Source organism: Flavobacterium haoranii (assembly GCF_009363055.1).
GTDB classification, from domain to species: domain Bacteria; phylum Bacteroidota; class Bacteroidia; order Flavobacteriales; family Flavobacteriaceae; genus Flavobacterium; species Flavobacterium haoranii.
Genome location: NZ_CP045292.1, coordinates 1,211,101 through 1,268,771 on the forward strand (window position 1 = coordinate 1,211,101; position 57,671 = coordinate 1,268,771).

General features: G+C 32.0%; 43 protein-coding genes and 1 pseudogene (2 of these 44 only partly in view). 19 read left to right on the forward strand and 25 right to left on the reverse strand.

Annotated elements, in window-relative coordinates; genetic code table 11:
- From GCU34_RS05915 to GCU34_RS05930, 4 genes are all read left to right on the forward strand, one after another.
- Window positions 1-642 carry the final stretch of a L,D-transpeptidase family protein gene (locus tag GCU34_RS05915; protein WP_227658777.1) on the forward strand. 735 nt of this gene lie to the left of the window's left edge, so the window shows 642 of its 1,377 coding nt (coding positions 736-1,377); its start codon lies off the left edge, out of view; it ends in the stop codon at window positions 640-642.
- Window positions 643-708: 66 nt separating this feature from the next.
- Window positions 709-2,694: an excinuclease ABC subunit UvrB gene (gene uvrB / locus GCU34_RS05920; protein WP_072785838.1), complete on the forward strand. Its 1,986-nt coding sequence runs from the start codon at window positions 709-711 to the stop codon at window positions 2,692-2,694.
- Between the two features lie 201 nt (window positions 2,695-2,895).
- Window positions 2,896-3,096, forward strand: coding sequence for a hypothetical protein (locus GCU34_RS05925; protein ID WP_262884257.1), 201 nt, complete (start codon window positions 2,896-2,898; stop codon window positions 3,094-3,096).
- 229 nt (window positions 3,097-3,325) lie between these two features.
- Window positions 3,326-4,339, forward strand: a complete 1,014-nt coding sequence (locus GCU34_RS05930; RefSeq protein ID WP_072785841.1) for a zinc-binding alcohol dehydrogenase family protein — start codon at window positions 3,326-3,328, stop codon at window positions 4,337-4,339.
- A gap of 171 nt (window positions 4,340-4,510) precedes the next feature.
- Here GCU34_RS05930 and GCU34_RS05935 read toward each other — a convergent pair whose 3' ends face one another.
- From GCU34_RS05935 to GCU34_RS05945, 3 genes are all read right to left on the reverse strand, one after another.
- On the reverse strand, window positions 4,511-5,374 hold the full coding sequence (locus GCU34_RS05935; RefSeq protein WP_072785843.1) for a helix-turn-helix domain-containing protein: 864 nt from the start codon (window positions 5,372-5,374) through the stop codon (window positions 4,511-4,513).
- Between the two features lie 75 nt (window positions 5,375-5,449).
- Window positions 5,450-6,076, reverse strand: a complete 627-nt coding sequence (locus GCU34_RS05940) for a putative quinol monooxygenase (RefSeq protein ID WP_072785891.1) — start codon at window positions 6,074-6,076, stop codon at window positions 5,450-5,452.
- Window positions 6,077-6,364: 288 nt separating this feature from the next.
- Window positions 6,365-7,498, reverse strand: coding sequence for a low temperature requirement protein A (locus GCU34_RS05945; protein ID WP_178138366.1), 1,134 nt, complete (start codon window positions 7,496-7,498; stop codon window positions 6,365-6,367).
- Between the two features lie 408 nt (window positions 7,499-7,906).
- Between GCU34_RS05945 and GCU34_RS05950 the strand changes: the two genes are divergently transcribed.
- The 3 genes and pseudogenes from GCU34_RS05950 to GCU34_RS05960 all read left to right on the forward strand — a co-directional run bounded on the left by GCU34_RS05950 (window position 7,907) and on the right by GCU34_RS05960 (window position 9,704).
- The gene (locus tag GCU34_RS05950) at window positions 7,907-8,098 is read left to right on the forward strand and encodes a hypothetical protein (protein WP_072785846.1); all 192 of its coding nucleotides are present in this window, start codon (window positions 7,907-7,909) and stop codon (window positions 8,096-8,098) included.
- A 230-nt stretch (window positions 8,099-8,328) separates the two neighbouring features.
- A complete protein-coding gene (locus GCU34_RS05955) occupies window positions 8,329-8,850 on the forward strand; it encodes a Crp/Fnr family transcriptional regulator (protein WP_152378378.1) in 522 nt (173 codons plus the stop codon).
- A gap of 54 nt (window positions 8,851-8,904) precedes the next feature.
- A pseudogene (locus tag GCU34_RS05960) lies at window positions 8,905-9,704 on the forward strand (type 1 glutamine amidotransferase domain-containing protein).
- A gap of 383 nt (window positions 9,705-10,087) precedes the next feature.
- Here GCU34_RS05960 and GCU34_RS05965 read toward each other — a convergent pair.
- On the reverse strand, window positions 10,088-12,745 hold the full coding sequence (locus tag GCU34_RS05965) for a valine--tRNA ligase (protein WP_072785852.1): 2,658 nt from the start codon (window positions 12,743-12,745) through the stop codon (window positions 10,088-10,090).
- A 315-nt stretch (window positions 12,746-13,060) separates the two neighbouring features.
- Here GCU34_RS05965 and GCU34_RS05970 point away from each other — a divergent pair, with 315 nt between their 5' ends.
- Complete coding sequence (locus GCU34_RS05970; RefSeq protein WP_072785854.1) at window positions 13,061-13,447, forward strand: DUF1573 domain-containing protein; 387 nt, start codon at window positions 13,061-13,063, stop codon at window positions 13,445-13,447.
- A gap of 27 nt (window positions 13,448-13,474) precedes the next feature.
- Here the strand turns inward: GCU34_RS05970 and GCU34_RS05975 are convergent, their stop codons facing one another.
- On the reverse strand, window positions 13,475-13,837 hold the full coding sequence (locus tag GCU34_RS05975; protein WP_152378379.1) for a PDZ domain-containing protein: 363 nt from the start codon (window positions 13,835-13,837) through the stop codon (window positions 13,475-13,477).
- Window positions 13,825-14,673, reverse strand: a complete 849-nt coding sequence (locus GCU34_RS05980; protein WP_193702260.1) for an aspartyl protease family protein — start codon at window positions 14,671-14,673, stop codon at window positions 13,825-13,827. The genes GCU34_RS05975 and GCU34_RS05980 overlap by 13 nt, the downstream gene beginning before the upstream one ends.
- Window positions 14,674-14,999: 326 nt before the next feature.
- Here GCU34_RS05980 and GCU34_RS05985 point away from each other — a divergent pair, with 326 nt between their 5' ends.
- A complete protein-coding gene (locus tag GCU34_RS05985) occupies window positions 15,000-16,190 on the forward strand; it encodes a pyridoxal phosphate-dependent aminotransferase (RefSeq protein ID WP_072785868.1) in 1,191 nt (396 codons plus the stop codon).
- A gap of 101 nt (window positions 16,191-16,291) precedes the next feature.
- On the opposite strand, the gene GCU34_RS05990 is transcribed toward GCU34_RS05985, so the two are convergent.
- Both GCU34_RS05990 and GCU34_RS05995 read right to left on the reverse strand, forming a co-directional pair.
- On the reverse strand, window positions 16,292-19,888 hold the full coding sequence (locus GCU34_RS05990) for a T9SS type B sorting domain-containing protein (protein ID WP_152378381.1): 3,597 nt from the start codon (window positions 19,886-19,888) through the stop codon (window positions 16,292-16,294).
- Between the two features lie 79 nt (window positions 19,889-19,967).
- A complete protein-coding gene (locus GCU34_RS05995; RefSeq protein WP_152378382.1) occupies window positions 19,968-26,540 on the reverse strand; it encodes a T9SS type B sorting domain-containing protein in 6,573 nt (2,190 codons plus the stop codon).
- 211 nt (window positions 26,541-26,751) lie between these two features.
- Between GCU34_RS05995 and folE the strand changes: the two genes are divergently transcribed.
- From folE to lgt, 4 genes are all read left to right on the forward strand, one after another.
- The gene (gene folE, locus GCU34_RS06000) at window positions 26,752-27,423 is read left to right on the forward strand and encodes a GTP cyclohydrolase I FolE (RefSeq protein ID WP_072784681.1); all 672 of its coding nucleotides are present in this window, start codon (window positions 26,752-26,754) and stop codon (window positions 27,421-27,423) included.
- A gap of 25 nt (window positions 27,424-27,448) precedes the next feature.
- A complete protein-coding gene (cysS, locus tag GCU34_RS06005; protein ID WP_072784683.1) occupies window positions 27,449-28,939 on the forward strand; it encodes a cysteine--tRNA ligase in 1,491 nt (496 codons plus the stop codon).
- Between the two features lie 2 nt (window positions 28,940-28,941).
- Window positions 28,942-29,172 carry a membrane protein insertion efficiency factor YidD gene (gene yidD / locus GCU34_RS06010; protein WP_072784684.1) on the forward strand — a complete coding sequence of 77 codons (231 nt, stop codon included), beginning with the start codon at window positions 28,942-28,944 and terminating at the stop codon, window positions 29,170-29,172.
- A gap of 162 nt (window positions 29,173-29,334) precedes the next feature.
- Complete coding sequence (lgt, locus tag GCU34_RS06015; protein WP_072784686.1) at window positions 29,335-30,252, forward strand: prolipoprotein diacylglyceryl transferase; 918 nt, start codon at window positions 29,335-29,337, stop codon at window positions 30,250-30,252.
- 46 nt (window positions 30,253-30,298) lie between these two features.
- Here the strand turns inward: lgt and GCU34_RS06020 are convergent, their stop codons facing one another.
- The 11 genes from GCU34_RS06020 to GCU34_RS06065 form a co-directional block, all read right to left on the reverse strand.
- The gene (locus GCU34_RS06020; RefSeq protein ID WP_178138357.1) at window positions 30,299-30,742 is read right to left on the reverse strand and encodes a gliding motility lipoprotein GldH family protein; all 444 of its coding nucleotides are present in this window, start codon (window positions 30,740-30,742) and stop codon (window positions 30,299-30,301) included.
- A 163-nt stretch (window positions 30,743-30,905) separates the two neighbouring features.
- Window positions 30,906-33,842: a protein translocase subunit SecDF gene (gene secDF / locus GCU34_RS06025; RefSeq protein ID WP_072784700.1), complete on the reverse strand. Its 2,937-nt coding sequence runs from the start codon at window positions 33,840-33,842 to the stop codon at window positions 30,906-30,908.
- Window positions 33,843-34,029: 187 nt separating this feature from the next.
- Window positions 34,030-34,962 carry a malate dehydrogenase gene (gene mdh, locus GCU34_RS06030; protein WP_072784702.1) on the reverse strand — a complete coding sequence of 311 codons (933 nt, stop codon included), beginning with the start codon at window positions 34,960-34,962 and terminating at the stop codon, window positions 34,030-34,032.
- An 18-nt stretch (window positions 34,963-34,980) separates the two neighbouring features.
- Window positions 34,981-36,024: a DUF6588 family protein gene (locus tag GCU34_RS06035; protein WP_317040833.1), complete on the reverse strand. Its 1,044-nt coding sequence runs from the start codon at window positions 36,022-36,024 to the stop codon at window positions 34,981-34,983.
- Complete coding sequence (gyrB, locus tag GCU34_RS06040; RefSeq protein WP_072784706.1) at window positions 35,960-37,900, reverse strand: DNA topoisomerase (ATP-hydrolyzing) subunit B; 1,941 nt, start codon at window positions 37,898-37,900, stop codon at window positions 35,960-35,962. Before gyrB ends, GCU34_RS06035 begins: the two co-directional genes overlap by 65 nt.
- Before the next feature lie 269 nt (window positions 37,901-38,169).
- Window positions 38,170-39,834, reverse strand: a complete 1,665-nt coding sequence (asnB, locus tag GCU34_RS06045; RefSeq protein ID WP_072784708.1) for an asparagine synthase B — start codon at window positions 39,832-39,834, stop codon at window positions 38,170-38,172.
- 394 nt (window positions 39,835-40,228) lie between these two features.
- Window positions 40,229-40,519, reverse strand: coding sequence for a hypothetical protein (locus GCU34_RS13885; RefSeq protein WP_227658748.1), 291 nt, complete (start codon window positions 40,517-40,519; stop codon window positions 40,229-40,231).
- Window positions 40,520-40,548: 29 nt separating this feature from the next.
- Window positions 40,549-40,698, reverse strand: a complete 150-nt coding sequence (locus GCU34_RS13890) for a hypothetical protein (protein ID WP_227658749.1) — start codon at window positions 40,696-40,698, stop codon at window positions 40,549-40,551.
- Between the two features lie 3 nt (window positions 40,699-40,701).
- Window positions 40,702-41,565, reverse strand: coding sequence for a hypothetical protein (locus GCU34_RS06055; protein WP_072784710.1), 864 nt, complete (start codon window positions 41,563-41,565; stop codon window positions 40,702-40,704).
- An 80-nt stretch (window positions 41,566-41,645) separates the two neighbouring features.
- Window positions 41,646-43,403 carry a porin family protein gene (locus tag GCU34_RS06060; protein ID WP_072784722.1) on the reverse strand — a complete coding sequence of 586 codons (1,758 nt, stop codon included), beginning with the start codon at window positions 43,401-43,403 and terminating at the stop codon, window positions 41,646-41,648.
- 76 nt (window positions 43,404-43,479) lie between these two features.
- The gene (locus GCU34_RS06065; protein WP_072784724.1) at window positions 43,480-46,494 is read right to left on the reverse strand and encodes a tetratricopeptide repeat protein; all 3,015 of its coding nucleotides are present in this window, start codon (window positions 46,492-46,494) and stop codon (window positions 43,480-43,482) included.
- A gap of 193 nt (window positions 46,495-46,687) precedes the next feature.
- On the opposite strand from GCU34_RS06065, the gene GCU34_RS06070 reads away from it, so the two are divergent.
- The 4 genes from GCU34_RS06070 to GCU34_RS06085 are packed head-to-tail and all read left to right on the forward strand — an operon-like array spanning window position 46,688 to window position 49,184.
- Window positions 46,688-47,371 carry a cell division ATP-binding protein FtsE gene (locus GCU34_RS06070; RefSeq protein ID WP_072784726.1) on the forward strand — a complete coding sequence of 228 codons (684 nt, stop codon included), beginning with the start codon at window positions 46,688-46,690 and terminating at the stop codon, window positions 47,369-47,371.
- Between the two features lie 2 nt (window positions 47,372-47,373).
- Complete coding sequence (locus GCU34_RS06075; protein ID WP_152378383.1) at window positions 47,374-47,625, forward strand: glycosyltransferase family 2 protein; 252 nt, start codon at window positions 47,374-47,376, stop codon at window positions 47,623-47,625.
- The gene (locus GCU34_RS06080; RefSeq protein ID WP_152378384.1) at window positions 47,622-48,251 is read left to right on the forward strand and encodes a hypothetical protein; all 630 of its coding nucleotides are present in this window, start codon (window positions 47,622-47,624) and stop codon (window positions 48,249-48,251) included. Before GCU34_RS06075 ends, GCU34_RS06080 begins: the two co-directional genes overlap by 4 nt.
- On the forward strand, window positions 48,252-49,184 hold the full coding sequence (locus tag GCU34_RS06085; RefSeq protein ID WP_072784730.1) for a glycosyltransferase family 2 protein: 933 nt from the start codon (window positions 48,252-48,254) through the stop codon (window positions 49,182-49,184).
- On the opposite strand, the gene GCU34_RS06090 is transcribed toward GCU34_RS06085, so the two are convergent.
- Together GCU34_RS06090 and GCU34_RS06095 are read right to left on the reverse strand one after the other, a co-directional pair.
- On the reverse strand, window positions 49,178-49,576 hold the full coding sequence (locus GCU34_RS06090; RefSeq protein ID WP_072784731.1) for a sugar 3,4-ketoisomerase: 399 nt from the start codon (window positions 49,574-49,576) through the stop codon (window positions 49,178-49,180). The genes GCU34_RS06085 and GCU34_RS06090 overlap by 7 nt on opposite strands.
- A gap of 9 nt (window positions 49,577-49,585) precedes the next feature.
- Window positions 49,586-50,677 (reverse strand): glycosyltransferase, encoded by a 1,092-nt coding sequence (locus GCU34_RS06095; RefSeq protein WP_072784743.1) that lies wholly within the window; start codon window positions 50,675-50,677, stop codon window positions 49,586-49,588.
- Window positions 50,678-50,726: 49 nt separating this feature from the next.
- Between GCU34_RS06095 and GCU34_RS06100 the strand changes: the two genes are divergently transcribed.
- Window positions 50,727-51,602: a glycosyltransferase family 2 protein gene (locus tag GCU34_RS06100; RefSeq protein ID WP_072784746.1), complete on the forward strand. Its 876-nt coding sequence runs from the start codon at window positions 50,727-50,729 to the stop codon at window positions 51,600-51,602.
- Here GCU34_RS06100 and GCU34_RS06105 read toward each other — a convergent pair.
- Genes GCU34_RS06105 through GCU34_RS06120 form a run of 4 tightly spaced genes read right to left on the reverse strand, consistent with a single transcriptional unit; the run spans window position 51,597 to window position 56,138 of the window.
- On the reverse strand, window positions 51,597-53,024 hold the full coding sequence (locus GCU34_RS06105) for an oligosaccharide flippase family protein (RefSeq protein ID WP_072784747.1): 1,428 nt from the start codon (window positions 53,022-53,024) through the stop codon (window positions 51,597-51,599). The genes GCU34_RS06100 and GCU34_RS06105 overlap by 6 nt on opposite strands.
- Window positions 53,021-54,025 carry a glycosyltransferase family 2 protein gene (locus GCU34_RS06110; RefSeq protein ID WP_072784749.1) on the reverse strand — a complete coding sequence of 335 codons (1,005 nt, stop codon included), beginning with the start codon at window positions 54,023-54,025 and terminating at the stop codon, window positions 53,021-53,023. The genes GCU34_RS06105 and GCU34_RS06110 overlap by 4 nt, the downstream gene beginning before the upstream one ends.
- Window positions 54,013-55,161 carry a DegT/DnrJ/EryC1/StrS family aminotransferase gene (locus GCU34_RS06115; RefSeq protein WP_072784751.1) on the reverse strand — a complete coding sequence of 383 codons (1,149 nt, stop codon included), beginning with the start codon at window positions 55,159-55,161 and terminating at the stop codon, window positions 54,013-54,015. Before GCU34_RS06115 ends, GCU34_RS06110 begins: the two co-directional genes overlap by 13 nt.
- Window positions 55,158-56,138, reverse strand: a complete 981-nt coding sequence (locus tag GCU34_RS06120; RefSeq protein WP_072784752.1) for a GNAT family N-acetyltransferase — start codon at window positions 56,136-56,138, stop codon at window positions 55,158-55,160. The genes GCU34_RS06115 and GCU34_RS06120 overlap by 4 nt, the downstream gene beginning before the upstream one ends.
- A 106-nt stretch (window positions 56,139-56,244) precedes the next feature.
- Between GCU34_RS06120 and GCU34_RS06125 the strand changes: the two genes are divergently transcribed.
- Window positions 56,245-57,671, forward strand: partial view of a T9SS type B sorting domain-containing protein gene (locus GCU34_RS06125; protein ID WP_072784754.1) — the 5' portion only. Its footprint extends 388 nt past the window's final position; the window shows 1,427 of its 1,815 coding nt (coding positions 1-1,427); its start codon is at window positions 56,245-56,247; the stop codon falls past the right edge of the window.

Genomic DNA, 57,671 nt, shown 5'->3' on the forward strand with positions numbered 1-57,671 from the left:
CTTTTTAATTCAAACGAATTGATTTTTGTAAACATTCCTGCGTTCCAACTTAATTATTTCAAAAACGATATTTTGGCTTTTAACACAAAAGTTGTAGTCGGTAAAAACGCTTCAAAAACTGTAATTTTTGATAACCAATTGAGTTATATTGTTTTTGCGCCTTATTGGAATGTTCCAAAAAGTATCATTAACGATGAAATAATTCCAGGTATTGAAAAAGATGAAAATTATTTGGAAAAGCATAAAATGGAATGGAATGATGGAAATGTAAGACAATTACCTGGACCTTGGAATTCACTCGGGTTGATTAAATTTATTTTCCCAAATTCTAACAATATATATCTTCACGATACGCCATCTAAAAACTTGTTCAATCAAGATGTAAGAGCTTTTAGCCACGGTTGCATTCGAGTTGAAAATCCAGATATATTAGCAGAGAAAATTTTAACTAATGATCCAAAATGGACAAAAGAAACTATTCACAAAGCCATGAATGGAAAAACTGAAACTACATATGAATTAGAAACTAAAATTCCAGTAGTTATAAGTTATTTTACAGCTTGGGTTAACGAAAAAGGACAATTAATATTCTACAATGATATTTATAAAAGAGATAAAAGATTAGCAAAAATAATTCTGTAACACTAAAACCGAAAAACTGCTTTATCTTCGTAACTTTAGAGCTTCAAAAAATTGCAATTATTTTAAATGAAATTTCAAGTCGTATCTGAATACAGCCCAACGGGAGATCAGCCACAAGCTATTAAAAAATTATCCGATGGAATTATCAACGGAGAGCAATTTCAAACGCTTTTGGGTGTCACCGGTTCCGGAAAAACGTTTACTGTTGCTAATGTTGTGCAAGAAGTACAACGCCCAACATTAGTTTTGGCTCACAATAAAACATTGGCAGCCCAATTATATTCGGAGTTCAAACAGTTTTTCCCCAATAATGCCGTGGAATATTTCGTTTCTTATTACGACTATTACCAACCCGAAGCGTATATTCCGGTTACGGGAACCTATATTGAAAAGGATTTATCGATTAATGAGGAATTGGAAAAAATGCGTTTAAGCACCACTTCTGCCCTACTTTCTGGGCGACGTGATGTTTTGGTTGTTGCTTCTGTTTCGTGTTTGTATGGTATTGGAAATCCTGTGGAATTTCAAAAAAATGTGATTTCGCTTGACAATGGTCAGGAAATTTCGCGTACCAAATTATTGCATCGATTGGTTCAAAGTTTGTATGCCCGAACGGAAGCGGAATTCACTCCCGGAACTTTTAGAATCAAAGGTGATACGGTAGAAATTTTTCCGAGTTATGCTGACGAACCGTTTCGTATTCACTTTTTTGGAGATGAAATTGAAGAAATTGAAGCTTTTGATGCCAAAACTTCTCAAGTTTTAGAACGCTACGAAAAACTAAATATTTATCCGGCTAACATGTTTGTGACTTCTCCCGATGTTTTGCAAAATGCCATTTGGGAAATCCAACAAGACATGGTCAAACAAGTCGATTATTTCAAAGAAATTGGCAAACATTTAGAAGCCAAACGATTGGAAGAACGAACCAATTTTGATTTAGAAATGATTCGCGAATTGGGATATTGCTCCGGAATTGAAAATTATTCTCGTTATTTGGACGGAAGAGCTCCGGGAACGCGCCCGTTCTGTTTGTTAGATTATTTTCCAGATGATTATTTGATGGTTATCGACGAAAGTCACGTTACCATTTCCCAAGTCCACGCGATGTATGGTGGCGATAGAAGTAGAAAAGAAAACTTAGTTGAATATGGTTTCCGTTTACCGGCTGCCATGGATAACCGTCCATTGAAATTTGAAGAATTTGAAGGTTTACAAAATCAAGTGGTGTATGTTTCGGCAACTCCAGCCGATTACGAATTAAAAAAATCGGAAGGAATTTATGTAGAACAAGTTATTCGACCTACAGGTTTATTAGATCCTATTATAGAAGTACGTCCGAGTGCCAATCAAATTGACGATTTAATTGAAGAAATTCAGTTGCGTTGTGAAGCAGACGAACGTGTTTTGGTGACCACTTTAACCAAACGTATGGCGGAAGAATTAGCCAAATATTTAACTAAAGTTGCCATTCGTTGTCGCTATGTTCATAGTGATATTGACACTTTGGAACGCGTTGAAATTATGCAAGATTTACGCAAAGGTTTATTTGATGTTTTAATTGGCGTTAACTTATTGCGTGAAGGTTTAGATTTACCCGAAGTTTCTTTGGTAGCCATTTTAGATGCTGATAAAGAAGGTTTCCTTCGCAGTCATCGTTCGTTAACACAAACTGTTGGTCGTGCGGCTCGTAACGTAAACGGAAAAGCCATCATGTATGCAGATAAAATTACCGATTCGATGCAACGAACTATTGATGAAACCAATTATCGCAGAGAAAAGCAAATGAATTATAACAAGGAACATAATTTGGTTCCTAAAGCATTGAATAAATCCATTGAAAATGCGTTGACCAAAAATCAAGTTTCTAATTATGGATACGATGCTCCAAAAATAGCAGCCGAACCAGAAAACGAATATTTATCGAAAACTGAAATTGAAAAACGCATACGTGAGAAACGTAAGGCAATGGAAAAAGCAGCAAAAGATTTAGACTTTATGCAAGCTGCAAAATTGCGTGACGAAATTCAAGCGCTTCAAGAAAAAATATAGCATATTTTTAACAATACTTTGTATCATTTATTACACTAAATTGAAAGAAATTTCGTAACTTTAAGTATAATTAAAAAACTTAAAAATTATGCTAGTTCAAATTAATACAGACAAGAATATTGAAGGCCACAAAAGAATGAATGATTTTTTGAGGAAGAAATTAGAAAAGATTTAGCTCGTTTCGATGAATTAGTAACACGAATTGAAGTCCATTTAGAAGATGAAAATGGAGATAAAGGAGGGAAAAATGATAAAAGATGTGTTATTGAAGCTCGAATTGAAAAGAAAAATCCAATAGCAGTCACATCAAATGGCGATACTCCTGAAAAAGCTTTTTATGACGCTTTACACAAAGTGAAACGTTTATTAAGCAACGAAAAGGAAAAAATTAAAGCGCATTAATAAACTAAAAATCCCGAGCATTAGCTTGGGATTTTTTTTGTTTACAAGTTAATATTGAAACTAATGTGTGTATTATAATTTGCAATATTTTTTTAATATATTTGAAAACGTTACCTTATTGCACAAATACAACCATAATTGGGTAGATATGCGATATTTAAAAGCGTATATTTACTAGTTAGCCGTTACCTTAGCAAAACAATCAACACAATAATTTAATAGAAAAAATATGCAAGCGATAGGATTTAAAACAAGTTTACCAATTTCAGAAGCAGACAGTTTCATACAATTTGAAAAAGAAACACCAGTGCCAAAAGGGTATGAATTGTTGGTGAAAATACAAGCTGTATCAATAAACCCTGTGGACTATAAGATACGCCAGAATAGTCTGAAAGATAAAATCTCAGACAATCCCAAAATTATAGGTTGGGACGCGGTTGGTGTTGTTGAAGCGGTTGGAGAAAACGCCACTTTGTTTAAAAAGGGTAACAACGTTTTTTATGCAGGAGATATAACAAAGGACGGTAGTTATCAAGAATTTCAATTAGTTGATGAAAGAATTGTAGGGTCCCCTCCTAATAATATCCCAATTGAGGCATCTGCTGCTATGCCGCTTACTTCATTGACAGCTTTTGAAATATTATTTGACAGAATGCAATTAAGTGCAGAAAAAGACAATGGGAAATCAATTTTAATTATCGGCGGTGCTGGCGGCGTTGGCTCGGTAGCTATGCAAATTGCTAAAAATATTTTAGGTTTAAAAGTAATTGCCACTGCATCAAGAGAAAACTCAATAGAATGGTGTAAAAAAATGGGTGCTGATTTTGTAGTAAATCATAAAAACTTACTACAAGAAATGAAAAGCATCGGCTATGAAACTGTTGATTTTATTGTGGACTTTGTGGACCTAAATCAATATTGGAATGCAATGGTGGAATTAATAAAACCACAAGGGAAAATTGGTTCGATTAGCGACCCGACTGAGCCTGTTAATTTACGTCAATTAAAAAGTAAAAGTGTAAGTTTTCATTGGGAGTTAATGTTTACCCGCTCTATGTTTCAAACTGATGATATGGTACAGCAACATCGCATCCTTAATCAAATTTCAAAGTGGTTAGATGATGGGATATTACAATCTACCTTAACGACCACATTGCAAGGTTTTTCGGTTGAAAACTTCAAAAATGCACATACTCAATTAGAGAGTGGCACCACAATTGGAAAATTAGTAATTAAGTATTAAAAGTATAGATGACTAATAAAGAAAGGCGAACGGCTAACATCGTATTGGCAATATAGTAGGGCTGACAGTTGTAAATTCAACATTTGGTATTCTATCGGGCATTTGTGCAAATGTTATGCTGACGTTTTTCAAATGCCCCACCATCGCCAATACGTAAACCGTTGTACGCAATTAATTTGACTCTAGTTTAGCAAAACCAACTGTCTTACGATAAATATCAGGCGATACTCCTACCTTCTTTTTAAAAAAACGACTGAAATAGAATTCATCGTCAAAACCTAAAAAAGCAGCAACTTGTTTCACTGGTTTAGAAGTTAGATAAAGTTCTCGTTTCGCCTCAATAATGATCCTATTTGAAATTAAGGATGAAGTCGTTTGATTGAGATATTTCTTTACGATACTGGATAAAGTTTTGGGACTTAAACATAGTTCATCTGCGTATTCTTGGGGAGAATGGAATTTGCAATAATTACTATCAATTGCATCGACTAAATTTTGTAAAATTTCTGTTTTTGAATCTGACGATCTGGGAGTTAATTGTTGATCAAATTGTTTCTTTTGTCTGACCGCTTCTATTAAAAACACTTTTAAATATGCCACAAGAACTTCATGCTGAGCGATTGAGGCTTTGTCCATCTCTTTCGAAATTTGATCAATCAAATTAAGAAATAGGCTTTGCTCGTTTACAGTAAAATAGGGTAACCCATGGAAATTATTAAAAAGGATTCCCTCGGTCTCTATTTCGTTTTGATGTCTATATGTACAAAAAAAATCGGGATGAAAATTCAATAAATAACCCTGACACTTTTCTTCAGAACGTATCATGAAAGGTTGATACGGAGCCAAACAAATCATATGATTTCCTTGCAATTCAAAACTTTGAAAATCAACGCTTAGTTCATAGCTAATTCCACATAACAAAACGATAGAATAATAATTTCTTCTTTGTAAATGATCAAACTGACTTAGGTCGTTGAACTCTTCTAATCTAAATGCAAGTTCCCCGTTTTGTTTGTCTATAATTATTTGGGACATACTAAATTTATTTTTTAGCTCATTCAAATTTAAAAAAAAGGAGTGCCAAAAGCACTCCTTTCTTAAATCAAATATTTATTTTGAAGCTAGAATGTTAATTTTCTGAATTGCTGAAGCATCAAAGCCTTCCAAAATTACAGGTGCATTCTCCATCAACGCTGCTGCTACTTTCCCTGATAAATGAGCATCTCTGCCAGCGTCATCTGCAAACGTATCGAAAATGGCATAGGTCTCTTCATTGATTTTAAAAGCATACCAAGATATAGTTGCAGGCTCAGAGCTTACCAATGACTTGCCCGCTTGTAAGAAATCCTCCACTGCAGATGTCTTTCCTTCTTTGGCTTTCATAATCACCAACAATCCCTTATTCTGATTCCCCACTTTATGATTACTTGCTTGAACATCAACGGTCTTAATGTCTCTGCTAGGATCAAAACCTTCTAAAAGATCACCAGCATTGGCCAATAAGGCTTTTGCCACTTCTCCATTTAAGTGTGCCTGTCTGCCTTCTTCAGCTTCAAATGTGTCATAAATTCCGAAAGTTTGTTCATCTATTTGAAATGCAAACCAAGATTCAGTTTTTGGTTCTGCATTTACCAATGATAAACCACCTAGAAGAAACTCTTTCACTTCTTGCTCCTTACCTTCTTTCGCTTTCATGATTACTAGTAATCCAATGTTTTCATTTTTTGTGTTGTCCATAATTTTATTTTTTTTGATTGAGAAAATGCTTGAATTGTTATCCCTAGGATTAGAACTAGGCTACTTAATTTGATTAAACTTTTAAATTTCATTTTGACTTATTTTTGTTACACTACAAATGTAGAACTAAAAAAGGGCCTTGGAATGGAGATAAAAGACTTAAGCATGGACAATTTTCCAATATAACAATGAAGAATGTAAAAAAGCTCATAACACTGTATATGAAATCATAGCTCCCATTCGGGCGCTACGCTTCATATACTAAACGTTGTACGCAAGCCTATATTTTTATTCTTTCGAAACATACCCAGATACATCCTTGGTTAAGATAAACTTGAAATTGACAAACGTGTAAGACAGCATACCTATTGTAATTCCAACAAGCGCATATTCTATTTTTGGCAAAAAGGTAGATGCTATGGTTATAAAAATACATACCAGCGTATTAATTGTCATCCTTTTACGGAAGGGAGGAATAAAAACAATATAAACGGTTTGTTTTCCGATGTAAAAAAAACTCATTCCCGTAATCGCCAGAATTCTAAACTCATTCATATTTAGATCATTTAAAATAGCATGTCGAATCACATTAGCCAAGATTACAAAACCCATAGCTAAAAACAAGTGGGAATACAACATAGGAAACCCGTTGGTCATAGATTTAATCCGCTCATTAATAGGAAAACTATCATAATATATCCACCAAATTAGCCCAATCATAATAAAACCCGTAACTGCTGCCACAATACTTAAAATGTCCCAATTTACACTTCTTAAAGTGCCTGTGAGACTTATAATAGATTCTCCCAGAAGTATTATAGAAAGCAATCCTATACGTTCTACCAGATGTTCGCGATGGACTGGTTTTGGTTTCTCCAAATTCCGTGTACTTACAAGATAAATACCGAGCATTTCAATTAGAATTCCTGAAACCAAAATAATTTCCCTCAAGGGGGTTTCCATGAAAATGGAAATAGCTGAAATTCCCGTGCCGAAAAGAATTACATAACCACTTTTCCTAGCATAACTTACAGAGTGAAGGTCTTGATTAGATGCTCTAAAAAACAAAAACACCAATATTAACTTTATAACCACATAAAAACCGACAAAGGCAGGATAATTCTGAAAGAGATCATCTCCAAAAAATGCAGCCATGACTATCATCAAGAACATAATGGTAAGACTAAAGATTCTTTCAATCCTATTATCATGATTGAATCGATTGGAAAATAAGGTATGTACAGTCCAGACCCACCAGATTATAATAAATTGTAAAGGGAATAGCCAAATCTGTTCAGGATTTAAATGGTTATTATGAGTATGCGCCAGAGAATGAGTTACTACTCCAATGCTGGATACAAAAACAAGGTCGAAGAATAGTTCGAGCCAGGTAGCATGTCGGTGTTTTAGAAAATATTCCAAATATTCAATTTTAAGAATTTACTATTAATGAAATTGTATACGACTTTTCCTTCGGCAACCAATTGACCTTCCTGGAAAGCCTGCATAGTTGTTATCATTAGTCTATTGCCCAAATGTACAAATTATCTTAAAATAATTAAATGCCTTTGCGCCTTGTAAATAATCAATTCTAAGTTCAATAGTTGCTTATTTATCTTCTTTAGAAATAAAATTGGCAATTCCAACCATTCCACCTACTGAATCCATTATTAGATCAATAACTCCACCGTGTCACCTGCTTCTTCGAATGTCTCCTACCAATTCTTCCCTGTAAGGTAATAAAACCCGTACTGGCTGAACCGAAAAAGCAAAGTTGTAAAATGAAAGCGCTAATATATTAACGGAAAATGTTTAGCAAATTCTAAAGAAATGGCAGTAAAATATCCTGATTTGACTAAAGCGTATTGTAAATGTTCAACTGCAAGGATTCAAGCGGAATTCACTCAAGCGGAATATATCGAGATTATTAAAATTGGAATTGAAGAACAAAAGCAAAAGTTATTACCAGTATTTCCAAGCTGCTTTTCGGATTACCAAAATAATGTGAAAAAGCATAATTAAAACATTAATACTAATAAGCCTGCGCACAGCAGCGGTTAAAGTAAATGGCTTGATCAAGAATTTCCCGAAAATTCTCCGAATTTTCTAAATTTTGTCTATTTTTGGGTTGGCTAGGTTTTGGCACACGCAACTTTCTTTAGCCGCGGACCGCCGTTGTAAGTAATTTAAATGAACATCAAAAATTCAATAATATTAGAAATTTTTAAAGGCATTTCTTTTTCAAAAAAGAAATGAATCTTATTGAAAGTAAACTTAAAAAACTCAAGTTAAAAAAAGGGACTACAATATTAAAAGCAGATGATAAAGTGAACATTCAATATTATGTTTACAATGGATGTTTAAGAACTTACTTTATTGACAAAACTGGTAAAGAACATACTTTGCAATTCGCCATTAATGATTGGTGGATAAGCGATTATACGGCTTTCTTCACGGCATCCAAAGCGATTATGTATATTGAAACTATTCAGGATGCAACTTTATATGAAATTTCCAAAAAAAGTATGGAAGAATTATTTATAGAGATTCCACAATTAGAAACTTTTTTCAGAAAAAAAATGGAAAGAGCTTTTGCTAGCTTTCAAAACAGAATATTAGCAAATTTAGCCCAATCAGCTAAAGAAAGATACGTTTCTTTTATTAGCACTTACCCAAATATTGAACAGGCTGTAAAAAATTACCATATCGCTTCTTATCTAGGAATTACTACCGAAAGCTTAAGTAGAATTAGAAAAGAAATATCTCATAATTGATTTTATTACCATACATCAATTTCCAGTACTTAATTTGACAGTAATTTTGTTATAATCAAAAGAATAACAACAATTATAATCGCTTTAGCTTTATTTTCCTCTTGTGGTAAAAACACAAAAGAAAATAATTCTAATGAAAAAAAATTAAGTATTAACACAAAAAAAAGCAAAACAATGAAAAAAGTATTATTTGTATTAACTAATCACGAAGATTTAGGAGATACTGGAATGAAAACTGGTTTTTGGATTGAAGAATTTGCAGCACCTTATTACTTATTAAAAGATAATGGAATTGAAATTACTTTGGCATCTCCAAAAGGAAGACAACCTCCAATTGACCCAAAAAGTAATGAACCAGATTTCCAAACTCCAGCAACCATAAGATTTAATGATGATAAAGAAACTCAAGAGATCTTATCTAAAACAATAAAATTGGAAACTGTAAATCAAGCAGATTATGACGCAGTATTTTATCCTGGTGGACACGGTGTTGTATGGGATTTAGCTGAAGATGAAAACTCAATTGCCTTAATAGAAGATTTTTATAACAACAATAAACCTGTTGCTGCTGTTTGTCACGCTCCTGCAATTTTTAAAAACACAAAAAATACGGATGGGACACCTTTGGTTAATGGGAAAAAGTAACTGGATTTACAAACGGAGAAGAAGAAGCTGTTCAACTAACTTCTGTTGTTCCATTTTTGGTTGAAGATATGTTAAAGAGTAATGGTGGAATTTACACTAAAAAAGCAGACTGGAGTCCTTATGCGGTCGAAGATGGTTTATTAATAACTGGACAAAATCCTGCATCTTCAGAACCAGTTGCCCAACTGTTACTAGAAAAGTTAAAGTAAAAACTACTCACAACAACGTGTATAAGTAAGTAATAGCGACTTGGTTTTTAATTCAAGTCGCTATTTTTTTTTATTTTGTAAATTACTTTCCGAAAGTGATCGCAAAAATTTCGCTACTACTCATACACAAATACGTTCAAGCACATTGACTTCGTCGAATCTTCGATTTCAGCTAAAGCTGACTTTTGTTGCTATATTTTGCTAAAGCAAAACCCCACCCAAAAGAAATGTGTTCTAACGACCTGCTAAACCATTATAAAGCATAAAAAAAATCCCGAGTTTACACTCGGGATTTTTTTAGATTCTGAAATCGAAGATTCAACGAAGTTAAACGAGTTCAGACTCGAGGCAAAGCCGAAAAGAGCTTCGCTAATGACAATATGTTATTTCAAACTTGCTAAACTTTGTTCTAAAGTGGCGATTTTTGCCAAAGCATCGGCTTCTTTTTTGCGTTCGTTTGCAATTACTTGTTCTGGTGCTCCGCTAACAAATTTTTCGTTAGACAATTTCCCTTGTACTGAACGTAAGAATCCTTGTGTGTATTTTAATTCTTCTTCTAATTTAGCTACTTCTGCATCTAAATCAACATTTCCTCCTACTGGAATAAAATATTCGTTTGATTTTACACGATACGATAACGCTCCGTTTACTTTTTCATCAACGTAAACTAAATCCACCACGTTACCTAATTTCATAATCACTGAATCGAAATGCGTTGAAGCTTTTTCATTATTCACCACTTTCAATTCAATCGTTTCTTTGAACGAAATATTTTTATCTTTTCTAATCGTTCTAATTCCTGAAATTACTTCTGTAGCAAAATCGAAATCAGCAATTAATTTCTCATCAAATGCTTTCATTTCTGGCCAAGAAGCAACGATTAATGCTTCTTCTGGAGTTCTTTCTGCAATATGTTGCCATATTTCCTCTGTTAAGAAAGGCATAAATGGATGTAACAACTTCAAGTTCGCTTCTAACATTTCGATGGCTTTATCGAAAGTTGTTTTGTCAATTGGTTGTTGGTAACCTGGTTTAATCATTTCTAAAAACCACGAACAGAAATCGTCCCAAACCAATTTATAAATCGCCATTAGTGCATCAGAAATTCTGTATTTCTCGAAGTTATCTTCAATTTCAGCCAATGTCTTTTGCAGCTTCGCTTCATACCATTCGATGGCTACTTTTGATGATTCTGGTTGTTCAATATTGGCAACTTCCCAACCTTTAATCAAACGGAAAGCATTCCAAATTTTATTAGAGAAACCTTTTCCTTGGTTACATAATTCTTCGTCGAATAAAATGTCATTTCCTGCAGAAGCACTCAATAACAATCCTACACGAACACCATCAGCACCAAATTTTTCAATTAAACCTAGTGGTTCAGGAGAATTCCCTAACGATTTAGACATTTTACGTCCTTGTTTGTCACGTACTAAACCTGTTAAATATACATTAGAGAATGGTTTTTCTCCTGTGTATTCATAACCTGCGATAATCATACGCGCTACCCAGAAGAATAAAATATCTGGACCTGTTACTAAATCATTGGTTGGATAGTAATACTTGAATTCCTCGTTTTCAGGGTCCATCATTCCACCAAAAACAGAAATTGGCCATAACCAAGAAGAAAACCAAGTATCTAGTGCGTCAGGGTCCTGACGTAAATCGTTTACTGTTAAATTAGCGTTTCCTGTTTTTGTTTTCGCTAGCTCAAGCGCTTCATTAATGCTCTCAGCAACTACGAAATCTTCTTTTCCATCGCCATAATAATAAGCTGGAATTTGTTGACCCCACCATAACTGACGCGAAATATTCCAATCGCGAATGTTGTTTAACCAATGCGCATACGTGTTATTAAAACGAGAAGGATGTAACTTTATCTGGCTCTGCCCTGTTCGCTGTTCGCTCGAGTCATCTGATTCTAAAACGGCTTTGATGGCTGGTTTTACTAACTCGTCCATTTTTAAGAACCATTGGTCAGATAATCTTGGTTCGATTACCGCTTTCGTTCTTTCAGAAGTTCCCACGTTGTTTACGTGATTTTCTACTTTTACTAAAGCGCCAATAGTTTCTAATTCTTTCTCGATTTCCTTACGAACATCAAAACGATCTTTACCTTCATAATGTAATCCGAATGAATTTAAAGTAGCATCTTCGTTAAAAATATCGATGATTTCTAAACCGTGTTTTTCGCCAAGTGTTTTATCGTTTACATCGTGCGCAGGCGTAACTTTTAAACAACCTGTACCAAATTCCATATCTACATATTCGTCGAAAATAATAGGAATTACGCGGTTGCAAATAGGCACAATGGCTTTTTTACCTTTTAAATGGAAATAACGCTCGTCTTCTGGATGAATACAAATGGCAGTATCTCCTAAAATAGTTTCAGGACGTGTGGTTGCAATCGTTACAAACTCATTACTTCCTTCAATTTGGTATTTTAAATGGTATAATTTCCCTTGTCTTTCTTCGTAAATAACTTCTTCATCAGACAACGTAGTTTTAGCTTCTGGATCCCAGTTTACCATACGATAACCGCGATAAATTAATCCTTTGTTGTATAAATCAACAAACGATTTGATTACCGAAGCACTCATGTCTTCGTCCATAGTGAATTTGGTTCTGTCCCAATCGCATGAACAACCTAATTGTTTCAATTGCTCTAAGATAGTTCCACCGTATTTTTCTGTCCAATCGAAAGCATGTTTTAAAAACTCTTCACGCGATAAATCGGATTTATTAATTCCTTCCGATTTTAATTTCGCTACTACTTTCGCTTCGGTTGCAATAGAAGCGTGATCCGTTCCTGGAACCCAACACGCGTTGAATCCTTTTAAACGTGCACGACGAATTAATACGTCTTGAATAGTATTATTTAGCATGTGCCCCATATGCAACACTCCGGTTACGTTTGGTGGCGGAATTACAATAGTATATGGTGTTCTATGGTCGGGCGTTGAATGAAAATATTTGTTTTGCATCCAATAGTCGTACCATTTCTTTTCTACTTGTTTGGCATCAAATTGAGCTGGAATCATTTTATGTTAGATGTTAGATGTTAGATGTTAGATGTTAGATGTTTTTTACACTCTAAATTCTAAAATATTATTAATAAGTATACAAAAATAAATTTAGTTTACCACTTAGCCCCGATAGAACAAGCACCGTGTGCAAGTGATAGCGGGAATAAGGTTTACAAATACAAACGGCAGACTCGCTGCGAAAAAATATTTTGGTACACTTTTTGTAAATTTAAATGCAAAAGTAACGATATCTACTAAAATAAAAAAGTTAAATTACTTGTTAGTAGTTTTTAAAGTACATATTTTTACGATAACCCAAAATATAAAATGATGAAAAAATTATTTAATTTACTAATACTTTTTGTTGGTTTATTTGTTTCTGCCCAAGAAGGCGCTAAAATTGAATTTAAAACGGAAACTATAAACTATGGTGACGTTGTGAAAGGTAAAGATGATGGTGTTCGCGAATTTATTTTTACAAATACTGGAGATGCTCCTCTTATTATTAAAGATGTAAAATCGAGCTGTGGTTGTACGGTTCCTACTAAACCAACGGAACCTATTATGCCTGGTAAAAGTGATAAAATTGTGGTTAAATACAATATGAATCCAGGTCCGATTAGTAAAACGCTTACTGTTGAAACCAATGCTGTTAATAAACCAAATGGTATTATTCCGTTAAGAATAAAAGGAAATGTAATTCAGGATAAAAAATAAAAAAGGCTCTCAAATTGAGAGCCCTTTTTATAGTATTTTTTCAAGATAAAATTCAAATTCTAAAAGTTTTCCATCTCTTTCGACTAGAATTTTTATTTTTTTTCCTTCTTCCGATTGAAACAATTCAGTAATTTTTTGAATGGTATAATTGTGACTACTTTTATTGTTGATCTTTATTATTATATCTCCTGCCAATAGGCCTGCTTTAGCTGCTGGAGAATTTTCTCTTACTTCATAAATTTGAAAATTAGGTTTAAGGGTGTATTTATAGTTATATACTTTACTTATATATTCTGTTGCGTTTACTTCTCCTTTACCACTAACATTTGTGAAACTGTCTAACTCTTTTACCCATTGTTGTCCAAAATGATGTACTTCTAAACCAGACATATTATAATTAAAAGGTTCATTAAAAAGATTATTTTGTTTGTAATAAAAAAATGATTTTTGTAATCTAAAATCCAATTAAATCTCTTAATTATTTCTCCTCCTAAAGAGCCGTCCCTTCCTTTAAATAAATCTAACTCACTTAATTTTATATCTGGATAAGAAACTAATGCATGATGTAGAATAAATTTGTCTAATTGCAAACTTTCTATTCTAGACTTTTTTCCCTTTACGTCTCCGCTTAACCCTCTTCCTAAAAAATCTATAAAATATCGTTCCTTACATTTAATTGAATCACTTTCAAAAAGCCACAAACCATCGCCTAATCCACTATCAAATAGCAATTTGGCATTGTGATTTTCATCACTATTTTCAATTTTTAAATTTACATAAGGTTTATTTTGATAAATTTCAATTTGAGTCTTTTCATATCTACTCATTTTTTTTGTGATAGTTTCAAAATCTTTGTATAAGTAAAGTTTCTTTTTGGAATAATTTATTTCAACTAAAAAATCTTTAAAAAAAGAAGAACCAATAATTCCATTTATTTGTATACCAAGCTTGTCAATTAAGCTTATATCTTGGTTAGTAACCAATAAAACTTGAAAATTTCTATCTACTAAACCGTTTATTTCAAACTTATTCTTCTCTGAAATATAAGCATTTAGCTCTTTTCCATATCCCAAACCCCGAATACTAATTGTTTTTGGATTATAAAAAGCTATACTATCATTTTTTGGAAAACTAAACATAAGATTCTTTTCTGAACCTGTATCCAGAATCATTTTTAAATCAACATCATTTACTTTTACATCTACAATTATTAAATTGTAAATCAATTCAAATGGAATTTCAATCTTATTTTTATGAGAAATCCAGTTCAGTTGGGCAAAAGTACACTGACTAATAAATAATATGAAAAGTAATCTTAACATTAAGTAATAATTATTGTAACAATTTACTACATATTTAATGCTAAAAAAAATATTTTTATAATTATTTAACAAAAAACAATATAAAAATTAAATACAAACAAATACCTATTAAAAGTGTACTTATCTAATTGTTAAAAGAATACACTAAATAAATTAAGCTAACATAAGTTGTTATTTATTTTATAAAGAGCGAAAAAAAATGCAATTTTGCAATTCCAAACAAACAAATTATGCCAAAAATATCAAACAAAGGGCAACAAATGCCTGAATCTCCTATTAGAAAACTGGTTCCCTATTCGGAAGCAGCAAAGAAAAAAGGTCACAAAGTGTATCATTTAAATATTGGTCAGCCCGATATTAAAACTCCAGATGTCGCTATTAATGCCGTTAAAAATGCAAACATTGAAGTATTAGAATATTCTCATTCTGCTGGTTTTGAAAGCTACAGAAATAAACTTTCGCAATATTACAAAGCTCACGGATTACCAATCGATACTCAAGATATTATCATTACAACTGGTGGTTCTGAAGCTTTATTATTCGCCTTAGGAAGCACAATGGACACTAATGATGAAATTATTATTCCAGAACCATTTTATGCAAATTATAACGGATTTTCAACTGCATCGGGTGTAAAAGTTGTTCCTGTTATGTCTTCTATAGAAGATGGTTTTGCTTTACCTCCAATCGAAGCTTTCGAAAAATTAATTACACCTAAAACTAAAGCTATCTTAATTTGTAATCCTGGAAATCCTACGGGTTATTTATATTCTCAAGAAGAAATCTTAAAATTAGCAGAAATAGTAAAGAAACATGATTTATTCTTAATTGCTGATGAAGTTTACAGAGAGTTTACTTATGACGGATTTAAACATTTCTCGGTTATGAATGTAGAAGGTTTAGAACAACATGCTATTATGATCGATTCGGTTTCTAAACGTTATAGTATGTGTGGAGCAAGAATTGGTTGTATTGTTTCTAAAAATAAAGAAGTTATGGCAACAGCGATGAAATTTGCTCAAGCGCGTTTAAGTCCACCAACTTATGCTCAAATTGCTAGTGAAGCTGCTTTAGAAACGCCACAATCTTATTTTGATGAAGTAATTACTGAATATAAAGACCGAAGAGATACTTTAGTTAACGAATTAAATAAAATTCCTGGTGTTACAGTTGCAGTACCTAAAGGTGCATTCTATTGTATTGCTAAATTACCAGTTAAAAATGCTGACAACTTTGCGCAATGGTTATTAGAGAGTTACGATTTTAATGGCGAAACTGTAATGGTAGCCCCAGCGGCTGGCTTTTACTCTACTCCAGGCGTAGGTTTAGATGAAGTTCGAATTGCTTATGTTTTAAAGAAAGAAGATTTAATTAAATCTGTACAAATATTAAAAGAAGCACTAGCTGTTTATAATAATTAGAAGCTTATTCCCGCTGTACGTGCTACAAGGTAGCTTACTTCCATCGGGGCTATAAAACAAAAAAGCCACTCAAATGAGTGGCTTTTTTGTTGTTTTATTATCTATCTTTTTAATGAAAAATGCGCTTTAAACTCTTTCATTATTCCATTCTCTTCATATTCTAAACTAAACCAATAGTCTGTCGATGGTAACGGTTTCCCATTCAATGTTCCATCCCAACCATTGCCTTGGTTCGCTCCTAAAGTATTAATCTGTTTGATTAACTTTCCATATCTATCAAAAATATACAACTTAGCATTCTCTTGTTCTAAACCAATGATATTCCATGTGTCATTATAGCCATCTCCATTTGGTGTAAAGAATTTTGGATAATCTACTACCAATACCGGAATTGTAAAGTATGTACATCCTTGGGTATCTACTACTGTTACAGTATGTGGTCCTGCTGATACTCCTGTAAACACATTTGAACTCTGGAACTCCCCTTCATCTAATTGATATTCTAAGGTTCCGTTTCCATCTGTTACTGTTATCGTTACAACTCCACTGCCTGTAAAGAACTCAGTAACTACTACTGTTGCATTAGCTAATGTCGCTGGATTTGTCTCTATTACAGTTACTGTATTTGAAACTCCTGAACAATTCGTTCCTAATAACACATCTACATTAGTAACTACCACATAGTAATCTCCCGCCATTACTACTTCATAGTAAGGTGTTGTTGTTGTGCCTAATGATATATCTCCTGCAGTATCTACCATAAACCATTCATATTCATAATCTCCTCCTAATGGTAAAACTCCTGCATTTAACCAATATGTTTGGTAAACTTGACCATCTTGTACACATATTGCGCCATCATGTAACTGAACTTGTGGATTGGGATGAATATCAACGGTCGCTGTAAATGGATCACTCTTACATCCATTTAAGTCAACCCAAACGGTAAAAGTCGCTTGGCCCGATACTAATGAATCTACTAATGTAAAAGCTTGGTTTAAATTCAATGAATTTGTCGTAGTGACTCCACTTAGTATACCTCCTACTACATCTGCATTGGTTAACACTAAATCCCATCCAAAAGTAATATTGGTATCTGGATGTGAATAATTTAAATTTATACTCGCTCCATCACAAATAGATGTTGGCGTTATGATAGGATTGTAAACTGGTTTTGGATTTACATAAACTGTAAAATCTATTGTATTAGCACTTTCACATGATCCTATAAAAGCATGTAATCTATACACTACTACGCCTTGTAAAGTACCACTTACGGATAAGGTCTGAGCTATAGTATCTCCTGTACCATTACTCGCTCCTACCACTCCATTTACATTTGAGATTACTTCCCATGTAAAATTAACATTTGGATAGCTACTCGAAATCTCAATATTAGTTGTCTCTCCTGAACAAATTGTTTGTTCCTCTGGTGAATTTGGACTCACCATGATATCTGGACGTGGATTTACCGTAACATCAATATCATGGAAACTACTTGTACATGAACCATTGTCTGCATAAAAACGGATGTTAACTACTCGAGGAGTTTCTATTCCACTAAATAATGTCAATATAGCATCTGTAAAACTTGTCCCTTGACCTGATATTAATCCATTTACCTCATTTGCATTTACGATCCAATTTAATGTCTCACCTGTTTGTAAGCCCGTTACAACTATATTTGTCATATCTCCATCACAAATACTCGGGCTGTTATTCGTTACTACTATTGAAGGCGTACTAATCATACCGTTAGTAGTAAAATTAGAATCAATAGAACAGTTACTATTTGAAACTGTCAATGTATAATTTGTACCAAAAACTTCTCCAGTAATATTACCATTAGTATCATAAGAAGGTCCTAACGGTGCAAATGTATAATTTAAAGTCGAATCAAAATTTGAGATATAGCTGTAACCATCAGTAGTACAAGTTGGATTAATTGTTGTAATTATTGCTGCACTTGGTGTTGGATACATTTGTTGTATATTAAATTGAGGAGTAGTTGTAGAAAAACATGGTGAAATTGTACTTTGAGCATAAACTACATAATCGGTATTGAATTGCATATTCAAAATTTCTCCAGTTGTTAAATCTACAGTAGGACCCGATGGTGAAAAAATATAATTCACATTAGCTTCTAAATTACTAATAATTTTAATTTCATTACTCGAACAAGAAACAGGCGTTGAAGTCAAAACAATAGGTTCACTTGGCTGAGCCAACATTTCGTCATTTGAAAAATTAGATGTATAATTCGAATAACAATCACCATTAAAGGCTCTCACAGTATAATTTTGACCAAAGACCATACCTAACACGTTTCCACTTACATCTACTGTTGGGCCAGCTGGATTAAAATCATAAATCATTCCTGAAACATAATTTACAATTTCACTATAGCCATCAGAGCTACAAGTAGCTGAAATTGTTTGAATTACTGGATCAGCCGGTGTTATTAACATTTCTTGGATTGTAAATGGAGACGAAAAAACTGACATGCAAGTACCATTATCTCCCTTTATTTCATAAGGTGTATTAAAATTAAATCCTAAAATATTACCTGAGCCATCTACAACTGGTCCTGGAGGATTAAATTCATAACTATCAATTCCGTTAAAATTACTGATAACTGCATTACCATCTGAAGTACAAGTTGCAGGAGTAACAGTAACAACAGGTATATCAGGTATAGGAGATACTACAACAGTTATTTGACGTCTAAAACTTTCACAACCTTCTACATTCGTTTGAGATACCCAATAATTAAAATTACCTTGAACAGCTGTTGAAGGAGTTGGTGCTGTTGCACTTGCAGTTCCACCTGTAGCAGTTGTATACCAATTTAATGTATTTCCTGGTAAATCTGGTGTTGCAGATAAAGCAGTTGCGGTATCTCCTATACAATAAATCACAGGACTTGTAACTGTTGGTAAGCCTGGCGATGGTTTTACTTCAATTTGAATCGATTCAGGTGCAGATGCACACGCAGTTCCTAATCCAATTTGATAGTTAACTGTATGAATACCAACACCTGCTACAGAAGGATAAAACAAACCGGTTGATGTTACTCCTGGTCCTGACCAGTTTCCACCATTATTTACAGAAGTTAGTTGATAAGCAATATCATTTACACAAAAAGGTCCTGCTGGATTAATCGTTGCATCAGGGCTTGCAAACTCTGCAGAATTTGCTGTATTACCTAAATCAATTGTAAAGTTAGTTGAAGCTCCACTCCAATTTTCTACAACAATCATTAAAGTCTGACCAGCTGTTACATAAGGCGCAGGAACAGAAGATGCACAAGCAAATGCATTTCCTAATTGATTACAACCGTTACTATTACTCGCATAATTACATTGTATTTCATTTGCCGAATTTTGGATAGCAGCACATGGAGACATTCCTGAAGGAACATTAAAAACAGCTACATCTAAAAATCCAGTACTTGCATTACCATTAATCAGCATATTTAAAAAACCCGATTGTGCTACATATGTAGTAATATAAGCTACCGTATTTCCAGGAAGTAAATCTAAACAAGATGTACTAGCAGGACTTTGAGTTACAAATGAAAATGTAGGATTTGTCGATAAATCACAAGCTACCACATTTGTTGTACATTGCGCTTTTGTAATAGTAGTTACTAAAATTAGAACTAGACCACATACAATTGATTTAAAATTCAACTTCATAAAAAATAATTATTGTGTTGGTAAAAAAGCAAATATAAAAAAAGCCACTCAAATGAGTGGCTTTTTTGTTGTTTTATTATCATCGTTTTAATGAAAAATGCGCTTTAAACTCTTTCATTATTCCATTCTCTTCATATTCTAAACTAAACCAATAGTCTGTCGATGGTAATGGCTTCCCATTCAATGTTCCATCCCAACCATTGCCTTGGTTCGCGCCTAAAGTATTAATCTGTTTGATCAACTTTCCATATCTATCAAAAATGTACAACTTAGCATTCTCTTGTTCTAAACCGATGATATTCCATGTATCATTATAGCCATCTCCGTTTGGTGTAAAGAATTTTGGATAATCTACTACCAATACCGGAATTGTAAAGTATGTACATCCTTGGGTATCTACTACTGTTACAGTATGTGGTCCTGCTGATACTCCTGTAAACACATTTGAACTCTGGAACTCCCCTTCATCTAATTGATATTCTAAGGTTCCGTTTCCATCTGTTACTGTTATCGTTACAACTCCACTGCCTGTAAAGAACTCAGTAACTACTACTGTTGCATTAGCTAATGTCGCTGGATTTGTCTCTATTACAGTTACTGTATTTGAAACTCCTGAACAATTCGTTCCTAATAACACATCTACATTAGTAACTACCACATAGTAATCTCCCGCCATTACTACTTCATAGTAAGGTGTTGTTGTTGTACCTAATGATATATCTCCTGCAGTATCTACCATAAACCATTCATATTCATAATCTCCTCCTAATGGTAAAACTCCTGCATTTAACCAATAAGTTTGATAAACTTGTCCGTCTTGTACACATATTGCGCCATCTTGTAACTGAACTTGTGGATTGGGATGAATATCAACGGTCGCTGTAAATGGATCACTCTTACATCCATTTAAGTCAACCCATACTGTAAAAGTCGCTTGGCCCGATACTAATGAATCTACTAATGTAAAAGCTTGGTTTAAATTCAATGAATTTGTCGTAGTGACTCCACTTAGTATACCTCCTACTACATCTGCATTGGTTAACACTAAATCCCAGCCAAAAGTTACATTCGCATTAGGGTGTGAATAATTTAAATTTATACTCGCTCCATCACAAATAGCTGTTGGCGTTATAATAGGATTGTAAACTGGTTTTGGATTTACATAAACTGTAAAATCTATTGTATTTGCACTCTCACATGATCCTATAAAAGCATGTAATCTATACACTACTACGCCTTGTAAAGTACCACTTACGGATAAGGTCTGAGCTATAGTATCTCCTGTACCATTACTCGCTCCAACCACTCCATTTACATTTGAGATTACTTCCCAACTAAAAGTTACATTAGGATAAGTACTCGAAATCTCAATATTAGTTGTCTCTCCTGAACAAATTGTTTGCTCCTCTGGTGAATTTGGACTCACCATGATATCTGGACGTGGATTTACCGTAACATCAATATCATGGAAACTACTTGTACATGAACCATTGTCTGCATAAAAACGGATGTTAACTACTCTAGGAGTTTCTATTCCACTAAATAATGTCAATATAGCATCTGTAAAACTTGTCCCTTGACCTGATATTAATCCATTTACCTCATTTGCATTTACGATCCAATTTAATGTCTCACCTGTTTGTAAGCCCGTTACAACTATATTTGTCATATCTCCATCACAAATACTCGGGCTGTTATTCGTTACTACTATTGAGGGAGTTGGTAACATTTGATTAATCATAAACGAACTCGAATTCGAAGATGAACAAGAACCATTATCTGCATAAACTGTATAAGTTACGCCATAAATCATATTGGTTATTTCACCATTAGCTTGAACCGATGGCCCAACAGGAGTAAATATATAAGTTAATCCAGAAACAAAATTTGTTACGGTACTAATACCATCAGACGAACAACTTTCCGTAATTGTATTTATAATTGGGACTACTGGTAAAGTCAACATTGCATCATTTGTGAAACTAACAGATGATGATGAACTACAACTTCCGTTATCGGCAACAACCGTATATGAAGTGCCCGGTGTCATGCCACTTATTAAACCTGTTGCATCTACACTTGGTCCCGAAGGCGTAAATACATACGTTAATCCTGATGTATAATCTGTTATTGTGCTAACCCCGTCTGATGTACAAGTTGCTGCAATTGTATTTATTGTAGGAACTGCTGGTGTTGCTAACATGGCATCGTTTGTAAATGATGATGAAGCTACAGAACTACAACTTCCGTTATCAGCATAAACTGTATAACTCGTACCTACAACCATACCGCTTATTAAGCCCGTTGCATCAACACTTGGTCCTGAAGGCGTAAATATATAAGTTACACTTCCGTCATAATTTGATATTGAACTTATCTCATCTGAACTACAATCTGCAGCTACACTCGAAACAGTTGGAACTGCTGGTGTTGTCAACATGGCATCATTTGTGAAACTAACAGATGATGATGAACTACAACTTCCGTTATCGGCAACAACCGTATATGAAGTGCCCGGTGTCATGCCACTTATTAAACCTGTTGCATCTACACTTGGTCCCGAAGGCGTAAATACATACGTTAATCCTGATGTATAATTTGTTATTGTGCTAACCCCGTCTGATGTACAAGTTGCTGCAATTGTATTTATTGTAGGAACTGCTGGTGTTGCTAACATGGCATCGTTTGTAAATGATGATGAAGCTACAGAACTACAACTTCCGTTATCAGCATAAACTGTATAACTCGTACCTACAACCATACCGCTTATTAAGCCCGTTGCATCAACACTTGGTCCTGAAGGCGTAAATATATAAGTTACACTTCCGTCATAATTTGATATTGAACTTATCTCATCTGAACTACAATCTGCAGCTACACTCGAAACAGTTGGAACTGCTGGTGTTGTCAACATGGCATCATTTGTGAAACTAACAGATGATGATGAACTACAACTTCCGTTATCGGCAACAACCGCATATGAAGTGCCCGGTGTCATGCCACTTATTAAACCTGTTGCATCTACACTTGGTCCCGAAGGCGTAAATACATACGTTAATCCTGATGTATAATTTGTTATTGTGCTAACCCCGTCTGATGTACAAGTTGCTGCAATTGTATTTATTGTAGGAACTGCTGGTGTTGCTAACATGGCATCGTTTGTAAATGATGATGAAGCTACAGAACTACAACTTCCGTTATCAGCATAAACTGTATAACTCGTACCTACAACCATACCGCTTATTAAGCCCGTTGCATCAACACTTGGTCCTGAAGGCGTAAATATATAAGTTACACTTCCGTCATAATTTGATATTGAACTTATCTCATCTGAACTACAATCTGCAGCTACACTCGAAACAGTTGGAACTGCTGGTGTTGTCAACATTGCATCATTTGTGAAACTAACAGATGATGATGAACTACAACTTCCGTTATCGGCAACAACCGTATATGAAGTGCCCGGTGTCATGCCACTTATTAAACCTGTTGCATCTACACTTGGTCCCGAAGGCGTAAATACATACGTTAATCCTGATGCATAATTTGTTATTGTGCTAACCCCGTCTGATGTACAAGTTGCTGCAATTGTATTTATTGTAGGAACTGCTGGTGTTGCTAACATGGCATCGTTTGTAAATGATGATGAAGCTACAGAACTACAACTTCCGTTATCAGCATAAACTGTATAACTCGTACCTACAACCATACCGCTTATTAAGCCCGTTGCATCAACACTTGGTCCTGAAGGCGTAAATATATAAGTTACACTTCCGTCATAATTTGATATTGAACTTATCTCATCTGAACTACAATCTGCAGCTACACTCGAAACAGTTGGAACTGCTGGTGTTGTCAACATGGCATCATTTGTGAAACTAACAGATGATGATGAACTACAACTTCCGTTATCGGCAACAACCGTATATGAAGTGCCCGGTGTCATGCCACTTATTAAACCTGTTGCATCTACACTTGGTCCCGAAGGCGTAAATACATACGTTAATCCTGATGTATAATTTGTTATTGTGCTAACCCCGTCTGATGTACAAGTTGCTGCAATTGTATTTATTGTAGGAACTGCTGGTGTTGCTAACATGGCATCGTTTGTAAATGATGATGAAGCTACAGAACTACAACTTCCGTTATCAGCATAAACTGTATAACTCGTACCTACAACCATACCGCTTATTAAGCCCGTTGCATCAACACTTGGTCCTGAAGGCGTAAATATATAAGTTACACTTCCGTCATAATTTGATATTGAACTTATCTCATCTGAACTACAATCTGCAGCTACACTCGAAACAGTTGGAACTGCTGGTGTTGTCAACATTGCATCATTTGTGAAACTAACAGATGATGATGAACTACAACTTCCGTTATCGGCAACAACCGTATATGAAGTGCCCGGTGTCATGCCACTTATTAAACCTGTTGCATCTACACTTGGTCCCGAAGGCGTAAATACATAAGTTACACTTCCGTCATAATTTGATATTGAACTTATCTCATCTGAACTACAATCTGCAGCTACACTCGAAACAGTTGGAACTGCTGGTGTTGTCAACATTGCATCATTTGTGAAACTAACAGATGATGATGAACTACAACTTCCGTTATCGGCAACAACCGTATATGAAGTGCCCGGTGTCATGCCACTTATTAAACCTGTTGCATCTACACTTGGTCCCGAAGGCGTAAATACATACGTTAATCCTGATGTATAATTTGTTATTGTGCTAACCCCGTCTGATGTACAAGTTGCTGCAATTGTATTTATTAGAGGAACTGCAGGCATATTATTAATAATAATACTTCCTGTTAAAGGTCCAATATTACTAATACATCCTAAAGTTGAAATTCCATAGTTAAAAGTACCAGTCTCTGTTGGTGTACCTGTAATTGTTAATTGGCTACCAACAATATTAACCGATAAACCAGCTGGTAAATTTGGAGTAAATTGTAAATCAAAAGATGTTGCATCACCTCCATAATTGTAAACAATATCTGCTATTGAATTTCCTAAACAAATGGTTTGAGAAGCTGGTCCAAAATTCGTATCTAAAGCTAAAGAACAAGAAGAACAATCTTGAATAATAATTTCAACTGGAGTTGTATCATACGCAGGACAAGTAGATGTAGCATCTATATGATATACCACACTATATGTTCCTACCGCACTAGTTGCTGGAGTAATTTCACCAGTAGTTGTATCTATAGATAAACCAGTTGATGGAGTTACCACAAAATTACCTGTTAATGGTGCAACTGTATTCGTAGAAGGTAAATAAGTATTTGTATCACTTGTACAATATGGCGAACCTGTATAACCTATATCTCCACTTGGATCTGCTTGAACAACTAAATCGAATGAACGATATTGAATACATCCATTAGTCCAAAAATCTTGAACAGCTACCCAAATAGTTTCTCCACCATTTGATAAGTAATTAGACAGTTCCCCTGGGTTGGTTCCAGGCTGTATAAATGGAAAACCAGCTACAGCATCGGCGTAGCTTGTATGATAGGTTATAAAATAATCATTAGGATCTTGTGCATTTGGTGGATCTGCTAAATTTAACATAAAAGCATCTTGATCCAAATCAAAACTAAAAGGCCCCGTACCTGTTGCACAAATTACAATATCTTCTGGTTCGTTAAACAAAACAAATGGTTCAGGACCAACTGTAATTGTATCTGAAACTGTTCTAATTGTGGTATCACATTGTGTGTAACTAACAACTGCCGTATAGTCGGTATCAACAGTAGGACAAACTGTAATAGTTGTTAAACCAGTACTACCCGCTATTGGATTACCATTTTCTAACCAAGAAATTTGAGCTGTATTCACATTTCCATCTGGAACGAAACGCCAAGCTTCAGTAGTAGCATTCCAAGTTCCTAAATTTCTACCTGGGGCTGCCATCCCCTGAGAACCCGATGCATTTAAAATTCCTAAAACTCCTAAACCATTATTCCAACTACTACATGATTGTCTTCTTATTACATTTACATCAATAATATTAGAAGTCTCATATATTACTATTTGTGTAGTTTGCATACCACTACTTGTACAAGCGCCTAAATACAAAGGTAATTCATTAAAATTAACTACAAATTTTCTATTAGGAGCATCACCTTCCTCATAAAAATTTACATTTTGTACTGAAGGATTTGTAACTGGGCCAAGTGGTGCTGGTCGTATATTAGTATCTTGATAAACTCCATAAATAGCATTTCTATAAGGGATATTAGTTGTTGGTATTGGACTACTAGACCTTAGGTCCCAATCACAATAATTAATATTTGGCGGTTGTGTAAAAGTAATAAGCCCATTTGTACCCACCCATACTCGATCATAATATTGACCATAAAAACAAAACCTAAATGCTAAGTTATGTTCGGCCCAAGAATCATCTTGATTTGCATCCATTACCGTTCCACCTAAAAGACCTGCTGGCGCAAACGGTATTGATTCAATTCTGTAATTTGTTGTGGTTTCAACCGGAGTAAAAGTAGCATTTAAATCCACACAATCACCCGAATTACAGACAGGTAAAGGATCTTGAATATCTACCGAAACTTCTTGCGCAAAAGTCTCATTCAAAAATCCTACTAAAAATACTGCAAAAAGTAATATTTTTTTCATAATTTGTTGTTAGTATTGCTTTGGTAATTGACAAATTTAATAAATTATTAACAGTAACCCCCACATTTAATAACATAATAATAAAAATTAACAATATAGTTCAGGGAAGTTAAAAAACTTACATTGTGAAAAATAATTTATTATTAATGATTTATTGGTTAATTGATTATCTTTGCACTTCGAAAAAATTGCCTTATTTAATACTTAAATAATGAACCATAACGAAGAATTAAACGAAGAATTAGGTCATAATCATATTGCAACAAGCGCAGAAACACCGCTTAGAAAAGATGCATTTGATAAAACTGATGAAGAAAAAATAGAATCAATTAAAAAAGATGTTGAAAACATTCTAATTACTTTAGGAATGGATTTAACAGACGATAGTTTAAAAGGAACACCAAATCGTGTTGCTAAAATGTTTGTAAAAGATATATTTGGAGGATTAAACCCAACCAAAAAGCCTAGTTCTTCTACTTTTGAAAATAAATACAAATATGGCGAAATGCTTGTAGAGAAAAACATTGTAGTTTATTCTACTTGTGAACACCACTTACTTCCTATTGTTGGTAGAGCTCATGTAGCTTATATTTCTAATGGAACTGTTGTTGGGCTTTCTAAAATGAATAGAATTGTTGATTATTATGCTAAAAGACCTCAGGTTCAAGAGCGTTTAACTATTCAAATTGTTCAAGAATTACAAAAAGTTTTAGGCACTGATGATGTAGCTTGTGTTATTGATGCAAAACACCTTTGTGTAAATTCAAGAGGAATTCGCGATATTGAAAGTAGTACTGTTACTGCAGAATTTGGCGGAAAATTCAAAGAAGACAAAGTAAGAAGAGAATTCTTAGATTACATTAAATTAGAAACTAAATTTTAATATCAATTTTGTAAATAAACCCGAAATGGCTTTATATAAATCACAAAACTTAGAAGTATACAATACATTAACCGGCAAAAAAGAAGCATTTCAACCATTGCATGAAGGGCAAATAGGAATGTATGTTTGTGGCCCTACAGTTTATAGTAATGTACATTTGGGTAATGTGAGGACTTTTATGAGCTTCGATGTTATTTACAGATATTTACTTCATTTAGATTACAAAGTAAGATATGTAAGAAATATTACTGACGCTGGACATTTAACAGACGATGGAAATGTTGAAAATGATCGTTTTGTAAAACAATCTAAATTAGAAAAGCTAGAACCAATGGAAATTGTACAGAAATACACTGTCGATTTTCACAAAGTTTTAGATGCTTTTAATTTTTTACCGCCAACGATTGAACCTACTGCAACTGGACATATTATTGAACAAATCGAATTAACTCAAAAATTGATTGAATTAGGTTTTGCCTATGAAAGTCAAGGTTCAGTTTATTTCGATGTTCAAGCTTACAATGCAAAAGGTTTAAATTATGGTGAGTTAAGCAATAGAAATATTGAAGATTTATTTGCTAATACTAGAGATCTTGATGGACAAAACGAAAAGAAAAATCCTCAAGATTTTGCACTTTGGAAAAATGCTTCACCAGCACATATTATGCGCTGGAACTCTCCTTGGGGAGCTGGTTTTCCTGGTTGGCATTTAGAATGTACTGCAATGAGTACTAAATATTTAGGCGAAACTTTTGATATTCACGGAGGCGGAATGGATTTAAAATTCCCTCATCACGAATGTGAAGTTGCACAAGGAAAAGCTTGTAACGGAGTTAATCCAGTAAAATATTGGATGCATACAAACATGCTTACCATGAACGGATTACGCATGAGTAAATCTACTGGTAACTATATTTTACCAATGGAATTAGTAAATGGAAATAATACTTTCTTCGAAAAACCATTTCATCCTAATGTAGTTCGTTTTTGCTTTTTACAAGCACATTACAGAAGCGTTTTAGATATTTCTAACGACGCTATGGTTGCAAGTGAAAAAGGATTCATCAGAATTAGCGAAGCTTATAAAACATTACAAAACCTTACATCTTCTTCAAATTCAAGTATCGATATCAATTCTTGGAAACAAAGCTGTTACGATGCTATGAATGATGATTTCAATACGCCTATTTTAATAGCACAATTATTTGAAGGTGTTCGTTTTATCAATTTAGTAAAAGAAGGTAAGGAAACCCTAAATCAAAACGATTTAGAAACGCTACAAAACACTTTTAATGCTTTTGTTATTGAAGTATTGGGACTAAATATCGATGAAAATGCAACTAACTCAAATTCTGGAAACAAATTAAGCGGAGTTGTAGAAATGCTTATCGAAATGAGAAACGATGCTAGAGCTAATAAAAACTGGGCTTTATCAGATGAAATTCGCGATCGTTTATTAGGACTAGGTATTCAACTTAAAGATGGCAAAGAAGGTACTACCTTTAGTGTTAATTAAGCATGAAATGGATAACCAAAATATTAGCATATCCTTTTATTTTCTTGGTTAGATTCTATCAAGTAGCTATTTCACCTTACACACCAGCAGCATGTCGTTATCAACCCACTTGCTCTCATTATACTGTAGAAGCATTAAAAAAGCATGGATTTTTTAAAGGCGGTTGGTTAGCAATTAAAAGAATTGCAAGTTGCCATCCTTGGGGCGGCAGTGGTTACGATCCAGTACCATAAAATTAAGGGCATTACCACGCACAGCGCGGTCAGGCTTTTCGCACTCGCTTCACAAAATTGTGAGAGCTCAAACAATGCTACAATCCTTAATGCAAAAAGTTGGTTATTTTTTAACATCAATATAAATTATTATAAGTATTTTTAGGCACAAATTAAAAATATATGCACGTATTAAATATCGTTTGGAATCCTTCAGAGGGGATAGATTTAGGCTTTTTCATGGTTCGTTATTACAGCTTAATGTTTGTAATTGCATTCGGACTAGGCTGGTATGTTATGAAAGCAATATATCAACGTGAAGGAGAATCATTAGAAAAATTAGACAACCTTTTTGTTTATACTGTTTTAGCGACTTTAATTGGCGCTAGACTAGGACACGTTTTCTTTTACGATTGGGCTTATTTTAAAAATCATTTAGCAGAAATACTTTTGCCTATAAAAGAAACGCCAAACGGCTGGGAATTTACAGGTTTTGCAGGTTTAGCAAGTCATGGCGCAGCAATTGCTATTATTTTAGTCATGTATTTTTACAGTAAAAAAGTAGTTCAAAAACCAATTCTTTGGATTTTAGATAGAATTGTACTTCCAGTTTCTTTAGGTGCTATTTTTGTTCGTTTAGGTAACTTTTTCAATTCTGAAATTGTAGGCCATAAAACTACATCACCTTTCGGAATTAAGTTCATTCGCGACTTCTATTCTCCACGTGAAGCAGTAGAACAAACCGGAATTCAAAACGTTAATGACGCTTATAATGATATCGCTTCAAACCCTCAATTTACGCAATTATTAGAGAATGTTTCACCTAAACATCCTGCTCAATTATATGAAGCAATTGGTTATGTTTTTGTGTTTCTTATTCTTTACTTTTTATATTGGAAAACCGATGCTCGAAATAAATTAGGTTACATTTTCGGAGTTTTCTTAGTTTTACTATGGACTGTTCGTTTTCTAGTAGAATTTGTTAAAGAAAGTCAAGGTGGTTTTGAAAGTGCATTGGGTTTATTTTCAACCGGACAATGGCTAAGTATTCCTTTTATAATTGCTGGTTTTTATTTCATATTTAGAGCCAAAAAAGCATAAAAATCATTTAAAATATAAAAAAAAATAAATCGGGCAAAAGCCCGATTTATTTTTTTATCCTTACTCCTATTCCTAAAACATTAGGCAAATATTCTCTATCAAATTTGTTTTCTATCTGCAAACTATACAAACCTTTATCTAAATTGTAATCTTGTTTTAAAACAGCATATAAATCACAAATATCTCCCACACATTCTCCTAAATCCTTTCCATTTTCTTTGACCTTCACATCTATTGTTTCTTGAAACAAAATTTGCTCATCTTTAAACAAAGTAACTTGCAAAGGAATTACATCAAACTGATACTCATAAATGTGACCTAAATGCAAATCTATATCATAATTAGCTGTTTCTTCAATTGAAAATGTAAGTCGTTTTAAATCATTTTTAGACCATCTATTTTCTTTAAAATCTTTTTGAAATATATCAACTGTATTACTGGAATTACAACTTACCAAACCTAAGAATAAAACAATTATAAACTTTTTCATCTGTACAAAATATTTTAATGAAATTTCTAATTTAAACATCTTCGATTGATTTGCAAATTATATCAATATGCATTTTATATCAACTATTTATAAAAATATCAAGATACAAAAAAAAGTCCTGAATAAATTCAGGACTTTTTTAATTTATATAAAACTATAATTATTAGTCTTCTTTTTTGAATTCAGCCATTTTCTTAGCCTCTTTATCACTCATAGTGTCATTCATAATTGGTGTTGCCACAAATAATGATGAATAAGTACCTACTAAAATACCCACTAAGATAGCGAATACGAAACCTCTAATAGTTTCTCCACCTAAAGCAAAAATTGCAACTAATACCACTAATGTTGTAGCTGAAGTATTAATAGTTCTACTTAATGTAGAGTTTAACGCTTTATTTACTAAACCTTTGAAATCTGGTGAAGAGTTGTAATCTAAATACTCTCTTACACGGTCAAACACAATTACTGTATCATTTAACGAGTAACCAATTACTGTTAAGATTGCCGCAATGAATGCTTGGTCAATTTCCATGTTGAATGGTAAAATTGTATAGAAGAATGAGAAAATACCTAATACAATGATAACGTCATGAGCAACAGCAACTACAGCACCAAGACCAAACTGCCATTTACGGAACGAAATCATTAAGTAAACAAAAACAATAAACAACGAACCTAAAACTGCCCAAATAGAGTTTGTTTTAATGTCTTTAGAAATAGTTCCAGAAACTTTAGAAGCTTGCATAATTCCATACTTTTTACCTTCATAAGAAGTCACGAAATCTTTGTATTCTAAATTAGCTGGTAAATATTTCTTTAAACTTTCGTATAATTTTTCATTTACTTCTTTATCTACTCCTTCTCCTTCTTCGTCAACTTTGTATTTAGTTGTAATTTTCAACTGATTATCGTTACCAAAAACTTTTGCTTCAGCACTTCCAAAAGTAGCTACTAAATCATTTGTAACCTCAGAAGCTACAACTGGTTTTTCGAAACGAACTTGGAATGTTCTACCTCCAACAAAGTCAACACCTTGATTTAAACCTTTAGTAAAGATTGAGAATAAACTTAATGCTACTAAAATACCTGAAACAGTATAAGCAATTTTACGTTTTCCTAAGAAATCGAAGTTTAAGTTTTTAAACCAATTTTTAGTAATAGAAGTTGAGAATACTATATTTTCATTTCTAGTTAAACTCCAATCTAATAATAATCTTGTGATAAATACAGCAGTAAATACTGAAGTAATTACACCAATAATTAATGTTGTAGCGAAACCTTTAATTGGTCCTGTACCAAAAACGAATAAGATAACTGCTGTTAATAAAGTTGTAACGTTAGCATCAACAATTGATGACATTGCACCTTTCCAAGTATATGCATAATTTACAGCTTCATTTACCGGCATACCAGAATCTAATTCTTCTTTTGCTCTTTCGTAAATAATTACGTTAGCATCTACCGCCATACCAATTGTTAATACGATACCTGCGATACCTGGTAATGTTAATACAGCTCCGAAAGAAGCTAAAATTCCGAAAATGAATAAGATATTTACTAATAACGCTAAGTTTGCATAGAAACCTGCTTTACCATAGTAAACTACCATCCATAAAAGTACTAAAGCAAAACCTAAGATAAATGACACTAAACCATTATCAATAGCTTCTTGTCCTAATGAAGGACCAACAACATCTGACTGAACAATTTCTGCAGCTGCAGGTAATTTACCAGCTCTTAAAATGTTTGCTAAGTCTTTTGTTTCGTTGATTGTAAAACTTCCTGAAATTTCTGATTGACCACCAGAAATAGCTCCTCTACTTACACCCGGAGCAGAATATACAATATTATCTAAAACAATTGCAATAGCATTACCTTGTTGAGAAACTTTACCCGTTAACTCTTCCCAAGCTTTTGCACCAGCACCATTCATTTGCATTGAAACAGCTGGTTTACCCATTTGGTCATAAGTGTCTCTTGCTTCAACAATAACACCACCACTTAACGGCGCTTTATTTTCTCTATTTCCTTTGATAGCATATAATTCAACTACATCTCCAGATTTTTCGTTCTCTTTACCCCAATTGAATCTTACGAACGCTAATTCATTTGGTAATAAAGCTTGAATATCACTTCTATTTAAGAAAGAGTTGATTTTAGCTGTATCTTTAGTTTGAGCATATCCTATAACTGAAAAACCTTGTTGTTGTGTAGGTTGTAAAATATCGAATAAAGGATTTTTTTGAACTTTAGTTGTATCTGCTTTATCTGTTAATAAAGAATCGATACCGGAAGCAGATGCTTCTTTAACTTCAGCAACTTCTGTAGTAACTTCAGTTTTCTTTAAAGTTTCATTTGCTTGAATTAAGAAAGGAAATACTTCATCATTCTTGTAAGTTTCCCAAAACTCTAATTGAGCAGTAGATTGTAATAATTTTTTAATACGGTCTACGTCTTTAGCTCCAGGTAATTCTACTAAAATTCTACCTGAACTTCCTAATAATTGAATATTAGGTTGTGTAACACCAAACTTGTCAATACGCTCACGTAATACTTTGAATGCAGACTCTACAGACTCTTGAACTTTTCTTTTAATAATTGGTTCAACTTGAGCATTTGTCATACCCATGTTGATTTCAGTTTCTAAATTTCTGTTACCAAAAATTTCTACTCCTGATAATTTTACATTTGCTTTATTCGCTTCGTTAAAGAAAGCATCGATATAATCTTGATTTCCTTGTTGATTAGCTTTAGCATCTGCAAGCGCTTTGTTAAAAGCAGGGTCTTTAGATCCGTTGGCCAAACCTTTTAAAATGTCTTTAACAGAGATTTGTAACATTACGTTAATACCTCCCTCTAAGTCAAGACCTTTATTGATTTGATTATTTCTAACAAAATCATAAGTATATCCAAATAATGGATAAACTGGTTGTTTAGAAATTGAATCTAAATACGCAACCTCTTTTTTGAAGTCTCCTTTTGCAAAAGCTTTTGCGTCTTTCTCAACTCCATTTGCAACGAATGTAAACGATAACTGGTAAAAACATACCAATGCAAATATTATTGCGAAAAATTTAATTAGTCCTCTATTCTGCATTACTTCTAAAAATTAATTATTCTATATATTTTTTTAAAAAACGGACAAATATATAATTTACAATAGGATTAACCAATTTTATTTTAAATTAAAATTGGTTTTTTTTAAACATTTGTATATTGAAAAGTGCCCATAAAAAAACTGCCAAAGAAACTTTGACAGTTTTTCATATCTAAATTTTATTTTATTAAAGTACCGATTTCAAATCAGCATTCATATTACGAACCGCATCTGCACTTTTTGCAAATAATGCTTTTTCAGCATCATTTAACTGAACATCAACAATTTGCTCAATTCCATTTTTACCAATAATACATGGAACACCTATACAAATATCGTTTTGACCATATTCTCCTTCTAAATAAACAGAACAAGGAATCATACGTTTTTGATCATTTAAAATAGAATCTACTAAATATGCAACAGAGGCACCAGGAGCATACCAAGCAGAAGTTCCTAATAATCCAGTTAAAGTAGCACCACCTACCATTGTAGAAGCAGCAACTTTTTCTAATTCTTCTTGAGATAAGAAATTAGATACAGGTGAACCGTTATAAGAAGCTAATCTTGTTAAAGGAATCATTGTTGTATCTCCGTGACCACCAATTACCATTCCTTGAATATCGTTAGATGGTTTTTGTAATGCTTGAGATAAATAGTATTTAAAACGAGAACTATCTAATGCTCCACCCATACCAATAACTCTGTTTTTTGGTAAACCTGTAGCTTTTAAAGTTAAGTAAGTCATTGTATCCATTGGATTCGAAACAACAACAATAATAGCATTAGGTGAATGAGCTAATACATTATCAGCAACTGATTTTACAATTCCTGCGTTAATACCAATTAACTCTTCACGAGTCATACCTGGTTTTCTTGGAATTCCTGAAGTAATTACAACTACATCACTTCCTGCAGTTTTAGAATAATCATTTGTACTTCCCGAAACTCTTGTATTAAATCCTGTTGTAGTAGCACATTGCATGATATCCATAGCTTTACCTTCAGCAAAACCTTCTTTAATGTCTAACAATACTACTTCACTTGCAATTCCTCTGTACGAAATAACGTCTGCACATGTTGCACCTACATTACCCGCACCAACTATAGTTACTTTCATTATGTAAAATTTAAATTATTAATTAATTGTGTAATTTATTCCAATATTAAGGTTTACAAATTTACCAAATGTAAACGATGTTTTAGCAAAAAACTTACTAAAATGATATACACCAGTCAACTCGCCCATGTAGTTCCATTTTGTATCTTCTAATTGCGGCAGAAGCTGATTTATAGCTGATTCAAAAACCGATGCTTCAGAAGAATTACCTGAAACTCTATAATTAAAATTACTTACGTTTGCTATAAAACTTCCTATAATTTCAAACGCTTGTATATCTTTTGAAACTGCTAATTGAAAATGATAAGTATCTACCTTACTTGTAAATTGATTTAATCCTAAATTTCCGAAATCTGTGTCTACATCTAAAAATTCAAAACTAATTTCTTCATTAGAATACATAGTCATGAAAGATAGATTTATTTTTTTTGATTCTAACGCTGAAAAATACTGACTAAAATTATGTTTTAGACCAAATCCATAAACTTGATAATCACCTCTTTTTAGTTTTGTTCGAGTAGAATATCTTCCTACCACTTCAAAACCATAAGGCAACCCTAAACTCGCTTGCAAATAAGGATAAACCACAGTTTCTTGATTTATTCCTTCTGGTGTTTTAAAACGTATTTCTTGCCCATCTAAATCTCCTACTAAATACACTTGGTTATCATTACCTAATGCAGTTGGAACAGTTGCTTCATTTGCGCCTTCTATTTCAAAAAATTGAAAATCACTATTAGAAATAGCAAACTTTCTATCTCTATTTGGAACAAAGAAAACGTTTGCGTGAACACCTAAATCAAATTGCCATTTTTCTTTCTTTTTAGCAGAATTCATCCAAGAAGAAGACGCTTGATAAACAGCAGCATCAGTAGCAGGAACAATATATTTATCGGAATAGAAAAGGGCATCTGATAACAGATACCCAATTTGTTCGTCTAATGTTTGAGCTTTAGACACAAAGCCTGATAATATTATAAGTATGAAAATCGACCTCTTAAGCATCAATCTTAGCGTAAGCAGCATTTTTCTCAATAAACTCTCTACGAGGTGGCACTTCATCTCCCATTAACATAGAGAAAACTCTATCAGCTTCAGATAAACTATCAATAGTAACCTGACGAAGCGTTCTAAATTCAGGATTTAATGTAGTTTCCCATAACTGCTCAGCGTTCATCTCTCCAAGACCTTTATATCGTTGAACGTTTGCTCCTCCACCGTATTCAGTAGAAATTTGATCGCGTTGCTCATCATTCCAAGCATACGCTTTCTTGTTTCCTTTTTTAACTAAATATAAAGGTGGTTGCGCAATATAAACGTGTCCTCCTTCAATAAGTTCTTTCATGTAACGGAAGAAGAACGTTAAAATTAATGTAGAAATGTGAGAACCATCGACATCGGCATCACACATGATCACTACTTTATGATAACGTAATTTTGATAAATTCAACGCTTTACTATCTTCTTCTGTACCTACTGTAACCCCTAAAGCTGTAAAAATATTTCGAATTTCTTCGTTTTCAAATACTTTATGTTGCATCGCTTTTTCCACGTTCAAAATCTTACCTCGTAAAGGTAAAATAGCTTGGAAAAATCTATCACGTCCTTGTTTTGCAGTTCCACCCGCCGAGTCACCCTCAACAAGGAAAATTTCGCATTTTTCTGGATCTTGTTCCGAACAATCTGATAATTTACCTGGCAATCCTCCGCCACCCATCACGGTTTTACGTTGCACCATTTCGCGTGCCTTTTTAGCAGCGTGACGTGCTTGAGCAGCTAAAATTACTTTTTGAACGATAGTTTTAGCATCATTTGGATTTTCTTCCAAATAATTCTCTAACATTTCCGCAACGGCTTGCGAAACTGGAGAAACTACTTCTCTATTTCCAAGTTTTGTTTTGGTTTGACCTTCGAATTGAGGTTCTGCAACTTTTACAGAAATAATTGCTGTTAAACCTTCACGGAAGTCATCTCCAGAAATTTCGAATTTTAATTTATCTAACAACCCAGAAGCATCGGCATATTTTTTCAACGTTCGCGTTAATCCCATACGGAAACCTTGTAAATGCGTTCCTCCTTCGTGAGTATTGATATTATTTACGTAAGAAAATATATTTTCTGAATAACTATCGTTATAAATTAAAGCTACTTCAACTGGAATTTCGCCTTTATCGTTTTCCATTGAAATTACGTGACCGATAATTGGCACACGGTTTCCATCTAAAAACTTAACGAATTCTTTTAAACCTTCTTGTGAATGGAAAGTTTCTCCTAAGAAATTACCGTCTTTATCAGTTTCTCTTTTATCAACTAAAGTAATTGTAATCCCTTTATTTAAGAAAGAAAGCTCACGTAAACGAGCCGCTAATGTATCGTAAGAATAAACTAAAGTTTGTGTGAAAATTGTACCATCTGGTTTAAAAGTAACCGTAGTTCCTCTTTTATCAGTAGTTCCAATTTGTTTTACCGGATATAAAGCTTTACCTCTTTCATACTCTTGTTCCCAAATTTTTCCTTCTCTGAAAACAGTAGCTTGTAAATGATCAGAAAGTGCATTAACACACGAAACCCCAACACCGTGAAGTCCACCAGAAACTTTATAAGAATCTTTATCGAATTTACCTCCAGCTCCAATTTTCGTCATAACAACTTCAAGAGCAGAAACACCTTCTTTTTTATGAATATCTACCGGAATACCACGACCGTTATCTTCAACAGTAATAGAATTATCTTCGTTTATGGTAACTTTAATCGTATCACAATGTCCAGCTAAAGCTTCATCGATAGAGTTATCAACCACCTCATATACTAAATGGTGTAAACCTCTAACACCAGTATCACCGATATACATGGAAGGACGCATACGTACGTGCTCCATTCCTTCAAGCGCCTGAATACTGTCGGCCGAATAGCCATTCTTCTTTACTTCTTCACTCATATTTTAAATGCTTATACTATCAATTTTATTAACAAACAAATATAACCAATTAGATAGAGAAAAGTCAAAAATTAAGCGCAAAAAGACTTAAAGTTATCAACATTTGTTAATTTCTTGAAACTGTCTTAAATCAATTGAAAATAGCTTTAAATTGAATTTTGATTGTTTTTTTACTTCTCGCCAAAATGTATTTTTACAAAAGTGTCTTAAAATTCGTTATTTAAAGCCGTTTTTTTTAGTAATTTTCGTTCTTAAAATAAAAAGAGGCTTTAATAAGCCTCTACATGAACTTTTGCTACTGCTCTTCCAGATGGATCATTTAAGTTTTTAAACGCTTCATCCCATTCAAGAGCCACTTTTGTACTACAAGCTACACTTGCTTCTTGCGGAACGCTTAAAGCCGCTGCATCGCTTGGAAAATGCTCTGTAAAAATTGAGCGATAATAATATTCTTCTTTTGATGTAGGAGTTTGAATTGGGAATCTAAATTTTGCATTTGCCAATTGTTCGTCTGATACTTCTTTAGCAACAATTTCTTTCAAAGTATCAATCCAACTGTAACCAACTCCATCACTAAATTGCTCTTTTTGGCGCCAAGCTACGCTTTCAGGCAACATTTCTTCAAAAGCTTTACGCAAAACCCATTTTTCCATTCTTTCACCATTTATCATCTTGTCTTGTGGATTAATACGCATGGCTACATCCATAAATTCTTTATCTAAGAAAGGTACTCGTCCTTCAATTCCCCAAGCGGCTAAACTTTTATTAGCACGAAGACAATCATACATGTGTAATTTACTTAATTTACGCACAGTTTCTTCGTGAAATTCTCTAGCATTTGGTGCTTTATGGAAATATAAATAGCCACCAAACAACTCATCTGAACCTTCTCCAGAAAGTACCATTTTAATTCCCATTGATTTAATTACACGCGCCATTAAATACATAGGCGTTGAAGCACGAATTGTAGTTACATCATAGGTTTCAATGTTATAAATTACATCGCGAATGGCATCTAAACCTTCCTGAATTGTAAATTTTATTTCGTGGTGAATGGTTCCGATATGATCGGCTACTTTTTTTGCTGCAGCTAAGTCTGGAGAACCTTCTAGACCTACTGCAAATGAATGTAATTGTGGATACCAAGCATCTTGTTGGTCACCCGATTCAATTCTTTTTTGAGCAAACTTTTTAGCAACTGCAGAAGTAATTGATGAGTCTAAACCTCCAGAAAGTAAAACTCCATAAGGAACATCACTCATTAATTGTCTTTTAACGGCTGCCTCTAAAGCATCTTTTAAAACTTGAATGTTTGTTTCATTGTCTTTTACCGCATCAAATTCTGTCCACTCGCGGTTGTACCATTTTACTAATTCTCCGTCTTTACTTGACATGTAATGTCCTGGAGGAAATAATTCAATTTTTGTACAATATCCTTCTAATGCTTTTAGTTCTGAAGCAACATAAAAAGTTCCAAATTGATCCCAACCAATGTATAACGGAATAATTCCCATGTGGTCGCGAGCAATGAAATATTCATCTTTTTCTACATCATAAATAGCAAATCCAAAAATTCCGTTTAATTCGTCAACAAAACTTGTCCCTTTTGCTTGGTATAATGCTAGAATTACTTCGCAATCGCTTTCTGTTTGAAATTCGAATTTTCCTTCAAACTGTTTGCGTAAATTTCTATGGTTATATATTTCTCCGTTTGCTGCTAGAACTAAACTTTTATCTTTTGTAAATAAAGGTTGTTTCCCAGAAGCTGGATCTACAATAGCAAGACGTTCATGCGCTAATATTGCCTTTTCATTACTAAAAACTCCACTCCAATCTGGACCGCGATGACGAATTTTCTTTGCCATTTCTAAAACCTGAGGTCTTAAAGTTTCTGTTTTTTGCTTTACATCAAATGCACATACAATTCCACACATATTTTTTAATTTAGAATTATGAATTTAGAATTCAAAATATTTTACTTTTTATTATGAAGCAAAGTTGAAGATTTTAGTTTAAAGTTTAAACTATAATTTTATTTTTAATTACAATTTAAAACATAATATTTTAATTTTATTTTAAAATGAAATGTAAATTAAGTTTTTTGATGTAAAAAAGTTAGAGATTGTAATATTAACTTTTCTTTACTCGCATAAAGAAAAGTTACAAAAGAAATGCGTTTTTCACTTTTATAGGTATTTCTGCAAGCAGAACCAACTTTTAAAAACTAAAAACACTACAAGGATTCGTGTTTTATTAACGTTTTTAAAAGTTTATACTGATAAAAGCTTTGCAAAGCTTCGCTTTGCTAGGTTTTTAGAACTAATAAATTTATTGAATGATGTAATTAATTCCGTTGAAGGAAAAGGAATCGTTTGTAGTTTTACCTTTCATCGCAACACCAAGTGGTGATTGCAGTGATAATGCAATAATTTCTTGATTATCGATACTTATTTTCGGTAATGCGGATGAAATATAAAATGTAAATTTATTGGTAATTACTATACTTCCTAAAGTGACAATTGAATTTTGCTTTGAACTATCAATAGATTCTAATAAGGTTAGTTGGTCTAAATTTTCTTTTAGTTTTTGGTTGAGTTTTTCTTGTTCGAGATGCATCATAGACAAAGCAGTTTGCTTCGCCAGTTCGCCTAAAGGCTCGGGTCGTGCTTATCGCCTGCTGAACCTTTTGCATCGTTTTGTGCATCTTCGGCCAAATCGTTAATTTGAATACGAAGCGTTTTGATTTTTTCTTCAAGTAAATGAATATAATGGGAATGGATTTTGGGTTTGGAAATCATTTATTAATGCATAGTATTTTTATCTCTAATTTCAGCACCTACTCTATTAAATTCTAACCTTAATTCAGGTGATAATTGTCCCCAAGTAACTGCTCCATCAGATAACTTCTTAAATAAATAATAATAATCTTCTTCAGAAAGTGGCAATTTTATTTTCAAAAAATTATTTTTATCAATTTTTGTATTTTTTTTCTTTTCCTTTTCTCTTTTAATTAACACATTTAATAATATCCTTTGACCTCGTGTAAAATTTTCATTTTTGAAAGTTGTTTCATCTTGTATTTCATCATTATTATTACTAAAAACCTTTTCTATATTTTTAAATGATGATTCGTTTTTGTAATCATTTATAATATCAAGCTCTCGCTTCTCTTTTTCATAAATTTTAATGCTTAAATAATATAAATAAAAAGTGAAAACTAAACCTAAAATTCCAAACATAAAATTTGAAAAAAGCCAATTGAAAAAACTTACTCTTTCATTGAAATCAAAATCATATTCAACCTTACTAATATTCGGTTTGTCTTTTACATATTCTATCTTAATAAAATCATCTTTAGAGAATTTTTTATTTACATAAGTACTATCTTCTATATTGAAACCATCAAAGGTTTTAAATTGATAAACAATATGATATATATCCAATTCATGATAACTAATTTTCCCACTATAATTATCAGTTTCTGTTTCAAATTTTTCATATTTGGAACTTATAACTTTCCCATTAGTAGACAATTTATCTTTAGTTAAAAAATGAAACTCTTCTGAAGCTTTCTTTCCTTTTTCACTTATATTCCACAACAACAATAAAATTCCTAATATTGGATAAATTGTTGATTTATTAAAAATATATTTTTTTAAAAACATAAAATGAAAAATTACACTTTAATTAAATTGTAAACTTGATGAGATTTCTCACTTTGTTCGAAATGACAAAAAATTAAAAATTAAAAATCAAACTTGTAATTAGCTCCGCCTAAAACTTGTACACCTTGAACTGGGAAATTTGCCCAACGGTTGTATTGTTGGTTTGCTAAATTATTTCCTCTTAAGAAAAATGACAATCTTTCGCTAAAATTGTAACCAACGTGCGCATTTAAATCGAAATAACTATCTAAAGTAATAGTCTTTTGTTCAAATGCTGATAAAGGAAATTGCATAATTTGAATTGTAACTATATCTTTACGTTCGCCTACAAAGAAAATATTTGTTCCTGCATGCCATTTGTCGGTAATATCGAAATCTAAATTAGCTCCAATTTTTAATTGTGGTAAATTCCATGCTTCAGCTTGTAAATCTGTTGAATAATTATTGTAAGTTCCGTTTAAAGCTAAACTTATACTTTTAGAAAAATCGGCTTTAATTTCTCCAAAAATACTCATCGTTTTTACATTATCGTAAACTACATCAAATGAATTTCCGTATGCGTAACCTTCAGTGTTATTAGTTACTGAATTGTGTTGATAAGGATTACTCACAAAAAGCGCTTTATTATCGTCGTTGTTATAAGAGCCTTTTACATTAAAAGAAACCGAACTTGCTAATTTACCTTTTAAACCAACATAAATATCATATTTATTATCTGTTGGCGCTATGTATAATGTTGGTGAGATAAAAGGATTTTGATCAACAAAATCGGCATACGAATTTTGATTTAATCCACCTTCTGCTCCAGCATAACCTATTAATACATCTTCAACAATTTTATATGATGCTTTTACATTTGGATACACAAAAATTTTACTATCAGTTTCGCCATTAAACTTTCCTGTTGTATAGAAAACTCCCGCTCCAATTAAAACCGATAAATCGTCTTGTTGATACAAGAAATTTGGTTTTGTTCCAAAAATTACATTACTATATTTTAATTCGCTATCTACTGCATACATTCTATCAAAAGAACCTCCAACATAGTCTACAACAAAATCAGCATTTACTTTACTATCCATTACTTCAAAATCAAAATTTGGTTTAATCCAAAAACGATTTTCTCCTGAACCAAAATCGTCAGAAAAACGTTTAAATTGCATCGTTAATTCGCTAAAAAAACTGTCTTTTAAACCCACTTTTCCACCTAGAGCAATTGTATTGTAAATTTGTTTCTCTTCAATACTTTCAATTGTTGGCGCATCGAAGACTATATTATCATAAGGCAAACCATACCAATTATTCATTTGGCGCTTTACACCTAAATCTACATTCCAATTTAAATCGCGATTACGTGAACCATAGGTTACATCTAAACCTGTTGTTGCATAATTATCGTCTAACTTTGCATCTTTGATACCACCTTGAGACGATAAATGACGTAACATTGCCCCTAAATAACTGTCGCGCCCAAAATTATGTGTTACATACAATTCGCCATTAACTGTACCATAATTTCCTACACCTAAAGTAGCATAATTACTAAAAATGCGTTCTTTTTTCTCTTTATCTACAGCTGCAGCTTGTCCTTTAGCAGGAGTAAATGTTGACGCTACCGGAAACGAAAAAATATTGTATTTAATTTCTTCTTTTTGAGTATTATCTTCATCATCGATAACAGGAGATTCCTTTACTTTAAAAGCATCAGAAATTGTTGGCGTATAAGGCTTTACTACATTTACAACTTCAGAACCAATGTTTTCATCTTCTTGACCAAATGAAAATTGAGACGCTAATGCTGTAATAACTATTGGGAAATATATCTTTAAATTCTTCATGTTCTTTTTAAATTACGAATTTTAAATTTTAGTAATTTGGTTTAATATAGACACTTCGACAAGCTCAGTGTGACAATTAATTTGTAATTGATGAATTAGTTTTTGCTTCTTCGGCTTTAATTTTCTCTAATTCGGCTTTTGCTTCTTCTACAACATCCGGATAATCAGTAAAGTTTTTAATAACACTTTCTAAAATGTAAGTTGCTTGGAAACTATCTTTTAGTCCGTAGAAGTTTTTAGCCATAACCACTAACCCTTTTGCTCCGTAGTATTTATAACCCGAATAATCTTTGGCTATTTTTTGAACTATTTTATTAGAATCTTCAAATTTTCCATCTTTATTTTTGAAATACGCATCGTAAAATAAAGCTTCAGCTGCTAATTCTCCTTTGGCAATTTTTAATAAATCGGCATAAGCTTGACGCGCTTTTGGTTCGTTACCCGTTTTCATTGCCGAACGCGCTACGATAATTTGAGCATCACTCTTAATTCTATCGTCTACTTTATTATTTGCCAAAACTTTATCAGCATAAACTACCGCATTTGCATAATCTTCTTTTTCGTAATATGCTTTCATTAAATTAGATTGCGCATAAGTTATGTTTTGAGGAAACTCAGCTTCTGTTTCTAATCGTTTTAAAACTGGAATTGCACTTTGATAATCTTTCGCTTTTAAATGTACTTGACATAAACGAGCCAAAGCTTGTTCTGTAAACTCATTACGAGCTTGATTTATAACAAAATCATAATGTTTAACTGAATTACTTTCTAAACCATCGGCAAAATATAATTGAGCTAAATAGAAATTTGCTTTTAAAGCATGTAACCCATTTGGAAATTTAGCTACATAACTACTAAATCCAGAAATTGCTTGCTTTGTATTATTCATTAAATATTGTTTCTCTGCAGATTCGTAAGTTGTATTATCTAAATCGGCATTTGAAACCTCAACATAACTTAATGTTTTAACCCATTCTGTATATTCATCGATACGACCATTATCAACATAAATTAAACGCGCTGTCGCAACCGCTTGTAATGCTTCTGGTGAATTAGGGAAATCGGCAGCCACTTTTTTGAATTTCACTAAAGCAGGCTCGCTTTTGTTATTGTTGTAATAAATTAAACCTTGTTTTAAAATTGATTTCGATTTATATGAACTACTTGAATAATTAGCAATTAACTTATCGTAAGTAGCAATTGCTTTAGATTCGTTATTTTCATTAGTGTACGTATTTCCTAATTCATATAAAGCATCATCAGCATATTGAGAATTTGGATATTTTTTAGCAAATGCTTCTAAATCTTCAATTTTTCTATCGTTTTTACCTACAAATCCGTAGCTAATTCCTTTTTGGAACGCCGCATAATCACTATGCGCTCCGTTCATGTCGATTGCTTTGTTATAAGCATCCATTGCTGGCCAATATTTAGCCGAAATAAAATTACAATCTCCTAAACGTAAATAAGCATCCGTTTTACGAACATTATCATTTTTAACGGTTGCTAAAAAGTCGGTAAAATGTTTAATTGCATTATCATATTCTTTCAATTTGAAATAAGAATATGCTAAATTGTAATTCACATTTGCAAATTCAGGAGTTGAAGCCGCTTCATTATAACCCATAAATTGTTTAAAACTCAACATAGCTTCGTTGTATTGTTCTAAATTGTATTCGGTTTCAGCTTTCCAAAATGTAGCACGAGCCGTGAATTTTTGATCTTTATTTTCTGAAATTGATTTTTTAAATAAATTGTAAGCTCCTTGATAATCGCCATCAGTATATAACTCTAAACCTCTATAAAAAGCTACTTTTTGGTAGGCCAAGCGATTTTCGGCAGTTTTATTTTTTTCTAATAAAGCTAAAGCTTCTGTGTAGTTTTTTGACGTGATATAAGAACTAATTAATAAATTATTGATTTCTTGTTTATAAGCTGTATTTGGATATTTCGCTAAATAAGCATTTAACACTTCAGGAACCGATTGGTATGGATTTCCTAATTCGTAACTCAACTTTGCATAATTTAAAAACGCATCTTCTTGAATTTTTAAATCGAACTCCATTTCTGAAGCAGTTTTAAATGCGTTTAACGCTTCTTGTTTACGATCTGTTTTTAAATAACATTCTGCTAAATGATAATAAGCATTTTGAGCCACGCTATCTTGTCCGTTAATAATTTTATTAAACTGACTTATAGCATTTTCATAATCTCCATTTTTATAATACGTATAACCTAATTGGTAAAAATCAGTGTTATTCCATTTTCCTTTTTTTCCTCTATAATCAAGTAAATAAGGTAACGCTTTATCGTACTGTTTTAAATTAAAATAACTTTCTCCAATAATTTTAGACAATTCACTTTTTTCAACTGCATTAGACTTTGGCAATTGTGCCAAACCTAAATCGATAGCTTTTTGAAAATTTCCAAGCTTAAAGTTCATATCAGCTTGAAAATAGCCCATTTTTTCTTTGTACTTATCTTGGTCAGAAACTTGATCAAAATATTGGTTAGCACTATTATAATCATCCGTCTCGTAAGACATATAACCTAAATAATATTTTGCCTGACTTCCGTAAGTTTGAGAGTTAACAACTTTATTTAAATATTTTTTTGATTCTTTTGTATTCTTAATGGTAAAATAAGCATATCCTTTTTGGAAATTATAGCGTTCTAAATCGGCTTGTGACATAGAAGAAGTACTTGCTTTATCGAACCATTCAATAGATTTAGGATAATTTCCTTGATCGAAATAATAATGCGCAACTTCAATATAAGCTTGGTTTTGTTTTGGACTTGTAGGATAGTCTTCTACAAATTGTTCTACCATAGCATCGGCTCCAAATTGATTTAAACGGATAGCACAATTTGCAATATAATAAGCACAATCTGCTTTTACTTCATTATTATTTGTTGAAGCTTTTACCTTATCGAAAATAATTTGTGCTGATTGATATTGCTTGTCTTTATAAAGCGCTTCGGCTTTTTCAAACTCTTTTAAATCGTGTGTGTATATTGAGGTTTGTTGTGCATAAACAACTACCGGACTAGCTGAAAGTAAAAACAAGGATAATTTGAATGCTTTTATCATGTTAAGTTCTTTTTTTAGTGTCTTCAAAGATAAGGTTTACTTCTTCTAATAACGAAGATACTTAACATAATATTGTAATATTTTTAAACAAGTTTATTAACCTTACAATTCACTTTTTATTTAATAATACTTGGAAAAATAAATTTTGTGAAGGAAAATTTAGTTATTACTTTTACAACATATTCCATTTATTATGTCATCAACAATTTTATCGTTAAAAGCTGTAAATATTTATCAAGAAAAGAATCCTGTTTTAACCAATGTTAATTTAGAAGTTAACAGAGGAGAGTTTATTTACTTAATAGGAAAAACGGGAGCTGGTAAAAGTAGCTTTTTGAAAACGTTGTATGCTGATTTACCTTTAACCGAAGGTGAAGGAACCATTGTTGATTATGATTTAGGGTCTTTAAAAGAAAAAGACATTCCATATTTAAGAAGAAAATTAGGTGTTGTTTTTCAAGATTTTAAATTACTCCCTGATAGAAATGTGAAAGAGAATTTACTTTTTGTTTTAAAAGCAACTGGTTGGACAGCTAAAGAAGAAATGAATGTAAAAATTGATGAAGTTTTGGATAAAGTTGGGATGAAAAACTACCAAACCAAAATGCCGCATCAACTTTCTGGTGGAGAACAACAACGTATTGCTATTGCACGTGCACTTTTAAACGACCCAGAATTAATCTTAGCCGATGAACCTACAGGAAATTTGGACCCACAAACAAGTGTTGAAATTATGGAAGTTTTACGCAAAATTAATGCAAATGGTAAAACAATCGTGATGGCAACTCATGATTATGCTTTGTTATTAAAATATCCTTCAAAAACTTTAAAGTTTGACGAAGGAAAAGTTTTTGAAGTAGTTCAAAGAACAGTTTAAACATGTTATCTATTTTAATTCCTACTTACAATTACAATACTTTACCTCTTGTTAAGGAATTAAAGCAACAATTAGACATCAGTAATGTCGTTTATGAAATACTTGTTCAAGACGATGCAGGTTCACTTTTTTTAAATGAGAATTCAGAAATTAATAATTTGGGAAATTGTTCATTTAATAGAAATATAGAAAATTTAGGTAGAAGTAGAAACAGGAATTTATTAATTAAAAAATCTAAATATAATTTTTATTGATTTTAGATTGTGATGTTATTCCAAAAAAATCAGATTTTATTACAAAATACATAAATGAAATTTCAGAAAATTTAGAGTTTGTTTATGGTGGAATTTCTTATAATGAAAATATAAAACCAAATAATGATGCTGTCTTAAGATGGAAATATGGGATAAAAAGAGAAGCAATTACTCTTGAAAAAAGACTTCAGGAACCATTTAGACATTTACTAACATCAAACATTTTAATAAATAAAGAGAAATTAAGAAATCCTTTATTTAATGAAAGTATTACTATGTATGGTTATGAAGATTTAGAATTAGCTATTTGGTTAAAAAGACATAACAAAAGTGTAAAACATATTGATAATTATGTTTACCATATAAATCTTGAAACTTCAGAGAAATTTATTTTAAAAACTGAAGAAGCTCTTCAAAACTTAAAACAACTTGAAAATAATAGAATTTTACCAAAAGGTTCAACACAAATAAGTTCAACTTACAACAAAAGCATCTTTTTAAAACCTATATTTAAGAAACTTTCATATTTTCTTTTAAAGAAAATTAAATCTAATTTGACTTCTAAAAATCCAAATTTATTGCTTTTTGACTTATATAAACTTTTATATTTTTTTAAAATTTCTTAAATGCCGAAAATTTCCATTGTCATACCGCTTTACAATAAAGGTTCTATCGTAAGAAAAACACTTGAATCTGTCATTAATCAAACTTTTTCAGATTTTGAGATCATCATTGCTAATGACGGATCAACTGACGATTCGGTTGCTATTGTTGAGAGTTTTAAAGATAAAAGGATTCTTTTGTTTCACCAAGAAAACAAAGGTGCAGCAGCGGCTCGAAATTTTGGAATTGAAAAAGCAAGTGGCGAGTTAATAGCTTTTTTAGATGCTGATGACATTTGGAAAAACAATCATTTGGAAGAAATATTTCAACTTTACAATGATTTTCCTTGTTGTGGCATGTATTGCAGTCGGTACGCCATGAAAATTTCCAACAACAAAATAATTCCTATTGATTATTTACCGGAACTCAAAAATGATTTTAGAGGTGTTATCCCCGATTATTTTAGAGCGAGTTTGCATTATAGAGTTGGACTAACTTCTGCGGTTAGCATTCCTAAATCTATTCTAGAAAAGTATAATTTTAACACTGAAGTTTCAAGTGGACAAGACACAGAGCTTTTTACAAAAATCGCAATTCATTTTCCTGTTGCAATTACCGATAAGGTTACGATGCAATATGATTTTTCAACCAATAATCATTTGTCTAAAACTCCAATTACCAAAAAGAAACTTTTTGACTTTAGTCAGTTTGCTAAATTTGAAAGCAAAAATCCAAGTTTAAAATCCTTTTTAGATTTATACAGAATAGAATATGCTTTAAATTTTAGAGTTTTAGGTGCGATTAAAAAATCGAATGCGTATTTAAAAGATGTAACAACAGAAATTCCGTTTAAAACTCGATTACTATTAAAACTTCCACCTTTTATTTTACGTAGTTTATTAAAATTAAAACATTGGTTACGAAGTAAAGGAATAGATTTTACTGTTTATCATTGATTTTTCCAAGAGCGAAATTCGTCAAAATCTCTAATATAATCTTCTTCTTCAAAAACTTCAGAAGCAACAACTAAACAGACAGCTCCTGAAGAAAAATTTTTCAATTCACGCCAAGTTTCGTTTTCTATTAAAAGTCCTTGAAAAGGTTTGCTTAGCGTAATTGTTTCTGTTTTAGCTCCAGTGTGCAAAACAACATCAAAACTACCTGAAAGTGCCACTAAAAATTGTTGGAGTTTTTTATGCGCATGACCGCCACGTTCAGCTCCAGCAGGAACATCATACAAATAATAAACGCGCTTTATATCAAACGGAACTAAATCTTTTTCAATTACAGATAAGTTTCCTCTACGCTCTTCTATTTTTGGTATATCTATTAATTTTCCTATTTCCATTTTGATATTTTAATTTATCAAATTTACCCAATTTTCTCTGATATTTTCAAATGAAAATTTTTGGATACTTTCAAACGTATTAGATTTACACTTTTGGTATAACTTTTCATCTTCAATAAATCTATTCATTTCTTGAGTTAGAGCTTCAAAGTTTTGATTTTCTAATAACAACCCATTTTCTTCATGGTTGACAATCTCCTTTGTTCCAGATAATAAATCAAAACTCACAACTGGAGTTTTACATGCCAATGATTCTAATAGAACATTAGGAAAACCTTCATACAAACTACAAAGAACTAAAAATTTTGCTTTTTTTATATAATTAAACGGATTGCTTTGGTAATTCATAAAAACAACTTTCTCTTGTGCCTTATTTTCTTTTACTATTTGTATTAAATTTGCTTCTTCTTCTCCATTTCCTAATAATACTAATTTTATATTCTTTTTAGATAAATTTGATTTTAAATACGAATGAATTAGTTTATCAAACTGCTTTATTTTTCTAAAAGTTCCTACTGCAATAATATAATCAAAATTGAGTTCTAAAGGTTCATTGTTTAATTGCTCAATTTTTTCAAAATCTATTCCATTGTTAATAGTTATTGCGTTTTTAAAGCTATATTCATGCTTTATCATTTGAGTAATATAACTAGAAACTCCAACAATTTTATAGGCGTTTTTATATAAGAATCGTGCTATCTTTCTATTCTTTGTGAAATACGTTTCTAAGTTTGAACTTGCTACTCTATAAATTACTTTTGAGTTTCTATAAATCCATCTTGTAAAAACAAATTCAGCAAATACATTTAATCTATATCTGAAATCAATTATGTAATCGAACTCATTTAATTCAATATGTTTTTTAAGTAAATAATATTTTTTTACTTTTTTACTCCAAAATGATTTTCCTAAAGTTCCTAAATTTAGTAAGCTTCCGTTATAGTCATATTCTATGTTGTCTTCTAAAACAACTAAGTGAACTTCATAATTCTCCTTTGAGTTAAGCATTATTGATATATTAGCCATAGAACGTTCAAGTCCTCCACCGGCTAAATGATAACCCACTAATAGAATTTTATTTTTCGGCTTTTGGTCGCTCACAAATGTTTACTTATTTTAGCAACAAATATAACAACTCTGTTTGTACTTTATGCAACACTCTCCTTTAGTATCTGTTATTTGTTTATGTTATAACCACGAAAAATATGTAGAAGAATCTTTAGAGTCGGTTATAAATCAGTCATATACAAATATCGAACTTATAATTATAGATGATTGCAGCACTGATAATTCAAAAAAAGTAATTGAAAAATGGTTGTTAAAACATCCAACTATAACATTTATTTCTAATAACCGAAATTTAGGTAATACCACTTCTTTTAACAAAGCTGTCAAATTTTCAAAAGGTGAATACATTATTGATTTAGCTACCGATGATATTTTATTAAAAGATTGTGTAGCAACTCAAATTGAAACTTTTAAAAATTCAACGTATAAAAATTTAGGAATTGTTTATGGAAACGTTTCTATAATTGATGAAAACAACAACTTCATAACTAATTATTATACGGAAGAAGATTTTCCGCAAAGTGGCGATATTTATAAAATGGTAATTAGTAGAAGCGCAAAGATTTGTTCGGTAAGTTCTATGGTGAAAAAAAAGGTTTTTGATACGATAGGGTTTTACAATGAAAAATTGGCTTATGAAGATTTAGACATTTGGGTAAAAGCTTCTCGTATTTTTGATTTTGAATATATACCAAAAATTTTAGTTCAAAAAAGAGAAACTAAAACCAACTTAACTAGTCATTTTTATAAAAAATTAAACCGAAAAACTAGAAAACTAAATAATTCGAGTTATTTAATTTTAAAAAACGCTTTTAAGCTGAATAAAACCAAACAAGAACATAAAGCTTTACTCAAAAGAATTAATTATTTATCTGGTGTTACTTTTCGAAATTTGAATTTTGATATTACATTAAAACTTCAACTTCTAAAATTGAAAACATTTTTTAAAAGTTTATAAACGCTTTTTTAGCTGAACATAAGAATAAAGTAAAGAAAATAACAAAGTTGTAATTAAAATAGGATTATAAACCGAAAAGCTTTTAAAGTAAATTCCTATAATTCCCATAATACTAATTGCTAACGAAACAAAAATTACTTTTAAAGTATTGGCTCTAAATTTGAATCCATAAGTTGTGGAAACACCCCAATATGTATAAACGCTAGAAATTAAAAACATTAAAGTAATTGAAATTCCCAAACCGAAAAGATCTAAATAATGATATAATATTATAGAAAATAGAATATTTAACGCATCACCTAAAATATTTTGTTTAAAATACATTTTCTTGTTTCCTTTCGCTAAAGCAATATAACCTATTGACCACGCAATCCCTTTTAAGACAACTGACAACAGTCCAATATGTAAAATTTCTAAAACAGGTAAAAAGTCTTTAGTATATAAAATTGGAATTAAAATTGGAGCTAAGATATATAATATCAAAACTGCAGGAACTATAATAAAAAGTGCTGTTTCGGTTTGATCATTAACCAAATTATTAAAGCTTTTCTTATCAGACTCAAAGTTTGTTAATCTCGGATAAAAATCTTTAGACATCGCTACAAAAACAAGCCCTAAATAACTAACTAAAAACGTATTACTGACTTGATAAATCCCTAAAATTTCATTGGACTCACGATTTAAAAACCATCGGATTCCATAATAACATAATTGTCCAAAAATCCCATTTATTGAAAGTAACAAACCTAAAACAATAACAGGTTTTAATTCAGTAAAAAACACTTTATATGGAATTTTTTCTTGTAAAACTTTTATATTTCTAGTAAAATACAAACTCAACAAAAAACCAATAAAAGCTGTAGCTATAAATGAAGGAATAATACCTTTTTCATAGAAAAAATAATATAAACCAACTGTTATTACTGCAGAAAAAACAGCTAAAACAATTTGATAAATAACTACGCTTTTTATTTTTCGTTTTCCTGTTAAAACTGCAAGTCGAATAGACGAAATTGATGAAAATAAAAAATAAAAACTTAAAGCTAAAAACCACTGCCAATAATTTGATGTATTAAAAACAGCCTGACTTAATTGTTTTGCAAAAACAGTACAAATTATTAAACCTGCTAGTCCTGAAATCCAAGCCCATTTATACAAAATTTGCAACAACCTTTGCTCTTTTTCGCTTTCATTTAAAACTGCAACTTCCCTTACACTGCTTTGAGTAACTCCTAAACTAATAATACTTTGTTTTAAATTTAAGATGTTTTCAATATATCCAACAGTACCAACACCAGCAACGCCTATAAAGATAGCCGCAACTTTATTTACTATTACTCGTAATAGCATAGCTATTACTTTTGACACACCAAAAAGTCCAGTACTTTTAAAAATGGTTCTATGAAAACTTTGTTGGCTCATTCTGTTTTACAACCTAACTTTATATATTGATTTTTGAAATTAAAATGCCATTTTTTCCATTCAGAAGTTAGATTTCCAGTTTTGTCAGCGTTATTTAATATTTGTTCAATTTCAGTTTCTAAAATGTCTTTTGGTAAACTCAAAGCAACATCAAATTTATTATTAAACCAAGCTTCATTTAAAAATTTGTTGACTTCAAAAATATCAAGATTTATTCCTTCATATTTTTTATGAGTTAAAGTTGCCGCAGTTGAAAATCCGGTTTGAAAATACTCTTTTTTTGAATGTGCAATTTTACTATTTGAATTTGATTTTAAATATTCTAACGCATTTTGAATTTGCAAACCTTCATTAACTTTTCCGTTGTTTTTTTTCCAAAGTGAAACAAAATAATCTTTTTTAAAAATAGAGCCTGCAACCGAATAAATGTGATAATAGGCTAAATTTCTTTCTGTTGTGTATAAACCTAAAAACTTCATTAAATCGTTAAATCTAAAACCATAGGTTTTAAATATTTTTTTGTACAAAAACGGATTTGAAGTAAATAATTTAGGCTTTATAATATTATAAAGTGTTCTACTTTCAATAATATTTGAAGAAGTTAATTTAGAATTTCCTAACCAAAAAAGCTTCAAGAAAACTAAATTATCTTTAATTGTTTCTTTTTCTAATACTACCAAGTCTAAATCTTCTGTAAACCAAAAATCATCTTCAATTAACAAAAAATAATTACTTAATTTTTCTGCCGATTTAACCCAAAAATCTATTGGAATTTCTCCGTTATAACTTTCGGTTAAATTAGAACTCTTCTTATCGTATAAATCTGATTTAATAATTTCAACTTGAGGATATTTTTCTTGAATTTTGTCTAAATATTGCTGTGGAGTTCCATCATCTAACACAACAATTCTTTCAAATGAATTTTTAGCATGTTTTTCAATACTAAACAAACATCTATCGAGATAATATGGACGATTAAACGATTTAATTAAGATGTCCATCCGTTCAAAACTTTAATAATTTTTGAAACCTCATCATCAGTCAAAACTCCATTTAATGGCAAACTTAACACTTCATTGTGAATTTTCTCAGTTATGGGAAAAGACAAATGATTCCAATCTTTCATTGCTCTTTGCTTATGAGGCGGAATTGGATAATGAATCATAGTTTCAATTCCTTTCGAACTTAAATAACTTTTTAATTCGTCTCTATTTTCTGTTCGAATAACAAATAAATGAAATACATGATTATGAGTTCCGTCCCAAAATGGTAAAACAATTTTTGGATTGTTTATTTCGTTTAAAAAGCGTTTTGCTATATTTCTTCTTGTGTTGTTTTCTTTTATTAAAAACGGAAGTTTTATATTTAAAAATGCGGCTTGTAATTCATCTAATCTTGAATTTACACCTTGCAATTCATTATAATATTTCTTTTCAGAACCATAATTTCTAAGCTTTTTAATGGTTTCTGCTAATTGCAAATCATTTGTAACTACTGCACCACCATCGCCTAAACAACCTAAATTTTTTCCAGGATAAAAGCTAAACGCTTGAGTTCTCGAATCCGCTCGAACTGACAATTCATTAGTTGAAAGATTTTTATCTGTAAACTGTGACTGCGACTGAAAACTATAACTAGCTCCATGAGCTTGAGCAGCATCTTCCACTATTAATAAATTGTGTTTGAGAGCAATTTCAATTATTATATCCATTTCACAAATTTGTCCGTACAAATGAACTGGTAAAATTGCCTTAGTATTAGAAGTTATTTTAGCTTCAATTAAATCGGGATTGATGTTATAAGTTTCTAATTTTGGTTCAACTAAAACAGGAATTAAATCGGCTTGTAAAACCGCTAAAATAGAAGCGATATAAGTATTTGCTGGAACAATAACCTCATCTCCTTTTTGAAGATATCCTAATTCGATGTAAGCTTTAAATATTAAAACTAAAGCATCAAGTCCGTTACCAACACCAACACAATATTTTGAATTGCAAAAACTTGCAAAATCAGCTTCGAATTGTTGTACTTCATTACCCAAAATATACCAACCTTTATCTAAAAATTGCTGAAATTTTAATTGAAAGTCGGTCTCAAATGGCTTATTAATTTTATGTAAATCGAGAAACTTTATCATATAAAAACCGAATTTAATTTCTCAAAACTTTTCGTTTCAAATTGGTAAAAACTTTGCACAATTGTTCTGGCTCCAAAACTTTCTTTCCAATAAGACAGCCCTTCGTTAATGTTTTTACCTTCATTTTCATTTGAAATACCAAAATCAAAATATTTTTTAACGGCAAAAACCTCTGTTATTAAAAAATCATGGAGAATATCTAAACTTCCTAGTTTATTCTTTTCACTGTTTCCTGAAATATATTGAGAATGTGCAACATTTTTTGTCTCAAAAATAGTTGTCCCTGCTACAATTTTTGAATCCTTATAAACATTAAACTGGCGAATGTTTTTTGGAAATTTATTCTTCAATTGGGTAATTTCTTGTAGGCTATGAACTGGTTTAGTTTGATGTTTCTGCAATAAATTAGAAATTAAAATTTGGTTCCAAAATTCTTCAAAACTCTCAACTTCTTTTATTAATAAATCATTTTTAATTCCTTTTTTTATGGCTTGTTTTCTATCTGTCGAATAGTTTTTTTTATACTCTAAATTTATAACTGATAACGAATCTCGTCTCTTCAATTTTGCTTCACATAAAAAAGCTAAATATTCTAACTCATCTGCGGGAGAATCATTATAAATTGAAGGGAGAACTTTAACGTCTAGATTTTCAATTCCATTCAGTTTTAAAAATGATAGAATTTCTCTAAAAATTGAAATCGCTTCTACAAGTTTCGTTTTTTGAGTTAAAACTAATCCACCATAAGTTAATCCTTGATGTGAATAAACATTATTTTCTACTCTATTTGCAGGTAAAATTGCACATACATTTTCTTTATCATCAAAAATTAATAGGGAATAATCTTCAAAACGATTACTGTGATATTCCATAAAATCGCGATGAAACAAAAAGGTAGCATTTTTAGATTGGGAAACAAATTTGTTCCAAATAGTATAGTGTAGGGAAGAATATTTTACTACAGTATATTTTTTCAAATGAGTAGAATTAATGCCGCAAATTACTAATAATAAACTGAGTAGTAAAACGAAAATCTTAAAATATTATTTTATTTACTATCTTGGTACTGACAATTATTGCATTATGCGAAAAAAAATTAACCTACTCATTTACTTTTTCTGCTTATTTACATTCCAAATTATAATTGGGCAAGATGTAACTTTATTTTCGCAATGGAATGGTAGATATGATTTTACATTTGTAGGAAACACATTGAATCCATCAGAAAATACAAGTTACTCGCCATCTTTTCTCTACCGCACATCCTCTTCCACTTTAACATTACAACCAAATGACAATGTTGTTGCAGCTTATTTATATTGGGCAGGAATGGGAACTGGAGATATCGATATAAAATTAAATAATGTTGATTTTACTGCTGATATTTTATACAATACGGTAGGAACTGCTGATAGTCTAAATTATTTCAGTGCATATAAAGACATTACCGCTTTCGTTCAAACTACAGGAAATGGAACTTATACTTTATCCGAATTGGACTTAAATTATTTAATTCCTCAATATTGGCATAATGGAACCCATTTTGCTGGTTGGTCTATTTTAGTAATTTATGAAAATCCAAGTTTAACGCTAAATCAAATTAATATTTATCAAGGTTTAGAAACCTTATCTCCCAATCGTCCATTAGGAATTTTAGATTCAAAAACGATTGATTTAAACAATCTCTATTTGATTAGTAATACAGGAGCCAAAATAGGTTTTGTGGCTTGGGAAGGTGATCGCGGTATTCAACATTTAGAAAGTCTAAAGTTTAGTGCAAATGGTATTACTAATACTTTAAGTAATAGTTTGAATCCTTCTTATAATGCTTTTAATGGCACTAATACAGAAACGAACTCATCTGTTTTATACAATATGGATTTAGACGTCTATTCCATTGAAAACTATATTGTTCCAGGCACAGCTTCAGCATCGGTTTCGCTTGAATCGGGTCAAGATTATGTAATGTTAAATACAATTATTACTAAATTAAATAGTCAATTACCTGATGCTACAATTGAAATAAACAATTATACTACAAGCTGTAATTCTGGTAACATTTTAGTAGATTATACAGTGTTTAATGTAAATAGTACTGAAGTTTTACCCGCCAATACACAAATTGGATTCTACATTGACAATCAACTCATAACTACGGCTTCTACAGTAAACGAAATTCCTATTGGAGGTAATGAATCTGGTAGTATTTTAATTAATTTACCTGCTTCAACTACTGAAATTTTCGATTTAATTGCAATAGTAGATTATAATTTAGCTGTAACTGAAATAAATGAAACTAACAATAGTAGTACTTTTGAAATCATGCAGTGGCTTTCGCCAAATGTAAATTCTCTTGAAAATTTATTAAGTTGTAATCTTGGTTTTACAAGAGGAATTTTTGATTTTTCGGAATATGAACTTTTAGTCAAAACAAATGAAGCGCAAATTGTTTCTTTTCATGAAACTCAAGATGAAGCGGAACAAGACATAAATGAAATACTGAATACTAA

What these genes read in the sequence shown, in the direction of transcription:
- folE (WP_072784681.1), top strand. Translation starts at nt 26,752, where the DNA reads ATGAACCATAACGAAGAATTAAACGAAGAATTAGGTCATAATCATATT.
- GCU34_RS13890 (WP_227658749.1), bottom strand. Translation starts at nt 40,698, where the DNA reads ATGATTTCCAAACCCAAAATCCATTCCCATTATATTCATTTACTTGAA.
- yidD (WP_072784684.1), top strand. Translation starts at nt 28,942, where the DNA reads ATGAAATGGATAACCAAAATATTAGCATATCCTTTTATTTTCTTGGTT.
- GCU34_RS05970 (WP_072785854.1), top strand. Translation starts at nt 13,061, where the DNA reads ATGAAAAAATTATTTAATTTACTAATACTTTTTGTTGGTTTATTTGTT.
- GCU34_RS05965 (WP_072785852.1), bottom strand. Translation starts at nt 12,745, where the DNA reads ATGATTCCAGCTCAATTTGATGCCAAACAAGTAGAAAAGAAATGGTAC.
- GCU34_RS06110 (WP_072784749.1), bottom strand. Translation starts at nt 54,025, where the DNA reads ATGGACATCTTAATTAAATCGTTTAATCGTCCATATTATCTCGATAGA.
- GCU34_RS05975 (WP_152378379.1), bottom strand. Translation starts at nt 13,837, where the DNA reads ATGTCTGGTTTAGAAGTACATCATTTTGGACAACAATGGGTAAAAGAG.
- GCU34_RS06055 (WP_072784710.1), bottom strand. Translation starts at nt 41,565, where the DNA reads ATGTTTTTAAAAAAATATATTTTTAATAAATCAACAATTTATCCAATA.
- lgt (WP_072784686.1), top strand. Translation starts at nt 29,335, where the DNA reads ATGCACGTATTAAATATCGTTTGGAATCCTTCAGAGGGGATAGATTTA.
- GCU34_RS05985 (WP_072785868.1), top strand. Translation starts at nt 15,000, where the DNA reads ATGCCAAAAATATCAAACAAAGGGCAACAAATGCCTGAATCTCCTATT.
- GCU34_RS06065 (WP_072784724.1), bottom strand. Translation starts at nt 46,494, where the DNA reads ATGATAAAAGCATTCAAATTATCCTTGTTTTTACTTTCAGCTAGTCCG.
- GCU34_RS06075 (WP_152378383.1), top strand. Translation starts at nt 47,374, where the DNA reads ATGTTATCTATTTTAATTCCTACTTACAATTACAATACTTTACCTCTT.
- GCU34_RS06070 (WP_072784726.1), top strand. Translation starts at nt 46,688, where the DNA reads ATGTCATCAACAATTTTATCGTTAAAAGCTGTAAATATTTATCAAGAA.
- GCU34_RS06060 (WP_072784722.1), bottom strand. Translation starts at nt 43,403, where the DNA reads ATGAAGAATTTAAAGATATATTTCCCAATAGTTATTACAGCATTAGCG.
- secDF (WP_072784700.1), bottom strand. Translation starts at nt 33,842, where the DNA reads ATGCAGAATAGAGGACTAATTAAATTTTTCGCAATAATATTTGCATTG.
- GCU34_RS13885 (WP_227658748.1), bottom strand. Translation starts at nt 40,519, where the DNA reads ATGATGCATCTCGAACAAGAAAAACTCAACCAAAAACTAAAAGAAAAT.
- GCU34_RS06100 (WP_072784746.1), top strand. Translation starts at nt 50,727, where the DNA reads ATGCAACACTCTCCTTTAGTATCTGTTATTTGTTTATGTTATAACCAC.
- GCU34_RS06115 (WP_072784751.1), bottom strand. Translation starts at nt 55,161, where the DNA reads ATGATAAAGTTTCTCGATTTACATAAAATTAATAAGCCATTTGAGACC.
- GCU34_RS06090 (WP_072784731.1), bottom strand. Translation starts at nt 49,576, where the DNA reads ATGGAAATAGGAAAATTAATAGATATACCAAAAATAGAAGAGCGTAGA.
- GCU34_RS05930 (WP_072785841.1), top strand. Translation starts at nt 3,326, where the DNA reads ATGCAAGCGATAGGATTTAAAACAAGTTTACCAATTTCAGAAGCAGAC.
- uvrB (WP_072785838.1), top strand. Translation starts at nt 709, where the DNA reads ATGAAATTTCAAGTCGTATCTGAATACAGCCCAACGGGAGATCAGCCA.
- cysS (WP_072784683.1), top strand. Translation starts at nt 27,449, where the DNA reads ATGGCTTTATATAAATCACAAAACTTAGAAGTATACAATACATTAACC.
- GCU34_RS06105 (WP_072784747.1), bottom strand. Translation starts at nt 53,024, where the DNA reads ATGAGCCAACAAAGTTTTCATAGAACCATTTTTAAAAGTACTGGACTT.
- GCU34_RS05935 (WP_072785843.1), bottom strand. Translation starts at nt 5,374, where the DNA reads ATGTCCCAAATAATTATAGACAAACAAAACGGGGAACTTGCATTTAGA.
- GCU34_RS05955 (WP_152378378.1), top strand. Translation starts at nt 8,329, where the DNA reads ATGAATCTTATTGAAAGTAAACTTAAAAAACTCAAGTTAAAAAAAGGG.
- GCU34_RS05995 (WP_152378382.1), bottom strand. Translation starts at nt 26,540, where the DNA reads ATGAAAAAAATATTACTTTTTGCAGTATTTTTAGTAGGATTTTTGAAT.
- GCU34_RS06035 (WP_317040833.1), bottom strand. Translation starts at nt 36,024, where the DNA reads ATGAAGTGCCACCTCGTAGAGAGTTTATTGAGAAAAATGCTGCTTACG.
- GCU34_RS05950 (WP_072785846.1), top strand. Translation starts at nt 7,907, where the DNA reads ATGGCAGTAAAATATCCTGATTTGACTAAAGCGTATTGTAAATGTTCA.
- gyrB (WP_072784706.1), bottom strand. Translation starts at nt 37,900, where the DNA reads ATGAGTGAAGAAGTAAAGAAGAATGGCTATTCGGCCGACAGTATTCAG.
- asnB (WP_072784708.1), bottom strand. Translation starts at nt 39,834, where the DNA reads ATGTGTGGAATTGTATGTGCATTTGATGTAAAGCAAAAAACAGAAACT.
- GCU34_RS05990 (WP_152378381.1), bottom strand. Translation starts at nt 19,888, where the DNA reads ATGAAGTTGAATTTTAAATCAATTGTATGTGGTCTAGTTCTAATTTTA.
- GCU34_RS05940 (WP_072785891.1), bottom strand. Translation starts at nt 6,076, where the DNA reads ATGGACAACACAAAAAATGAAAACATTGGATTACTAGTAATCATGAAA.
- GCU34_RS06020 (WP_178138357.1), bottom strand. Translation starts at nt 30,742, where the DNA reads ATGAAAAAGTTTATAATTGTTTTATTCTTAGGTTTGGTAAGTTGTAAT.
- GCU34_RS06085 (WP_072784730.1), top strand. Translation starts at nt 48,252, where the DNA reads ATGCCGAAAATTTCCATTGTCATACCGCTTTACAATAAAGGTTCTATC.
- mdh (WP_072784702.1), bottom strand. Translation starts at nt 34,962, where the DNA reads ATGAAAGTAACTATAGTTGGTGCGGGTAATGTAGGTGCAACATGTGCA.